The 57,671-nt window shown below is 43.0% G+C and carries 50 protein-coding genes and 2 pseudogenes (2 of these 52 cut by a window edge); 12 read left to right on the top strand and 40 right to left on the bottom strand.

The genetic code is table 11. The features are described 5' to 3' along the window. Together QNH46_RS01625 and QNH46_RS01620 are read left to right on the top strand one after the other, a co-directional pair. Positions 1-87: the 3' portion of a TetR/AcrR family transcriptional regulator gene (locus QNH46_RS01625; protein WP_283926626.1), read on the top strand. The gene continues 786 nt to the left of window position 1, outside the view; the window shows 87 of its 873 coding nt (coding positions 787-873); its start codon lies off the left edge, out of view; the stop codon is at positions 85-87. Between the two features lie 575 nt (positions 88-662). Next, entirely contained in the window at positions 663-1,331 is a 669-nt protein-coding gene (locus QNH46_RS01620) for an alpha/beta fold hydrolase (RefSeq protein ID WP_283926625.1), read from the top strand. 681 nt (positions 1,332-2,012) lie between these two features. Here QNH46_RS01620 and QNH46_RS01615 read toward each other — a convergent pair. The 6 genes from QNH46_RS01615 to QNH46_RS01590 all read right to left on the bottom strand — a co-directional run bounded on the left by QNH46_RS01615 (position 2,013) and on the right by QNH46_RS01590 (position 8,502). Next, complete coding sequence (locus QNH46_RS01615) at positions 2,013-3,329, bottom strand: ADP-dependent glucokinase/phosphofructokinase (RefSeq protein ID WP_283926624.1); 1,317 nt, start codon at positions 3,327-3,329, stop codon at positions 2,013-2,015. Positions 3,330-3,430: 101 nt separating this feature from the next. Next, positions 3,431-4,267 carry a carbohydrate ABC transporter permease gene (locus tag QNH46_RS01610; protein ID WP_283926623.1) on the bottom strand — a complete coding sequence of 279 codons (837 nt, stop codon included), beginning with the start codon at positions 4,265-4,267 and terminating at the stop codon, positions 3,431-3,433. Position 4,268: 1 nt separating this feature from the next. After that, complete coding sequence (locus QNH46_RS01605; protein ID WP_283926622.1) at positions 4,269-5,195, bottom strand: carbohydrate ABC transporter permease; 927 nt, start codon at positions 5,193-5,195, stop codon at positions 4,269-4,271. A 66-nt stretch (positions 5,196-5,261) separates the two neighbouring features. Continuing rightward, positions 5,262-6,608: an ABC transporter substrate-binding protein gene (locus QNH46_RS01600; RefSeq protein WP_283926621.1), complete on the bottom strand. Its 1,347-nt coding sequence runs from the start codon at positions 6,606-6,608 to the stop codon at positions 5,262-5,264. Positions 6,609-6,683: 75 nt separating this feature from the next. Further along, positions 6,684-7,562 (bottom strand): ketose-bisphosphate aldolase, encoded by an 879-nt coding sequence (locus tag QNH46_RS01595; RefSeq protein ID WP_283926620.1) that lies wholly within the window; start codon positions 7,560-7,562, stop codon positions 6,684-6,686. 187 nt (positions 7,563-7,749) lie between these two features. Continuing rightward, the gene (locus QNH46_RS01590) at positions 7,750-8,502 is read right to left on the bottom strand and encodes a DeoR/GlpR family DNA-binding transcription regulator (protein WP_283926619.1); all 753 of its coding nucleotides are present in this window, start codon (positions 8,500-8,502) and stop codon (positions 7,750-7,752) included. 354 nt (positions 8,503-8,856) lie between these two features. Here QNH46_RS01590 and QNH46_RS01585 point away from each other — a divergent pair, with 354 nt between their 5' ends. Together QNH46_RS01585 and QNH46_RS01580 are read left to right on the top strand one after the other, a co-directional pair. Continuing rightward, complete coding sequence (locus QNH46_RS01585) at positions 8,857-9,732, top strand: ketose-bisphosphate aldolase (RefSeq protein WP_283926618.1); 876 nt, start codon at positions 8,857-8,859, stop codon at positions 9,730-9,732. A gap of 5 nt (positions 9,733-9,737) precedes the next feature. Beyond that, positions 9,738-10,280 (top strand): D-lyxose/D-mannose family sugar isomerase, encoded by a 543-nt coding sequence (locus QNH46_RS01580; RefSeq protein WP_283928317.1) that lies wholly within the window; start codon positions 9,738-9,740, stop codon positions 10,278-10,280. 58 nt (positions 10,281-10,338) lie between these two features. Here the strand turns inward: QNH46_RS01580 and QNH46_RS01575 are convergent, their stop codons facing one another. From QNH46_RS01575 to QNH46_RS01530, 11 genes and pseudogenes are all read right to left on the bottom strand, one after another. Continuing rightward, complete coding sequence (locus QNH46_RS01575; RefSeq protein ID WP_283926617.1) at positions 10,339-10,950, bottom strand: GntR family transcriptional regulator; 612 nt, start codon at positions 10,948-10,950, stop codon at positions 10,339-10,341. 179 nt (positions 10,951-11,129) lie between these two features. Then, positions 11,130-11,279, bottom strand: a pseudogene (locus tag QNH46_RS24490) (gfo/Idh/MocA family oxidoreductase); the annotation flags it as partial. Positions 11,280-11,306: 27 nt separating this feature from the next. Continuing rightward, positions 11,307-11,657 (bottom strand): annotated as a pseudogene (locus tag QNH46_RS01570) (transposase); the annotation flags it as partial. Positions 11,658-11,798: 141 nt separating this feature from the next. Further along, positions 11,799-12,047 (bottom strand): hypothetical protein, encoded by a 249-nt coding sequence (locus tag QNH46_RS01565; protein WP_283926616.1) that lies wholly within the window; start codon positions 12,045-12,047, stop codon positions 11,799-11,801. A 100-nt stretch (positions 12,048-12,147) separates the two neighbouring features. Then, positions 12,148-12,798, bottom strand: coding sequence for a hypothetical protein (locus QNH46_RS01560; RefSeq protein ID WP_283926615.1), 651 nt, complete (start codon positions 12,796-12,798; stop codon positions 12,148-12,150). Continuing rightward, on the bottom strand, positions 12,795-14,975 hold the full coding sequence (locus tag QNH46_RS01555; RefSeq protein WP_283926614.1) for a hypothetical protein: 2,181 nt from the start codon (positions 14,973-14,975) through the stop codon (positions 12,795-12,797). Before QNH46_RS01555 ends, QNH46_RS01560 begins: the two co-directional genes overlap by 4 nt. A gap of 157 nt (positions 14,976-15,132) precedes the next feature. Continuing rightward, complete coding sequence (locus QNH46_RS01550) at positions 15,133-15,507, bottom strand: PH domain-containing protein (RefSeq protein WP_283926613.1); 375 nt, start codon at positions 15,505-15,507, stop codon at positions 15,133-15,135. A 283-nt stretch (positions 15,508-15,790) separates the two neighbouring features. Continuing rightward, the gene (locus tag QNH46_RS01545) at positions 15,791-17,362 is read right to left on the bottom strand and encodes a TIGR02679 domain-containing protein (protein WP_283926612.1); all 1,572 of its coding nucleotides are present in this window, start codon (positions 17,360-17,362) and stop codon (positions 15,791-15,793) included. After that, on the bottom strand, positions 17,359-21,459 hold the full coding sequence (locus QNH46_RS01540; RefSeq protein WP_283926611.1) for a TIGR02680 family protein: 4,101 nt from the start codon (positions 21,457-21,459) through the stop codon (positions 17,359-17,361). The genes QNH46_RS01545 and QNH46_RS01540 overlap by 4 nt, the downstream gene beginning before the upstream one ends. A 95-nt stretch (positions 21,460-21,554) precedes the next feature. Next, a complete protein-coding gene (locus tag QNH46_RS01535) occupies positions 21,555-22,763 on the bottom strand; it encodes a TIGR02678 family protein (protein WP_283926610.1) in 1,209 nt (402 codons plus the stop codon). A gap of 3 nt (positions 22,764-22,766) precedes the next feature. Next, positions 22,767-24,326, bottom strand: coding sequence for a TIGR02677 family protein (locus QNH46_RS01530; RefSeq protein ID WP_283926609.1), 1,560 nt, complete (start codon positions 24,324-24,326; stop codon positions 22,767-22,769). Positions 24,327-24,530: 204 nt separating this feature from the next. On the opposite strand from QNH46_RS01530, the gene QNH46_RS01525 reads away from it, so the two are divergent. Then, positions 24,531-25,433, top strand: coding sequence for a hypothetical protein (locus QNH46_RS01525; RefSeq protein WP_283926608.1), 903 nt, complete (start codon positions 24,531-24,533; stop codon positions 25,431-25,433). 208 nt (positions 25,434-25,641) lie between these two features. Here the strand turns inward: QNH46_RS01525 and QNH46_RS01520 are convergent, their stop codons facing one another. From QNH46_RS01520 to QNH46_RS01510, 3 genes are all read right to left on the bottom strand, one after another. Beyond that, entirely contained in the window at positions 25,642-26,634 is a 993-nt protein-coding gene (locus tag QNH46_RS01520; RefSeq protein ID WP_283928316.1) for a carbohydrate ABC transporter permease, read from the bottom strand. Positions 26,635-26,958: 324 nt separating this feature from the next. After that, a complete protein-coding gene (locus QNH46_RS01515) occupies positions 26,959-27,873 on the bottom strand; it encodes an ABC transporter permease (protein WP_283926607.1) in 915 nt (304 codons plus the stop codon). A gap of 11 nt (positions 27,874-27,884) precedes the next feature. Then, the gene (locus QNH46_RS01510) at positions 27,885-29,498 is read right to left on the bottom strand and encodes an ABC transporter substrate-binding protein (RefSeq protein ID WP_283926606.1); all 1,614 of its coding nucleotides are present in this window, start codon (positions 29,496-29,498) and stop codon (positions 27,885-27,887) included. Between the two features lie 167 nt (positions 29,499-29,665). Between QNH46_RS01510 and QNH46_RS01505 the strand changes: the two genes are divergently transcribed. Further along, entirely contained in the window at positions 29,666-29,908 is a 243-nt protein-coding gene (locus tag QNH46_RS01505) for a hypothetical protein (protein WP_283926605.1), read from the top strand. Here QNH46_RS01505 and QNH46_RS01500 read toward each other — a convergent pair. Continuing rightward, entirely contained in the window at positions 29,905-32,376 is a 2,472-nt protein-coding gene (locus QNH46_RS01500; RefSeq protein WP_283928315.1) for an AraC family transcriptional regulator, read from the bottom strand. The two genes, QNH46_RS01505 and QNH46_RS01500, sit on opposite strands and share 4 nt — an antisense overlap. A gap of 484 nt (positions 32,377-32,860) precedes the next feature. Here QNH46_RS01500 and QNH46_RS01495 point away from each other — a divergent pair, with 484 nt between their 5' ends. Then, positions 32,861-33,607, top strand: coding sequence for a phosphodiester glycosidase family protein (locus tag QNH46_RS01495; protein WP_213594598.1), 747 nt, complete (start codon positions 32,861-32,863; stop codon positions 33,605-33,607). A 244-nt stretch (positions 33,608-33,851) separates the two neighbouring features. Here the strand turns inward: QNH46_RS01495 and QNH46_RS01490 are convergent, their stop codons facing one another. From QNH46_RS01490 to QNH46_RS01475, 4 genes are all read right to left on the bottom strand, one after another. Further along, the gene (locus tag QNH46_RS01490) at positions 33,852-34,316 is read right to left on the bottom strand and encodes a hypothetical protein (protein WP_283926604.1); all 465 of its coding nucleotides are present in this window, start codon (positions 34,314-34,316) and stop codon (positions 33,852-33,854) included. A gap of 216 nt (positions 34,317-34,532) precedes the next feature. Beyond that, positions 34,533-34,793 carry a DUF6809 family protein gene (locus QNH46_RS01485; protein WP_155612351.1) on the bottom strand — a complete coding sequence of 87 codons (261 nt, stop codon included), beginning with the start codon at positions 34,791-34,793 and terminating at the stop codon, positions 34,533-34,535. Continuing rightward, a complete protein-coding gene (locus QNH46_RS01480; protein ID WP_230873909.1) occupies positions 34,744-35,211 on the bottom strand; it encodes a hypothetical protein in 468 nt (155 codons plus the stop codon). The genes QNH46_RS01485 and QNH46_RS01480 overlap by 50 nt, the downstream gene beginning before the upstream one ends. Before the next feature lie 361 nt (positions 35,212-35,572). Then, positions 35,573-35,878 carry a DUF6809 family protein gene (locus tag QNH46_RS01475; RefSeq protein ID WP_155612352.1) on the bottom strand — a complete coding sequence of 102 codons (306 nt, stop codon included), beginning with the start codon at positions 35,876-35,878 and terminating at the stop codon, positions 35,573-35,575. Between the two features lie 160 nt (positions 35,879-36,038). Between QNH46_RS01475 and QNH46_RS01470 the strand changes: the two genes are divergently transcribed. Continuing rightward, entirely contained in the window at positions 36,039-36,257 is a 219-nt protein-coding gene (locus QNH46_RS01470; RefSeq protein ID WP_155612353.1) for a helix-turn-helix domain-containing protein, read from the top strand. A 65-nt stretch (positions 36,258-36,322) separates the two neighbouring features. On the opposite strand, the gene QNH46_RS01465 is transcribed toward QNH46_RS01470, so the two are convergent. The 4 genes from QNH46_RS01465 to QNH46_RS01450 form a co-directional block, all read right to left on the bottom strand. Then, positions 36,323-38,257: an AAA family ATPase gene (locus tag QNH46_RS01465; RefSeq protein ID WP_155612354.1), complete on the bottom strand. Its 1,935-nt coding sequence runs from the start codon at positions 38,255-38,257 to the stop codon at positions 36,323-36,325. Further along, complete coding sequence (locus QNH46_RS01460; protein WP_155612355.1) at positions 38,254-38,730, bottom strand: hypothetical protein; 477 nt, start codon at positions 38,728-38,730, stop codon at positions 38,254-38,256. Before QNH46_RS01460 ends, QNH46_RS01465 begins: the two co-directional genes overlap by 4 nt. Next, entirely contained in the window at positions 38,724-40,019 is a 1,296-nt protein-coding gene (locus QNH46_RS01455; RefSeq protein ID WP_155612356.1) for an SIR2 family NAD-dependent protein deacylase, read from the bottom strand. The genes QNH46_RS01460 and QNH46_RS01455 overlap by 7 nt, the downstream gene beginning before the upstream one ends. Positions 40,020-40,208: 189 nt before the next feature. Continuing rightward, positions 40,209-43,631, bottom strand: coding sequence for an AAA domain-containing protein (locus QNH46_RS01450; protein ID WP_283926603.1), 3,423 nt, complete (start codon positions 43,629-43,631; stop codon positions 40,209-40,211). Positions 43,632-44,198: 567 nt separating this feature from the next. Here QNH46_RS01450 and QNH46_RS01445 point away from each other — a divergent pair. The 3 genes from QNH46_RS01445 to QNH46_RS01435 are packed head-to-tail and all read left to right on the top strand — an operon-like array spanning position 44,199 to position 46,583. Then, a complete protein-coding gene (locus QNH46_RS01445) occupies positions 44,199-44,738 on the top strand; it encodes an ATP-binding protein (protein ID WP_155612358.1) in 540 nt (179 codons plus the stop codon). Next, a complete protein-coding gene (locus QNH46_RS01440; RefSeq protein ID WP_155612359.1) occupies positions 44,735-46,234 on the top strand; it encodes a PIN domain-containing protein in 1,500 nt (499 codons plus the stop codon). The genes QNH46_RS01445 and QNH46_RS01440 overlap by 4 nt, the downstream gene beginning before the upstream one ends. Next, positions 46,212-46,583 carry an ASCH domain-containing protein gene (locus QNH46_RS01435; protein ID WP_155612360.1) on the top strand — a complete coding sequence of 124 codons (372 nt, stop codon included), beginning with the start codon at positions 46,212-46,214 and terminating at the stop codon, positions 46,581-46,583. Before QNH46_RS01440 ends, QNH46_RS01435 begins: the two co-directional genes overlap by 23 nt. Before the next feature lie 325 nt (positions 46,584-46,908). Here the strand turns inward: QNH46_RS01435 and QNH46_RS01430 are convergent, their stop codons facing one another. From QNH46_RS01430 to QNH46_RS01395, 8 genes are all read right to left on the bottom strand, one after another. Further along, the gene (locus QNH46_RS01430) at positions 46,909-47,439 is read right to left on the bottom strand and encodes a hypothetical protein (protein WP_155612361.1); all 531 of its coding nucleotides are present in this window, start codon (positions 47,437-47,439) and stop codon (positions 46,909-46,911) included. A 48-nt stretch (positions 47,440-47,487) separates the two neighbouring features. Further along, on the bottom strand, positions 47,488-48,078 hold the full coding sequence (locus tag QNH46_RS01425; protein WP_155612362.1) for a hypothetical protein: 591 nt from the start codon (positions 48,076-48,078) through the stop codon (positions 47,488-47,490). Between the two features lie 11 nt (positions 48,079-48,089). Continuing rightward, positions 48,090-48,632: a dCTP deaminase gene (locus tag QNH46_RS01420; protein WP_155612363.1), complete on the bottom strand. Its 543-nt coding sequence runs from the start codon at positions 48,630-48,632 to the stop codon at positions 48,090-48,092. Between the two features lie 10 nt (positions 48,633-48,642). Further along, a complete protein-coding gene (locus tag QNH46_RS01415; RefSeq protein ID WP_155612364.1) occupies positions 48,643-49,245 on the bottom strand; it encodes a dCTP deaminase domain-containing protein in 603 nt (200 codons plus the stop codon). A gap of 27 nt (positions 49,246-49,272) precedes the next feature. Next, positions 49,273-49,527, bottom strand: a complete 255-nt coding sequence (locus tag QNH46_RS01410; RefSeq protein ID WP_155612365.1) for a nucleoside triphosphate pyrophosphohydrolase family protein — start codon at positions 49,525-49,527, stop codon at positions 49,273-49,275. Positions 49,528-49,859: 332 nt separating this feature from the next. After that, complete coding sequence (locus QNH46_RS01405; RefSeq protein WP_155612366.1) at positions 49,860-50,639, bottom strand: hypothetical protein; 780 nt, start codon at positions 50,637-50,639, stop codon at positions 49,860-49,862. Between the two features lie 40 nt (positions 50,640-50,679). After that, a complete protein-coding gene (locus tag QNH46_RS01400; protein WP_283926602.1) occupies positions 50,680-53,088 on the bottom strand; it encodes a restriction endonuclease-like protein in 2,409 nt (802 codons plus the stop codon). Beyond that, positions 53,060-55,273, bottom strand: a complete 2,214-nt coding sequence (locus QNH46_RS01395) for an MrcB family domain-containing protein (RefSeq protein ID WP_283926601.1) — start codon at positions 55,271-55,273, stop codon at positions 53,060-53,062. The genes QNH46_RS01400 and QNH46_RS01395 overlap by 29 nt, the downstream gene beginning before the upstream one ends. Positions 55,274-55,439: 166 nt before the next feature. Between QNH46_RS01395 and QNH46_RS01390 the strand changes: the two genes are divergently transcribed. Further along, positions 55,440-55,922, top strand: a complete 483-nt coding sequence (locus tag QNH46_RS01390; protein ID WP_283926600.1) for a hypothetical protein — start codon at positions 55,440-55,442, stop codon at positions 55,920-55,922. Between the two features lie 8 nt (positions 55,923-55,930). Here QNH46_RS01390 and QNH46_RS01385 read toward each other — a convergent pair whose 3' ends face one another. The 3 genes from QNH46_RS01385 to QNH46_RS01375 all read right to left on the bottom strand — a co-directional run. Continuing rightward, positions 55,931-56,458, bottom strand: coding sequence for a hypothetical protein (locus QNH46_RS01385; RefSeq protein WP_283926599.1), 528 nt, complete (start codon positions 56,456-56,458; stop codon positions 55,931-55,933). A gap of 183 nt (positions 56,459-56,641) precedes the next feature. Beyond that, positions 56,642-57,280 (bottom strand): hypothetical protein, encoded by a 639-nt coding sequence (locus tag QNH46_RS01380; protein ID WP_283926598.1) that lies wholly within the window; start codon positions 57,278-57,280, stop codon positions 56,642-56,644. Continuing rightward, positions 57,270-57,671 carry the final stretch of a hypothetical protein gene (locus tag QNH46_RS01375; protein ID WP_283926597.1) on the bottom strand. It continues 930 nt past the right edge of the window, so the window shows 402 of its 1,332 coding nt (coding positions 931-1,332); its start codon lies off the right edge, out of view; its stop codon occupies positions 57,270-57,272. The genes QNH46_RS01380 and QNH46_RS01375 overlap by 11 nt, the downstream gene beginning before the upstream one ends.

Raw genomic sequence — 57,671 nt, 5'->3', positions numbered from 1 at the left:
CCTTATATCGAAGCGTTTAGGGGCTCTGACGGCTACGACCAAGCTAAGGATATTATGACCATGATCTGGAGATATATGAGGCAATAGATGAGTTGGTTGGTGAAACAAGTGGGACATGCATAAATACCGCCTAACAGCTGCATCAGCTGCCTGTTGGGCGGTATTTTTTTGGAGTAAGCTGGCGTTCTGGTGAACTGGTGATTTGCTGAGCTGGTGAACTGCTGAGTTGCTGGACAGCTAACTGCTGATCCTTACGGACCCTGGTTCCGCTATTTCACAAAAACTCCGCTTTTTCTAGAGCCAACGGACACAGCGGACCTTATTGGTAGCAAATCGATGCGTTCCATGGTCATTTTCACGAAATAGCGCCTTCTGTGTCCGTTGGCTGGCCAATTTCGCGAAAAAACGGCAAATAGCGGATCTCCTGACCGTTAGCACGTGTGCCTTAATTTACTCCTAGCTCGTGCTCGCTAGTGGAAACGCAAATACTATGGGGTTGTGTCTTTTGAGCTTTATGCATAAATTAGAATAAAGTGTTATATATCACATAAGTGTCTGGGGAACGTCGGGGCCAATAAAAGTGAAAAAATGAGTACATTTGTTTTAGTTCATGGCGCGGCGCATGGCACGGAGGATGGTGTTGGGATAAAATAGTCCCCTCGTTGCGAGACACTGGGCACCGGGTTCTTACCGTAGACTTGCCCGGACATGGAACGGATACGGATACAACTGCAGCCTCAAAAGTTACTTTGCAAGATTATACGGATCATCTATGCCGTGTTTTGGACAATGAGTCTGAACCGGTGATTTTGGTGGGGCACAGCATGGGTGGACTTGTGATCACCCAAACCGCTGAATATCGTCCTGACAAAATTCAATTGCTCGTTTATGTATGTGCCTTTCTGCCGGAAAATGGTCAAACCTTACTTCAAATCCTCGAAAAGGACAATACAGCATCGCCTCTTCCCATCATAAAAAGCGAGGATAACACTTATTTAAAGCTCAATGAGCCATTTGTAAAAGACGCTTTTTTTGAGGAGTGCTCTGAAAATGATGTTTTTGAGGCAAAACAAAAGCTTTGTTTCCAACCCCTGCTCCCTTTTGTCACACCCGTGCGGATAACGGAAGATCATATCGGAAGGATCCCCCGTACGTATATTGAAACCCTCAAGGACAATGCTATCTCCACAAGATGTCAAAGAGCAATGTACACTCGAACACCTTGCAAGTACATGATTACCATGGATGCAGACCACTCCCCCTTCTTATCACAACCGGAGGTTTTATCGTCGCATTTGAATGACTTGGCTGAGCACATGGAAGTTTGCTAGATTATCATAGGCACTCATTGTTTGTTTTAATAAAGAACAGGTCAATCATGGTGGTATCTGACCATATTGCCCTGTTCAATATAACGGAATAAAGTTCGTTATTTAGGATATGAAATTCAAGTATTGGTGTGATTTCGTCCTCCTTTGATTTTGGAATGCAAAACAAGCTCATTCCTACTCATAGTTCAAGTGGGAAAGAGCTTTTGAAAGTTTATCAAGTGTTTGAATGGTTTAGTGTTTGGTTTGTTGATTGTGTTGTACGATCTTATTGCTGAGGTTGTAAATGGCTTTATACAGTTTATTTTACAGACCCCGCTCTAACGAAAAAACATATATTCTGACTCGTCATCTCTTAAACTGTCAAAGTTGAAAAACTGAGCATAAGCGAGAAAACAAGCGAAATCATTAATTTATAGTGGGAGGGCATTTTAAAGAAATATATGTATCAAAATAATGTAGCTTACGACGTTAACATCTTTTCAAAAGTAAAATAATATCTTGTCTATTCCCAAATGAAAGTTTGGACATGTAAAAAAGCCACAAACACTGTTATTTCAACGTTTGTGGCTTTCGTTTTGTTTTGAAAGCTTAGAGCCGCAAGGCTATCACCTATGCCTAGCCCAGTAGGTCCCTGAGATAGCGTTTTCCAGGCAGCCGATCTCATCACCGCACAGTGTAACCTTACATGAGGCAAATCTGGACACCAGCTACAAACGAATCACCTAATCCTATAGTATATTTCGGCTGATCGATATATTTTGTAGGGACTATAACTACCTCACTTGAATAATTACTCTTACTTATTATTTCCCTATGATGTACTCCCTTCGGACTTAAAGGAAGTTTCAATATTTCAAAGATCTGTTCTTTGGTACAGTACCAACCAAACATCGCTTTTGCAGTAGCAAGCATATTTCCATAGATGAGGCCGCTTTCAATATCATGCTCAAGCGGTTCTCCTGCATACATAGAATAATCTTTGGTATGAACAATGATCCCCTTGTGAATCTGAAAATGCTCCTTAATAAACTTTATTCCTTCCACACAAGAAATAATATCCTCGAGATCAATAGTGAAGTTATACATATTTAGTGTATTAGCCAATTCTTCCTCATTCATACAAACAATATCTACTTCTGGATATAAGCCTTCTATACACAATCTTCTTATTGTATTGCTGTGATAATGAGCATCCTCAAAAAAAACTATTCCAGATTCATTGTGAGCCTTATATTTGGTTATGTGCTGTTTTACAAATTCTATCCTTTCCCTTAAAATATCCTCGTTCTTTATTGCATTAAAACTAGACAGCACATTGCTACTGATCTCTTGTGCATGTCTCTCAATATATTCAAAATAGGGTTTGGAGAACGGCAAATATTCGTTAACGGTAATTTTAGTTAGGATCAATCGATTAGATACAGGTATGACAAGCTCCTGATCTCCTAAACGAATAACATCCCCTTTTTTAAACTGGATAATATAGTGGATTTCTTGTTCATAACGTTGCGTCACCTCGTTTGTATGAATCAAATGAACATCCGAAGAGACAGTATATATGTGTGGTGAACGCAGAATATCACACACTTCTTTGGAATCATCGGTCAAATGAACAACCGAGGGGCATCCCACAGCAGCTAAGGCCATGGCAGCTTGTGTTGCCGTCCCCCCCATTCCATACTTTGTAGAAAAGAACTGTTCAATGAGGGTGACATTTTCTATATCAACCTCACCACCAATTCCCTTACCGCAATAATACACTAAAGTACGAATTAAATCTTGTTCGGTCTCGATTAACTCGGATGCTGTCATTTGGCTTAAGTCTTCTCCCTGCATATATTGTTCAAGGAGACGATTCAAAATGTCAATTTGAAAGTCGCATAATACATCCAAATTACTTGTATATCCCATCGCCGGCATTTTTTTGTTGGATTTACGCCAATCTATAATCATTTCCATTTGGTCATATCGTTCGATGTACTTCTCTTTAATTTCCATCCTTATTACACCCTTTTTAGATAAAATGCATAAACGTCAAGTTCCCCCATTCCATTGGCATTTATGGCATTCAATTTCATGAGGGAACTTTAACTTTGTACCTAGTTCTTAACAGCGCCAGAGGTCATCCCTGCAATGAAGTATCTTTGGAAAATTAAGAATAGAATTAGCACCGGTAACGACCCAAGTACGCTCATAGCCATCATCTGATTCCACTCATATGCATGCTGCCCCATTAATAAGCTAATTCCTACGGGGACCGTGCGAAACTCATTCGTCTTCGTTAAGGCTAAAGCAAATAGATATTCGTTCCATGACAGCATAAAGGTATACATTCCCACAGAAACCAATCCGGGAACCGATATAGGAACCAACACATTCCACAGTGCTCTAAATCTCGATCCGCCATCCATCATCACAGCTTCATCCAGGTCTTCTGGCAATGTATTATAATATCCAGTCATCATGATAATGGCATAAGGCAACGTAAATAACAGATAGGTTAAAATCAATGCCCCATACGTGTTGTACAATTTAAGGGTTACGATCAGACTCAAGTATGGAATTAACAAAGTGATCGGCGGTACGGCCTGAACACTAACAATAATTGTATTGATTACCTTTTTACCCGGAAAGTTAAATCTACTGAAGCTATATGACGCTAGAATACTTATAGCTAAGGTCAAAATGACTACTACAAAAGCTACAAAGTAACTATTCACAAAGAATCTAATCATTTCCGGATTTCTGAATATCTCTACGTAAGCATCAAACATGAACCTTTCAGATATCCATACCGGCGGCCATGCAAAGATTTCTGAGTTGGGTTTGAAGGAATTTAAAAACATCCACAGGATTGGGAAGCCTGAAAAAATGGTACCAACAATCAAAAGAAATATCGCTATAACTTTAATATATCGCTTATTTTCTCCTACCATATTAATCCTGCCCTCTCTGATTGCGTACATAAATGATTGCAACTATTGTACATACAACCAGCAAAATCACCGCGGTTGCTGAAGCTTGAGAGTATTGATACTTACTAAATCCCAGCTTATAGATAAAGGTGCTGAGCATCTCAGTCGCATTGATCGGTCCTCCACCCGTAGTCATCCAGATCAGAGCAAATTGTTGAATGGTCCATACAAAATCTAACATTAATAAGCTAATTAAAATCGGCTTTAGCTGAGGTATGGTTATACGGAAAAAACGCTGTATGATGTTCGCTCCATCGATCGCAGATGATTCATAGAGGTCTGTTGATATTCCTTGAAGTCCGGCTAAAATGCTGATCATATAGAAGGGGTACCCTGCCCAAATATTAATGACCGTGACCGACAGAAGCGCAAAATCTCTTGAGGCTAACCATTCGATCTGGGTACTTGTTAAATTAGCTTCAACTAAAAAGTAGTTGATAACACCGTTAGTATTCAGCAGCATCTTCCACAAAATTGCTATGACGGATGCAGTGAACATCCATGGTAGAGCGAAAATAACTCTGAATACCGCTTTGGTTTTTGCACTGAAATATTTAGTATTTAATAATACGGCAAAGGTCATGCCAATAATCAAATGTGCAACTACACTACCGCCAACAAAAATGAGCGAATTCTTCACAGCAACAAAAAACGTTTTATTGGCAAATATTTTTTTAAAGTTTTCAAAACCTACAAAGGTAGGATTTTTATTGATAATGACATTATCAAAAAAAGAGTAGCTAATAACCATACAAATGGGGATAATTAGCAAAACGACGATTAAGATTATTGTTGGAATCAGATACAGATAGGGCTCGGTTTTCTTTTTTAATAATTCATTTCTATTTCTATATTGAATCGATCTGATCTTCTCTGTTTCTATGCTCACCTATCATCCCGCCTTTCTAAACAAAGGGATGTATGTCAAAGCATACATCCCTTTGTTTACCTTGAATTAGTTAAAGGCCTCCTCCCAGATTTTTTGTGTTTCGGCTAACATATCCGCTGATGAGCTTGTGTCTCCATCTAAGTATAGTTGCAGTTGTTCATCAAAAGACCGCATTAATTCTTCTGAAGTTGGAAGTCCGGTAAACTCGTTAATGGCATAACCGTTTTGATAGATTTCATAGGCTTTTAAGAACAACGGATCTGCTTGTAAATAATCAGGTTCTGCATTTACGTTTCCTGGGAAGGCATTAGCATATACTGCTAGCTTGGCATTGACTTCGGGACTCATTAAATATTCAATAAACTTCATAGCCTCAGCCTTATATTTGGTGTTTTCTGCAATTCCAATCCCCCAGTTTGCTACACCCATACCGCTTTTTCCGGTATACCCATCTTTCACTGGCACTGGAATAATATCAAAGTTCAAGTCAGGGGCTTCTTTACGAATGGTTGTAAGGTGAGCAAGTGAGTCAGTCATGAATGCAACACGGCCGTTCGTAAATTCTTCTACCATATCCGCTTCCTTCATAGCATATGCACCTTTAGCTACTACACCCGCATCAAATAACCCTTTAACAAATTCAACAGTAGCAGTTAAGTCAGCATTGTTGGTCAAAGCAGGTTTTCCATCCTTTAACATCGAACCACCGGAAGCCCAAAGCCAACTCATGAAATTGTTTTGAATACCGCTTGGAGATTCTGTAGACAATGGAATAGCCCATGCTGCCTTACCTGTGGACGTAGTAATTTTTTTACTTACTTCAGTAAATTTAGACCATGAATTAGGAATTTCAATACCAGCATCATGTACAATATCTAAGTTTACATACATCGGATATGCAAAATTCACAACGGGAATCATATACGTATTCCCATCAACTTTAATTTGATCGGATAACTGACTATCATCATATCCATCAGCTTGCATTAATGCAGTCATATTGGCAATAGAGCCTTGCTTAGCAAAATCATATACCCAAGAACCATCAAGACCAACAACATCTGCCATGGTTCCTACCGCTGCACCAGCTGCGATTTGCGTTTTTGTATCTGCATATGGATTACTTAATAGCTTAATCTTGATACCTGTTTGATCCGTGAAGCCGTCAACAATCTCCTGAAGAACACCGTCTGGCAGTTCTACTCCCCACCATTGTTGGAACTCTAAAGTAATGGCTTCGGCGGTTCCTGCTCCTGTAGCTGTATTATTCCCAGTCTCTGAATTGGCTTGGTTTGCATTGCCATTGGATGAACTCGAACAACCTACTATTGCAATCATCAAACTCATTACTAAAAAAACGGGTAATATACTCTTCTTAAGCGTTTTCATAACAGTGAGCTTAACTGTTTTCAATTCAAAAACCTCCCTTTTGTTTTGTCATATATCATATTTCTAAGGAAAAACCAATACGAAAACGTGACTTTTTTTCTATAACTGTGTCACCTGATACAAGTTCGCTTTTCCTGCCGACCCAAACAACTGCATCTTGCGCGCAATAACCTCCATTGCTGCCTTGGTTGAACTCGGAAAAAGCACATCCGGCTCATAACCATCAGGATTGTTATTCAAGGTTTGGCGAAGCTCCGTAAAGAACGCCCGCTTCATCTCACTGGACAGGTTGATCTTGGCTACCCCGTACTTAGTAGATTCCCGAATGTCCTCGTCTGAATTATCGGACCCGCCATGCAGGACCAACGGAATGTTAACCCATTCAGCGATTTTGGATAACCGATCAAGCTGCAGCTTAGGCTTCATTGAATTTGGATAGAACCCATGAGAAGTGCCGATTGCAACGGCAAGCGTATCCACATTTGTACGCTCCACAAAATCCTTAGCCTGTTCCGGGTCTGTGTACAAGATTTCCTCCTCTCCGCCTTCCGAACTCGTACCTGTGTTCCCTATGGTCCCGAGTTCACCCTCTACTGAAATATGCTGAGCATGAGCAATGTTCACGGCTGCTTTGGTTAGCTCCACATTCTCCTCGTATGGCAAATGAGAGCCATCTATCATAACAGACGTAAATCCATTACGAATCGCTCGAACAACATCATTGAGATCGCGGCCGTGATCAAGATGAATCACAATCGGTACACTGGCGCGATGCGCCGCCTGAACACAGTACGCGGCAAACTCATCTCCCATAAGGTTAATTTCATTGGGATGAATTTGAAGAATGGCAGGTGAATTTTCTCTTTCTGCCGTTTTGATTAAAGCGCTTACAAATTCACTATTCGCAATATTAAACGCACCTACTGCGAATTTCTCTCTGTACGCAACCCGAAGTAATTTATCCATGGTCGTCAACATGTTTGCACATCACCCCCTTCAGTGTTTTTTGTTTGTTTACACCTCAAGAATAAACATATGATGTTTCTTTGTCAATAAAAATTGATCTATATAAACAGTTTTTTTATATTTTGGTCTTATTTGATGTTTGTTTTGTTTGTTTTCGTTAATGATTATAGATGGTTGACGACGAATATCACAGCCATAATTATACTTTGACGATGTCTGTACCGTGCTGTTTCATCATGTCGCACCATTCATCCGACACACCGGTGTCAGTGACAATCTGGTTCGCGTGACTGAGCGGCGCAAAAAAGTTCAGCGAACGATTGCCGAACTTTGTGGAATCAGCGACGATATACGTTTCTGCGCTCGCTTTCCCCATCATTTGCTTGATTTCCGCCTCTGCAAAGCTGGTGGTGCTAAAGCCTTTCTCTGTGATGCCGCCCGTTGCAATAAAGGCCTTATTCACGAATATATTGTCGAAGAAGTCTCTGGATACGCTGCCAACGAAAGATTGGGAGCTGTGTCTCAATTCGCCCCCGCACATCACCAAAGTGATGTTCTCCTGTTCTCGAAGACAATAAGCAGCTCTTAACGAGTTGGTGATTACAGTAATATTAGGGATCTGAGCTTCAGCGAGGGCTATCGCTATCTGATAGGTGGTGGTGCCGGAGTCCAAAATGATCGTGTCTTTCGGGCGAAGTAAATTTAAACAATACTGAGCGATTCGTTTCTTCTCGTCCAACTGCACGCCATCTCTCTGCTCCAGTGGTGTTTCATCGAGAATGCGAATCCCCCCATGAAACCTTTGGAATTTACCGGATGCCTCTAGCTTCTGAAGATCCCGGCGGATCGTCATATCGGAAACTTGAAAATATTCCATCAATTCTTGTACGGACACCGAACCTCTTTGTTTGATCAAGTCCGCTTCTTTAATTAACCGTTTTTCAGTAAACATACGTTTATTCTCCTCTCGCTCCATATCTCTAATTCAAACGTTAATATACCTGTAACAAGGTTTACATCCATATATTAGTTATATTAGTTGAACAATGATATCTCGGTCAATGAATTCTTCGCCAAATTTAAACACTTTACACCGTCATTCAAACACATCAAACATATTTAGTTTATTTTATGTTGACATTATGCCCATATATATTTAATATAAACACTAAATAAACAAAGTTCAAAACCGTTCAAACGTAATGAATATAAATTACCCCAGTATCACATCTAGCACAAACGGCTTGCTAACGAAGAATCCGCCGATAGGCGTTTCTTAAAACCAACTTAAAGGAGAGAACGATCTATGTTGATTACAATGAAGGAACTCTTGGCCGTCGCTTACAAGAATAAATTCGCCGTAGGGGCCTTCAACATCGGAAACGGCGAGTTTCTCCGCGCGATCATGGAAACCGCCGAGGAGAACGACTCGCCGGTGATTCTTGCGATTCACCCCAGTGAGCTCGATTTCCTTACTGACAGCTTTGTCGCCTACTGTCGCGATATCGCGAATAAATCTAGGGTGCCAGTCGTCATTCATTTAGACCACGGCGGGAATACCGCGCAAGTCATCCGGGCGATCCGTTGCGGGTTTACATCCGTGATGATTGACGCTTCAACGCAACCGTTTGAAGAGAACATTCGAATCACGAAAGAAGCCGTTGACATCGCCCATAGCGTTGGTGTATCCGTCGAAGCGGAATTGGGGACGGTCGGTCAGGCAGAAGGCAGCATGGAGGGCGGTCATGACGAAATTCTCTATACCGATCCCCTGGAAGCCAAAGAGTTTGTAGAACGCACCGGAATTGATTCGCTAGCCGTCGCCATCGGAACAGCGCACGGGATGTATCCAAAGGATCGAGTACCGAAACTCCAATTAGGCCGACTGAAAGAAATTGCGTCCCAGGTATCTGTCCCTCTAGTTCTGCACGGAGGTTCGGACAATTCCCCAGATGAGGTCGCAGCCTCGATTCATTTGGGGATTAGTAAGGTCAATATTTCTACAGAAATGAAAAAAGCCTTCTTCAGCCAGCTTCGCACCAATCTTCAGAGTATGCCGAAGCAGGTTGAGCCCACAGTACTATTCCCATCCGCGATTGAAGCGGCCAAAGAACTTATCCTTAAGAAAATGCAGCTGTTTGGTTCCGTAGGTAAGAAGAATCTTTACTATAAAGAGGTGTAAAGATGATGCATGACTGCATCAATGAAGCACGAAGAATGACTGCGGAGATGCTCCAGAAAGCCGGAATCGCACTTACTGCCGAAGAATATCCGAACATTGAGGTTACGGATTTCGGATTGGGGAAACTCATGAATACGGGGTTACAGCTGTTCACCTACGTAAATACGCCCCGCTACTGCGCCAAAGATCTAGTGTTGTTCCCACGGCAAACCTGCGCTGAGCATCTCCATCCTCCAGTGGATGCCGGCAATCCTGGCAAGCAGGAAACCTTCCGCTGCCGCATGGGCATTGTTTATTTATATGTAACAGGAGAGCCGACACCGAATCCACAAGCCGTTCCACCTCAGGAAGACAAGCATTACTACACGGCATGGCACGAAATCGTATTGCGGCCGGGAGAACAATACACAATCGCTCCGAATACAAGGCACTGGTTTCAAGCGGGAGATGAAGGTGCTGTGGTGAGCGAATTCTCCTCCTTGAGTCTTGACGAGCTGGACATTTTTACTGATCCTAGAATTGTCCGGGTACCAAGCCATAGTGAATGAGAAAAGCCCCTTCGGGGGCTTTTTTGATTGAGAACCCTTCATCATTATAATCAGATGTTTACATTAAGTAATGCTTCTCAGAGCGAAAGCACCTAATCCGAAGGGCGTCAATCAGCAGCCGATGCCAATCTGCCAGCATTTCCGTCGTATGATGCCGGTTCGAGATGGCCATGAAGCGCATCACCTTCGTCCGCATATGGTTCCACAGCTCCAGGATGGCCTGATTGTCGCAGTGTTTATAGAAGAAGCCATGAAAGTCCATATCCAACTCAAGAATCCGGAGCGTGTCGTTCTGCTCAACGGCCTCCTCCATCCTCTGGATCATTGCTTCCAGCTCGGCGTAATCCGCCTCCGTCAAGGTCGGCATGGTCGTGCGAACGGCGTAGCCTTCAATGATTTCGCGGAGAATGAACAGATCTCGAATCTCCTTCGACGTAATGTTGGACACCACTGACCCTTTATTGCGAACGCCGGTAATTAATCCTTCCTGCTTCAATCGTTCTAACGCTTCCCGCACGGGTGCCTGGCTCACTTGAAATTGGCCCGCGATCTCCAGCACAAGGAGTCGGGTTCCCGGGGCCAGCTCCCCAGTGAGAATTTTTCGCTTCAGACTTAAATAAATTTGTTCGCTTATGGAATTCACCAACGGGACGATATCGTTGTTTGGCATCCTTCTCAGTCTCCATTCAATTATCGTTTATCGATTATCGATAATTTGTTTGTTCCATTATATGAGAGAATCCACGCAGCTGATATCAATGATTTTGTTATATGTAGAGCTTACTCAACTAAAAAGTCCGTGAAGCTGTCGCTTCACGGACGGATTACGAGATCTATTATTTCGCGTACTTATTCCTGATCAAAATAAACGATTTTCCCCGTTTCTGCGGATTGATAGACCGCCTCCAAGATCTGTGACACGATCATCGCTTCCCTCGGTTTCACCAAAGGTTCGGTGTCGTTGACGATGCTGTGGATCCATTGTTTGGCTTCATATTCGAAATCGGTCAGTTTTTCCCCTCGGAACGGAGACACGTCAATGCCGTACAGATGGGCTAAGTGATCTTGAATGTCCCGGGTACTAACGCCTTTGGCATACAATGCAATGATTTACTCTTCAATGCCGGTTACATTCGACTGATGCTTCTTTACGATCATGGGTTCGAACTCACCGTTACGATCACGGGGCAAACGAATCTCCTGTTCACCGTATTCGCTGGTGATCATCTTCTTGCTCTTCCCATTGCGACTATTCTTTGTCTGCTTATTTGCAACGTCGTGCTTAGCATAGCCCAGCTCATGATCCAGCTCCGCCTCCAACATTTCTTGCAGCGTGTCGGCAAACAATTCTTTCAGGGCAAATTGCACATCCGCCATAGTTTTTAAATCGTTGTCTTTAATGAAGGCTTTCACTTGATCTCTGCTGAACTTTGGGCCACTGTGTTCATCCTTTCCATCCAACCTTTCTCCTAGTTTAATAGATTGGTTGGAGAGTTTACACAGTTTATTTTACAGACCCTATTTTATAGATTCATTTTCTATACTCTTAACTTCTAACATTTTTTGTTCAATCCACTTCATAACCATATCTGCCTCCTCTAGATCAATCACTCCCCTCTCGCTTTTATATTTATAAGTTTCGTAAGCCCATAGTAATATAATTTTCAAAAATTCAACTGTCTCTAATTTACAGATCGGTTCAATTTCATCCTCTTCCTCATCATAAAATGGATCTTCAATTATTGAAAGCATTTGATGTGCGTACAACCGAAATGAAGAAATTACGGGTATTACAAGGGTTATACGTATTATTGGTTAAATGATGGGTTCATTCGGCACTGGGTAGCCCCACCCAATAAAGAACCGACTATTTAATAAATGCCATTAGTTTTTGATAAACTTCTTCCGCATCACTTTTATTTTTAGAATTTTCAAGTAGACTATCCAAGAAATTTTCGATGAAGCTTTTGATCGTGGATTCAAATATAAATAGTGGCACGTACTCAATTCCAATTGGATTAATAAATGAAATTCCTTCCGAAGAGTAAGTTGATTCGTTATTCCAAGCAATCTCTATGTTATTGTTAACCCTTCTGAAAAACACATCAGGCAAAAATGAACCTGCTCTATTTGAAAACCAAGAGTGTTTAAACTCCCATTCTTGCTTTGTATCGAACCATGCATCAAACTCATCATCGTTATCTGATTCAAACAACAAACAATTATCCAATAGTTCAAGTGAGTGTTGTCCTTCAACAGGGAGGGGGAATGGTTCTTCACTCAAAATATACTTTAGATTTTCGCTAAACCATTCAACAATGTATATCAAATTCCATTGATAGGTAGTCTCGCTATCCGCTCTTTTATATCGACAGATGTCTATCCCACGAACAGATAATTCAAACTTCCCCCATGTTTCACCAATCAAACTGGTTTCATTAAAAGGATTAACATCAAACTCATATTGAATAGCAAATGTGTTCTTATCTCCAAAAGTCCTCAGAATGAAGCACCTCACTTGTTTTTTAATAGCTTATTGTATTCCACCTTTGTAATCTTACCATCTTTAAGCAACTGTCTTAAAACATCAGCAGGAACTTCTTTAGCAGGATTCGTAACTTCATATGGATGCCATCCTGTTTCTCCATCTGGTTGGAATTTAATAAGTTTACCCTCATAAATGTTGTAAAGTTGCTTGTTCTTTGATGATGAGTAAGCTGTATCCAATAATTTCTGCCCTGTTTCAACGTCTGGTATTGGATTTGGACTCCCCCACCCACTTTTAGGGTCATGTTTAGGGCTAGGCTCATATGTTCTCTTGGGAATTTCACCCTGCCCCTCCACAAAATCCATCTTCCTGCCACTTGATCCCGAGTCAGGCTTGGACTTAGAGAACTGCGGCTCCATCTTCGGCATGTCCATATCCCGAACAGGGACTGTAAGGCCATCGGGGGTCGCAAGCGATACTTGCGGCCGCGTTTGCGCCGCTTCCTTTACGGTCTTCACGAGTTCCTTCACGGTCTTGCCGGAGAATTTGGCTCCTGCTCTGGCGGCGCCTTCTACTACCGTGAGGGCGAAGAACGCCTTCGTCACGGCTCGTCCGTATTTTACGCTCTCCTCATAGGTCGCTTTTCCAGAAAGAACCTTCGGCTGCAATTCGGTGATATCCTGGAAAGGAACTACGAATTCCTCTGCCGCGGCGTCCCCGAGCAGCTTCGTCATATCATCAATAGTCAGTTCACCGTTCACGATCGCTTCCCCTATAGCGTAATATCCCGGCACGGTGTCTGTCCAGAATCCCAGGGTTGCCGGGTTGGAATTGATGGCGAATTCGGCCAAGTCCTTCACGTCTTCAAACAATTGACTGACGATGCCATCCCCTACGCCTACGATGGTTACGGCCGCCGTTAACCCGCCGGTCTTCAGATCCGGATTATTGCGCATGCCCGAGCTGCTTTCCGCCCAAGCTAAGTCCAGCAGCTCCTTCGTGATCTTCCCATCCACCTCGAACAGCTCCCAGCCGAACCACTCGCGCCGAACTGCCGCCATGGTGCTCACCGTGTTCGCAATATGTTGATAGCCAGCCACGGCGATCAGGAATTCCTGATTATATTCACCCGTAATCTTGCCCTGGTAAATGTTCATGTCCTTCAAATACTGCTGCATGTTGCGGATATCCTCCGCAGAAACCGCCTGGTTGTATTCATCTAGCAGCGCTTGCATTTCCCTGCGCCGCTCCGCCACTTGACGCACCGCTGCTGCAATAGAGTCATAATTGAGTTTCGCCCACTCCCGGTAGAGGGGATTGATCATGCCAGCCGCGATAATCATACGCAGCTCGCTCTCTTTGGGCATCGCGGACAGATTCTGCTTCAGCGGATTGTAGTCGCAGGCATCCAGCGGAGAGCCTTTATAGAACACGGCCAGGCTGACCCCGGACTTATACCATTCCTCAGCGACGCCGAGCTTCGCTAGCTGCTCCCTTTGCTGCTGGGCGGACCGATGTGCATAACCCATGTACAGTTCATTATTGTAAATCGCATATATTTTATAGGCCGCTTGGTTTCGGGCAATCTCTTTGAAGCTTGAAGCGATGGCCTCGAGCTCCTCCCGCGCCCACACCTGCTCCTTCGCCGTCCCGGTGTCCAAAATTTGCAGCAAAGAGGCGATCCGCTCATCCTCCTTCACCAGGTCGAGACGCTGCACCAAAGAGGCGTCCTGAAGCTCCAGCAAGCTGCCCTTGATCCATTGCAGCAGCGATGGCCTTGACTCCGCAGACGAAGCCTCGTCTGGATCAGCGACATTCTGTCTCGCTTTATCCATGAAGCGCTGAAACCAGCTCTGAACCGTCCCCTTGAGTGTAAACGTCGCTGATTTTTTCACCCCGGTCGCCTTTGCCGAATCCTTCTCTGCCTTTATATATGTATTTTCCGCATAACGTAACGCCTGAACCTTCTTCCTCATCTGCTCGTCAATCCGCTCGGCCAGCTTGCCGATTTCCCGCAGCAGGCCGCTGGCTTCGCGTGCCGCAGATCGCACGTAGTGCTCGGACGGATCGGAATATGCCGCCTCCACATCGCTTATGAGCCGGTTTAGTTCCCTGGACATTCCCGTAATTCCATTTTCCATCGTGCGATCTAAACGCTCCAGGTCGCGCGCCATGCCCCCGACTCGGCCAGGATCCACCTTATTCAAGCCTGTCCAACCTCATTTCAGGAAAATATTAGTGTCTGATATTTTACCAAAATGTCTAATTTTAAGGAATAAACCGGTATGCCTATGAAAATAGAAGAAAAGACACCATAAATGGTGCCTTTCATCCTAACTCTATAAATTCTCCCGACTTTAGGCCTTACTCAGCTAAAAGTGCATTAGCAATCAGCATGTCGAACTTGCGGATATCGACGCCTTTTTGCAGCTTCACCTTAATATGACCTGCACGCGTCCACAACTCCACCTCTGCGCTCATATCAAGAAATCCTCCAGCATTTTCTGTAGACCACATATTGATGGAGGAGTAGGGGAGCGAATAAATCTCAATCTTCTTTCCCGTGAAGCCCTGTGCATCTCGGACAATTAACCGCTTGTTGGTAAAGATTGCACTATCCCGAAAAGTTTTGTAAGCGGCAACTGCCACTTCTCCGGGCACGAGCAATTGATTCACATCCGGGGGAATCGGGCATTCCGATACTAGTGTCCATTCAAGAATTTTACCTGCCTCAGCCATAGATCTAACCTCCTAATTATTTCTTCTGTCAATTCCATCAATATATCCAGATTAACATAAGAGGTGGGGGCTCAGAACGCTTACCCGTGATGATTTTATAAAAATTAGGTTATAGGAAATATAAGAAACATTTACAGCTTTTAGTTCGACATCATAGCGACCGTAAATATCCATCTTTATTTTATACATTCGCTGCATAATTCCTTGGGAATACAGACGGCTGCTAAAACCGGGTGCAAGGTTTCATCATGCGGATGCGGAAATCCACTTTCATCTATATATGCTAATAATCCATTTCTCCTCCTAAAACTGCCCGTTTCCAATCACCCGACAACAAGTCAATTAATTGTTCCTGAAACAATTTTCTACCTTTATCACTCATCCTAACGCACAAAGAGTTATCCCAAGCAGCTCCCATCCTGCTTAAACGGAATCGTTCTTCATTCGAAAATACTACCTCATTCGGAAAATTTATAGTACACCCCATCAAGTAACTGTCCTCGCCAAAACGCCAACTTTTAAACCGATTCCCGTAACGATAGGCCAGAACGTTCCCGAACTCAATTCCTTTGATATCAAAATCACCCGAATAATATAAATAGTTGGAAAGTAGACTTTCTTGCAGATATCGATCAATTAGCCGTAACGCGGCCGCACTTGCGGGGCCACTTGTACAAAGCAACAGAGGACCTGATGCCCGAAAGGGATCTCCCTGCTCCGCTACTTTTTCTGTCCGATTTATATTTCTCGCAAGTTCTGAGGTTTCGGTTATATCAACCAAAGTGGAAAAAACCGCTGGATTCTCAACCATATAAATATCGCACACTGGAGGAAGTGTTCTTCCTGCCTCGATCTGTCTCAATGTCAGAACATACGGCTCAGTGTTCCCGTCCCAAGGACAATAAATATGAACAAGGGAGGATATATCGTCATCCATAATCCCCGCACTACGATAAATTCCCCTCGCCTCCAAGCTGTCGATACCAGACGGGAAGTCTGGTACCTTATCGGATTCAGCAGAGTCTGCTGGATCTACCGAGTCCGGCCAATTTGCCAGGTCTAGCGAATCAGGCTCAGTTCCCACTAACACCTTTCCCCACCCTGCTAAACGTAAAGCCTGGAACAACAACCGCCCCGCCGGAACATTCCGATCCAGCGCATGTGGATTTCCGGTGGCCAATGCGGCGAGTACCGGCAAGCGTATCGACGATACCTTGGCTTCACTCCCGTCTGAATCTAAGGAAGTATTCCCTGTAAGTAACAGATTCCACGCCAGCGCAGCATGCGTTAATTCCCTGCTCGCTGACTCGGGAGAATCACGCCACAATTCACGCAAGGTGCGATAACCAAATATCCGGCCATCTCTCAAGCCAGCTAACCAATCCGTTATCGTGGACTGAAACTGTATCCCTTCTTTCATGGCCTGAGCTTCCACCGTTATGAACAATTCCTGCCAATCCTGCATCGCCAACTGCTGTCGATCTGACTTGGTCAGCAATGGCTCACCGGTCAAGACCTCATATAATTCGACAATCGTAAAGGGAAATGCCGATCCCAGCAATTCTTGCTCAAATTTTACAAGAGGTATACGAATATCTTCTCCAGGTCTTTTATACCAACCAAAAAAGGAATTAATTGCCTCACACTCTTCCTCGCTCGCACGCTGGACAGTAGCATGCCCGCCAACCTTCTCCAAACCGGCATATCGTTTCCAGACAACCTCAAGCATTCGTTTAAACCCTGGGTCGGAGAAATAATCTCGTGCTTTTTTTGTGCAAGCTACTTGCTCTGAACAGTCAGGCTGTTTGTCCCTGTCTGATGGATCTTCATAAGCAAAGTGCGAATCCTTGATCATACTTCCGCACCACTTTCAACGTATTCTTTACGTTTGCCATTCCAGCGGTAACGGAATAAAGTGACAAAATCAACATCCTTGGGGCGATAAATTTCATAGATTGCCAGCTTCGGAACCGTATCATAGCAGCCCCAGAGCACCTGAGAAGTCATCATATAATCGAAGCCCATATCCGTCAGCAGCTTGAACATATCTCGCATATTCTCCTCGTCCACGCCCGCGAATGCTTCATCAAGCGATATGAGCCGTGGCGCCTCAGGACGGGCGTCAGAATACCGTGACGATGTAGCAGCAAACAGCGGAATGTACATGGCCATCGCCTTTTCGCCCCCACTGAGCACGTTGAAACGGGCATCCGTGAGTGGTCGATAACCGGTTTTCGCTCCTTTTTTATACTTAAGTTCAAATTGAAACCAATTGCGGTAATCAAGAACCGTATATAGATGCTGGCGCAGCGATTCCTGTTCCTCTTGGGCCGCTTGCTTTGCACTGCTGATCTGCCCCCGAAAATGTTCAATCATTGCGTCAATTTCATCCTCACGCAATCGATGCGAATCACGCTTTAACAGCTCAACCAGTTCAGAAACGTCCAGTTGATGCTCCCCCAGCGCCGACTTCGGCTGCCATTCCAGCTTCAGGCGTAATCCACTCGACGTATCGCGTTCCTCCATCAATTTATTCATTTCCCGAACCCACTGCTCCGCACGGTGAATCCGCTGCCGGACGGCCTTGCCAACACTGCGCAGGATGATCTCCTCGTACAGTTCCCGATCCTTATCGCTTAATAAGGCACCTTGCTCCGCTTCCTGATGCTCCAATTCGTTCAGCAGTACATGCGGTGGCAGCGGTTGATGGGGATTGCGCATAGATAACAGCAAAATCCGCCCACTCGTTTCGTCCACAACCGTCTCCAATACATATTCCGTCAACAACATACGCGCAGCGTTAAACTGCTCTAACAAACGGTTCACGATATTTTCAGCGTTACGCCCAGCAAACAGCGGCTCGTATTGCCTTCGGATTTCTTTGGCTGTCATGTGTAGTGAAGCTGCATGCGATTGGACTTCTTCCGTGTCCGTCATTCCCACGCTCACCTTCCATTCACCTACCAGACCATGCCCCAACTCCTTCATTAGTTGCCTCTGTTCCTGTTCCAGCCCAGAACGAATCGTCTCTGCCTGCTCCCGCAGTAACACTAACTGTGCCTCTGCTCTGGCCGCTTTGTCCTTAGCCTCGTCAAGCAGCCGCTCTACTTCCTTAACCTGACCGTGCAGCGCGGATTGCTCATTCCGCAGCTCCTCCATCCTACGAGCGACATCGGCCAGGCCCAGCTCCTCAATCAGCCGTCTCAACGTATCGACCTGGGTCCGCTGGACTCGACGTCGTTCATCGAGTTCATCCGTCAGTGCTTCTTCGTCCTCTAGTTCCAGGATGACCGTGTCTAGCTCACCCGCCAGCCGATCTCGAGAAACGTAAGCCTCCCTGTACTGCCGCCAAGCAGAATGGAGATCCGATAGCATAGCTTCATAATCACGAATTATACCGATAGCAGCCGCAAGATCTTTTTCTTGCTTAAGTCTGGTCCATCCTTGGGTAAGCTCCACCAATTCCCGCTGGAGCTCGCGCCAGTGTGCTGATTTAGCTTTGAAACGCTCATTCGCCTGCCCTTCCTGATGGACCGCCGACTGCAACCGATAATCTGCCGACTGCAGCTCCTGAAGGGCTCTAGCCATTTCCGTACCTCCGGGAAATTGTTCTCGTTCTTTCACCAGCCTCCGCTCCGCCTCCTCCTGCTCAGCAATTCGTTTGCCCAATTCACGCAGTGTGGCATCTAATGCACCAATAGCTTCATTCAGCCTGGCGATTGCTAACATACGAGTACGACGGCGGGTCTCTTTGCCGATATACTCCGCCTGTTGCTTCACTGCCGCCTTGCCAGCGAGCGAACCGAGTCGATAAGAGCCATCAGCCGAAAGGATCCCATTCCAGTCGCCGTTATCCAATAGGCTGCCTTCCTCATCCCACAAAAAACTCCGCAGAACTGCATCCACCAACTCAGCCGTAAGTCCGCTCCCCTCTGGAGGAGCAGGTGTTAACATATCTGCCAATGTATATCCGAATTCTAGCGGACGCGGTATAATCCAAGCTTCCTCAACGCCACTGTCACCCCCAAGCACCTGACCATCTGGGAATAGCCAAGCATCGAGCAATCCCGAGCACTCTAACGCTTCTTCGAGTCGCGCCTTAGCCTCATCGCTTACGTGTGGCTGGAAATCACATGCAGCGAAGAACGGTGCACCGCCTCGCTGGGAACTCCCCTCCCGGTACTTCGAGCGTGCCTCACTGCGAGCAGGCTCAGGCTCCCGGCTTTGCTCCCAGCCGCGCTTCTCCTCCTCAAATCGCCTCCGCTCATCCACTAAGTCCTCCCGCTGCTTCTCCATTCCAAGCCTGTTCATCACCAAATTCTCGTGAGCTGCTTCATAACGGCTCAACAATGTCTTTCGCACTGGCTCCAGCGACGTTTGTTCCAGGCCATACTCGCGAAGTGCCCCAAATGTTACACGCATCTCATCCTCAGCAAAAGCCATCTGCTGTAGTTCTCTTTGCCAGATGATAATCTCGTCCTTAAATGCCTCCTTGCTCTCCTCAAATTGCTTTTCACGCTCACCGCGCTGACGTTCAGCCTCATCCCTAACCCGGCTCGCTTCGCCCAGCTCAATTTCGCTTTCTTTAACCAGCGCTGCCGCCATTTTCTCCTCAACAGCCTTGGCCAAACTGCGTTCTACCGCATCCCGATGATCACGCAGATCCTTTCTCCATGCCTCTCTCCATATATCGTCTATGGGGATATCCGTGGACCAATACCGATGATAAATGGCATGTCCGACAAATTCCATATCCCCCGCAATCGCTTCCAGTTCGCCAAGCAATTCCTGCTGCTCTCGTTCTGCTGCATCCTGTTTTTCCCCGGCCTCCTGCAGCCTGTTTCCAAGCTGCTCTTGTTTGATACGGGTTTTCCCTGCTCTTTCTTTAGAGCGTTCCAACTGCTTCTCCGTATCCGCCAAAGCCGTCATTGCGGCATCATATTCCCTCTGCTTGCCAATCGCCTCGTGCTTTTCTAATAGTTCACGTTCGACGGCAATTTCCTGCAACTGTTCCTGCATGCGGCTGCGTTGCTTCGCCGCGTCGGCCTTTGCTGCCTCTGCTTGAGCAAGCGCGTCTACGGAGCTCTTGACTCTGGCATCAACTTCATCGTAAGTCGATTTGGTCTCCAGCAAGTGCTCAGAGCGAGTATACAGCATGTGCTTATTGTAAAAATCATACCTTTCCTGTAACTTCAACATTTCGGTGCGATGCCGCTTGAGTTCATCCAGGCGATCCGTCATTTGATCCATATCCTCCAGCACTTCTGAAAGCGGCCGCAGTTCCTCCTCCATTAGAGGAGGCAGTGCCTGGTGGAGAATCTCATAAATCGCTGATGGCTTGAAATCCTTCGATAGTTTCGGACTACGCAATTGGATCATGAGCTGAAGTAAATCCTGGTAAGCATCCGTGTCAGCGAATCCGAAAATATGTTTGTTTACCATATCCTGATAAGACTTCTGGTCAAATACAACCTGCCCGCCAGCCCCTATTTTCGACTCAAGACTTTTACGATCAAGTGGAATCCGAATACCGTCTTCTAACCATTGGTTACGATCATACAGCCAGAAATCGCGACCGATCCGTTGGCCATCCTCCAACAGGAAACCCCAGAATTGCACCTGTGCCGCATTCCTTCTCGCTCTCAACCCAATACCGACCGTCCTGTAAACGCCGGTTCCTCCGTGCTTAAATTCTATCCATAGGTAGCCTGTCGTGTCCGTCTTCCCATCGTCTTCCTCACCCAACAAATAATATTCAATACGCCGATCCCGCGAGCCAAACGGATCTAGTCGGTGAGCCCGCTTATCCCCGTCAAGTACAAGCGGAAGAAAGCTCTGCATCGTAACCGACTTGCCAGATCCGTTAGCACCTCGCAGAATTAGCCGACCATCCTCAAGCTGAAACTCCTCTTCGTCGTAATACCAAAAATTTAAAATACCGACACGGTGCATCTGCCACCTTGCGTCTTGTCGTCGAACCCTTTGCTCCCTCATCTGACCTTCCACCACTTCCACTCCTCCCGATTAAGTTTTCGCTTCACATAACCTCAAGTACCAAAGTTTGTATTCGCATATTCCGAAGTCCATCTGCCCAATACTGGAGAAATTAGAAACGAACTCTCTCCTTCACGCTCCCCTAGCCCCCATTCGGACAAATGATCCATGCACAGCACCGCCAACTCCTGGGAGGAGGCTTCCCGAAACTCTTTGCTCCAAAATTCTTTATGTTGCAATTGTAATCTGTACAGAAGAGTCTCTATTTCTGCCTTTGTTAACCGCACCGTGCCGTTGTCCTCTACGTTCAGACCATCTCCGGCCGACAGTCTCTTACGAATTTCAGTCGCAGCCAGCAGCGCCAAATCCGAGACAACCGATACGGTCGGGAACAAATCACACTCTCCGGTTAATTCGGGATGGAAGAACACCAGCCCTTCCCGATAACGCCGGCCTTCCCAGCCCAGCATATTTTCGAGTTGATCAATAATCGCACGTCGCTGCCACAACACATAATTCAAATCTTCCTCATCCCAATGCCTGTCCACTACGACTGGCTCCAGCAGCAGTCGACGATACACCCGATGCCGACGCCTCATCGACTGACCATCCTGAGTATCGGCATAAGGGATAGGATTCTCCAACTCCTCGAGTTGAGAACAATTCGTCAAATCGTGGGGGAACCGTCGAAGCACATACCTGGCTAACGGTGAACATTCATACAATGCGTTGCGTTCCGCATCCTGTGCCCATTGACCCTCATCACCATCTACGCTATACAGTACGTTTAGTGCCCGCAGCTTCTTCAGCGCCCTGGCCATGGACAGACGATCGAAATAATTCCGCCAGTCCGCCTCCAGACCCGCACTAAGCATCTGTTCGCGGATTTCCTCAACAATGTCAGAGAGCAGAAACTGGTCCAGCTCCGTTTTCCCCTCCAAATACCACAGACCATAAGTAAAAAAAACATAATCACGCTTCTCACGAAACTCAGGAAAGCCCATCCATGTTTGCGCCTTAACCGGAGTCTTATCCAATTTGGCAAGCGCACGTGTTACGATCAGTGGAAACCCCGCCTTATCCATAAACCAGTCGCGCAACTCTTCATAATGATCCCGGATCGCAAAATATAAATCCGGATCCTCTTCTTTTGCGATCCATGGTCTATTCAGCAGCGCATGCATACATGCACGTTTGCGCTCGACAGACTGTACCGCGCTTTTTCTTTGCTTGCCTAATCGTCGAACTGCTCCTCCGGACATCTACTACTCACGCCTTTCTTCTCCTAAATCCTTTTTCGGCCCATCTATGGACGTATCCATTGCCGCTGCAGCAAATTCCCTAGCCGCTTCCGTTAACATAAAATGCAACTCATAGTTCGCCATCTCCAGATCACCATCTTCTGCATTTAGAACCGTCCGCTCTTCCGTAGATGGATTGCTCAACCTAATTCGCACACCTTCCGGCGTGACAAACGAATAGCTGCTTCCTGCCGTCATACATCTGCCGATCCACTGCAGCAGACGCCTCCGCTCCTCGGTCGTCACCGGACCGAATTCGGAAATTTTGACAGAGTCCTGCTCCACAAGCGCTGCGATCATCCGCCATTCCTCCGCTTGCCGCAGCTTGAATGCTTCCCTCTCTCGCTGCTTCCTCTGCTCGTTATCGCGTACCGCTTCAACTGGAAGGCGCTCCCCTCGCTTGCGGCTGCGTGAACGAAGGATACGCACCATGGGGCGCTCCTGCCAGGATGACATATCTGCACGGTCTGAGTCGCGTAAATCCTCCCCCTGCAAATGTCGCGTTGGAAATAATCCGAAGGTAAATGCAGACAGCCTATGCGCTTCCTCCACTGTTTCTACCGAAGCAAACCAGCGGGCCAGATGCTCGAGCTCTTTTTTACGGCTCAAGCCTGAACGTTTCCGTTCCTGAATGCGTATGGCGCTTCTTACGATTCTTGCAATCGCGTCCTTCGTCGCCCGCTCCAGCAATGTGAGCTCACTTGGCGAAGCTCCCTCACCCACAAACCAACGGCGAATATTCGTCCATCCCTGGCGAAGTTCCGCTAACATTTCCTCCCGATTCGGGCCATCTTCCAGCCGCGGCTTTCTAAGCTCACCTTCGACAACCTGCTCCAAGAACAAATCGCGAACCGTATCATTAATCCGCAGCAGATTGCCTTCGATTTTATAGGCGCTTCGCTGCAATGCTTGTACGAAATTTTGCAGATAATCGGTCAACTTTTCCTTAAATATTAAAAAGGCTTCCGTCACCATCATCTCTTCTGCCCGGGCTGTATGCAGACTGGCTATATAGTCCGCTGCATTCTCATGTAAACTGACGAAGGAGCGGTATAAGACATTCCATAGCTCCAGCGCTGATTCTGGTTCCATTTCCCCTACCTTACTGCGAATATCGAACAGTTTATCCGCAATCGTATCGAATAAAGAGGCTTCCAACGAACCGCCATACCCTGTCACCTTCTCCAGCGTCTCTAGCAACCGTTCGATTTCAATAGAATAAGGACGCAACAGATACTGCATTTTCTTCTTGAGATATTCCTCTAATGTAGAAGATCGCCCGCCGTCGTGACGGGCAGTTAAGTTCTGCCACTCTACTAATTGATCCAGGTCGCTTTGGCACATTTCAATCGTATACTCTGGCAAGACATGCCATGCTTTAATCGCCTCGAACACATCTTCCGTCTTCATCCAATATCGCAATCTTTTATATTCTTGATAGAAAAATCGCATAATCGCACGATAGCGAACTACATTCTCTGCGTTGACATATTTTAATTCAGGCACTCCGCGCAAGGATTGCACTGATAATCCAGATAAGTTAGCCTCCATTGAAGCCCCTCCGTCCCAAACGAAAACTACTTTCATCTTAAATGCCCAGCCAAATTGTTACAAGTTAAGATCGTATAGGGTTGCATCATGTTACAATATGTCGTTGATCTACCAAATGAAATCATTTAAGATGGTCATAAGAATTAAAAAGGGTGCAAATGGAGGTATAGGGTAATTATGGATCAATATACAGATAGTCAACTTATCGCAATGCTAATAAACTCGCCAAAAGAGCGAAAAAAACGGTTGATTGAAGATTTTAATCAAAGGTTTGGTCTGTCTGCCGATGACATTCGGGACAAAAAACACCCCTTACATATGTCCTGTCCCCGATGCAAAACACAGGGGAATGAATCTGATGCCAAGGGCCGCTATATCGTAGCTTATGGCTATGCGGATCCCGAAAAGACCCAAAGAAGATTTCATTGCAAAATCTGCAAGCTTCATTTTAATGATCATACGAACACGATATTCCATTACAAAAAGCTCCGTAAACATATCCTTCCCTTCCTGCAAAGGATGCTTGACGGAGTATCCATCCGAAACACGGCCACGGATTTAGGTGTAAGCCCAACTACAATTCACTCCTGGCGACAAGCTGTTCTTCAATATATAGAGAAAAACATGCATTTAATCCAAGGAGAACTCCCTAGTACGGGTATTACAGAAACAGCCACACGAGAATTCAAGCCTTCACGTAAAGGATTACCCACACACCAAACCATTCCGAAGACTACACAAACTATACAATTTCACTGTGATCGCCAGAATCACTGGAGAGTTAGCCTTACCTCGGCAAATACCCTAAAGTCTCGAAAGCAAATGATACAAGGAGAAACCCAAGTTCATGTGAACGAAACATCCGCTACCTGCCGCCCAACTTCACCAGCTGATCGTTTGCTTTTTCATACCCGTAATGTACAGAGGTTGGACAAACAATTCTCAGCCATGTACCGCAACATGAGAGGAGTGGCTCAGCCCAACCTACTTAGATATGCGCTTTGGCAATGCCTGCTTGTCCAATTATCACGCTTAAACACAAAGGAAAAGTTGTCTACTTTACTATCTATATGCTTATAAATGTTTGTTATAGGTCGTCTGGAATCCATAAATATAATAATTCACACCAAGGGAGAGATCAAAAATCAACAATATTCTGTAACATGCGAAAAACCCCGTCAGACATAGCCTTTCTAATTAAATCCACAAAAAAATACCGCCCAGCGGCCGCATTGGCTACCATTGGACGGAATTTTCTATGCTAAAAAACTATAATTAAACGACAAGCTCACCCCTTGATCGAACCGATCATGACGCCCTTCTCAAAATATTTCTGGATAAACGGATAGATCACCAGAATCGGCAGCGTGGATACGATAATGACGCCGTATTTGATCTGGTCGGCATATCTCTGCGCATAGCCTCCCGCGTCTCCCCCGGTACCCGCCCCGCCGGCAAACACCTGATTGGACAGCAGGATGTCCCGCAAAATAATTTGCAGCGGCTGCAGATTGTTATTGCGAATATAGATCAGCGCGGTAAAGAAGTCATTCCAATGCCCGACCAAATAATAGAGGCCGATCACGGAGATCATCGCCTTCGAGAGCGGCAGCGCCACCTTGAAGAAAAAGGTGAAGTGCGAGCAGCCGTCCATCACCGCCGCCTCGTACAGCTCCTGCGGCAGCGAGCTTTCGAAGAACGTCCGGGCGATAATCAAATAGAACACGTTGACGCAGAACGGGAGAATGAACACCCAAATCGTATTCGTCAGATGCAAATCCTTCATCAGCAGGTAGGTCGGAATAAGGCCACCGTTGAAGAACATCGTCACCACGAACAGAAACATAATGACCTTCCTCGCCCGAAACTCCCGCCGGGACAGCACATACGCGGCTGGCAGCGTGAACAGCATGTTGACCAAGGTGCCGAACAGGGTGTAGAACACTGTGTTTCGGTAGCCCGTCCAGATCCGCATATCCTTGAAAATTTCCTGATATCCGAAGAAGCTGATATTTTTCGGAAACAGCCAGACCTTGCCTGTCGCTACGAGCGTGGAATCGCTGAAGGAAGCGATCACGATGAAATACAGCGGATAAACGATGATTAGAAAAATAAATGTGCATAGAAGGCCCAGCGTGATTTTGAAGACCAGCTCTTTGCCGTTGAGGCGTGCTCGGGCTCCGTTCCTTGGCGGTGGCGCTCCATGGAAGCTTGGCCCGGTTCCACCGATACTTGACCTGGTGCTATGGTTGCTTAACCCGGCCCCCTGGTTGCTTGGCATGGTGCTACCGAGTCCTGGCTGCCCATGGCTGCCTGGAGTTCCTTGGCTGAGTGAGATTCCGCCCTCGCTCAAGGCTCCAGGGGTGCTTGGTGCGACTCCGTCGCTGCTCAAGGCCCCATGAATTCTTAATCCGGCTTCGTCGCCACTCAAGCCCCCTTGGGATCCTGGTCCGGCTCTGCCTCCGCTCAAGGCGCCCTGGAATCTTGCTCCGGCTCCGTCACTGCTCAAGACTCCATGGCGGCTCATTCGAGGATGTTCCATGTCGGTTCCACTATTACGCTTATGCGTACGATCCATGTCCGTTCCTCCTTTCCTCATAGGCTCTTAGAATAGGCTCGTCTCGGATACCCGCTTCGAGATCGTGTTCATGGCGAACAGGAAGATGAAGTTGATCACCGTATTGAACAGGCCGATGGCCGAGGCCAGGCTGAACTGGCTTGAGACGATCCCGATTTTGTACACATAGGTGGCAATCACCTCGGACACGGGCAGATTGAGCGAGTTCTGCATCAGGAAGATTTTCTCGAAGCCGGTACTGAGAATGTTGCCCATGCTGAGAATGAACAAAATAATAATCGTCGGCACAAGCGCCGGAATATCAACAAAGCGGATCGTCTGCCAGCGGCTGGCCCCGTCGATGCGGGCTGCATCATAGAGCTGGGGATCAACCGTGGACAGGGCGGCCAGATAGATAATGCTGTTCCAGCCACAGTGCTGCCAGATATCCGAGAGCACGTATACCGGAATGAAGGTGCCAGTTGAGGCGAGCAGGTTGATATGCCCCAGCCCGATCGCTTTCATCAGATGACCGACGACCCCGGTCTCCGCCGACAGCAGCACATTCAGCATGCCCACCAGCACGATGATCGAGATGAAGTGCGGCAGATAGACGGTGGTCTGCATGAGCTGCTTCATTTTTTTGCGCCGAATCTGGTTCAGAATCAACGCCAAAATGATGGGAGCCGGAAAGCCGAGCACAATGCTCGCCAGGCTGATCAGAAAGGTGTTCCGCATCAGGTCGGTGAACAGATAACTGTCGATGAATTGCTGAAAATACGCCAGTCCCCGCCACTCGCCCCCGGTCAGCCCCTTGCTGAAGTCATAATCGCGAAAAGCGAGCTGAATCCCGTACATCGGAATGTAATTGAAAATCAGAATGACGATGATCGCCGGGAGGATCATGATCCAAAGTTGATAGTCGCGCGTGGCGGCTTGAACTAGCCCTTTGCGAGTCCGCATATGCTCCCCCCTCATTTCTTGCTCTTATATTCCTCGTAGTATTTTTGCATGATCTCTAGATTCTGGGTGATGCCGGCCTTCTGAGCCTCCTTCACGTACGCGTCCCATTCTGCCTCGATGCCGCCCTTGGTCACCCATTTAGCAAAGCTGGACTCGGCCAGGTTCATAACGTTCGTGTTGTTCAGGCTCATCGTGTTGTTGTCCATCGTCGAGTATTTCATAAACAGGCCGGGAAAAACATCCTTATCCAGATCCACCTTCAGCGCTTCCTCCAAAGGCTCGGATTGGCCGAGCACTTCCTGCATGTCTTTGCCGAGGGTCAACTGCAGATCGTCCGGGACATAAAAAGCCCCGTGATCCGCCATCGTGGACGTCCATTTCCAGGTGCCGGGGTCCATCTCTGGATTAGCCGGAGGCAGCACGCTGTAAGTCCCGTCTCCATGATCCTGAATATTCGGGCCGATCGAGCCGAACAACGCCTGTATGCCGACCTTCGGATCGTACAGCTCGTTGATAAAGCGCATCGCCGCTTCCTTATGCTTCGTCTTGGCGGACATCACGATGTGATTCGTGCCGTAGTTCAAGGAATAGTAATCATAGCTCCACGACAGCTTCCCCGTGTAATCCGCGGTGACCTTCAGCGGAGGCAGAGTGACATACTGCGAGGCCAGCTGCTCCCCGAACCGGTCGGACGCCACCCAGCCCCAGGTGAAGCCAACCTTGGCCGTGTCCCCTTCCCCGCGGGCAATCGATTGATATTTCGTATAGTCGTGCGTGAACACTTCGGGATTAATCAGCCCGGCCTTGTACAGCTTGTTGAGGAAGGCCACCATGGTCTTGTAGCGTTCGTCGATGAGGAAGTTCTTGATCTGGCCATCCTCGACAAAATAACCTTGACTGCTGCCATCCGACAGCGTGATGCCCATACTGCCCAGAAGCACAGCCGGATTGAAGTACCCGCCGATCCCGCCTGGCCAATCCATCGGGATTTCGTCCTTCGCATCGCCATTGCCGTTGGCGTCTTTCTCTTTAAAAGCAACGAGGACGTCATACAGCTCATCCCAGGTCGTCGGCTTTTGCAGCCCTAGCTCATCCAGCCATTTCTGGTTGATGAACTGCCTGGTGCCGGTGGACGGCCAGAACCGCTGGTATTTGGGGAGGCCGTAGATTTTGCCATCCGGCTGCGTAGCGATCAGCTTCGTCTCTGGCTTCTCGCTGAACATCTTCTGCACGTTCGGAGCCTGGTCGAGCATGCCCGACAAATCCTGGAACAGCCCCTGGAACTGGGCAAAATCCGCATCCGTAATGACATTCGGCCCGATGAACAGGTCCGGGATGTCCCCGCTGGCCAGCATCGTGCCTTTCTTTTGCCCATAGTCGGTAGTAATCTCCTGCCACTCAATTTCGACTCCGGCGGCATCCTCGACCGCCTGCAGCCACTCCATTTCCGCCAGCGGCTTGGTGAGCGGATGCTTGGTCATAATCGCCGTCAGCTTCACCTTCTCCCCGGACGCATTCCCGGGCGTTGTCCCCGCGGACTTGCTATCTCCCCCTGAACCGCACCCCGACAGCAGCATGGCTGTGATCAAGACGAGTGATGTGAGAACGCTTACCTTTTTCCGCATATCCATACCTCCACACATTTGATATGGGCCCGATCGATACAGACCGCTGCCACAGCTTTGCCTGAGCTGAATCACAGGCACCTTAGACAGTAATGGGAGATGCCAAGCCGCGTAAACGGGCAGTTTTTGTGCAGGTCTTCATTTTTTGAAAGCGCTTCACGTAGTGTGTGGCTAGATGGTTGTTCCCGGCCGTTCCGGGGGCGTCTTCAAATATTGTAGATGTTCAAAAAGTGCCTCTTGCGATGGTGTATGCAGGCGACCCGATAACGGCCATACAGCGGCAGTTGGCGGAGAGCTGCGTCGTATTCGCACTGTTCCCCTGTGCGGACGATGCGGACTCGGGGCATGCTTGGATGGTTGTCGGCTATACCACCTCTTGCCATGACAGCTTCATGTGGAACGCAGCTTAGCTTCTGTGGGTGGTACGGTATTGGCCGGGTGTGGTGCCGACGATTTTTTTGAAGGAGCGGATGAAGCTGGAGGTGTTCGTGAACCCGACCTGGGCGGCGATGCCCTCCAGCGTCTCCTCGCTCTCCCGCAGCAGCTGGATCGACCTCTGGATTCTGAGACGATCGATGTATTCCTTGAAGTTCTGGCCCATCTCCTTCTTGAAATGGTGGCTAAAATTCGAGACCGACATGCCAAAATGATCGGCCATCAGTTGCAGCGAACAATTCGGGTCCATCCCCTTATCTTCAATCACGGCAAGAATCTCCTCCCGGGAAGCCGTGCGCCCCTTCGGCAGCGTCTCACGAATCATCTCGCACAGCTTGGCGCCGCTCTCTCGGATGATTCCGGTCATCTGCTCCAGCGTATAACGGGGCTGGAACGCCGCATCTGTCAGACGCAGCAGGCTTTGATCATCATGACGGAACCGCTGCAGCCCGTTAAAAATCACGCTAGCCGTGTTCAAATACACGCTCCGCAGCATATGCGGCGGCAGCCCTTCACTGCTCAGATAGCAGACGATCCGCTCAATTAGCGACTCCACTAGAGTGGCCTCGTTCTTCAAAATCGCCAACTCCAACGACTGCAGCAGCTCCGCGAAATAAGAAACCGTGCCGGACGGCGACGTCTCGATCTCAGCAAAGCTCAGAATCGGACTCGTATGGCGCAGCCGCAGCTGCTCGACCGTACGCAGCGCCTGCAAGTAGGAGACATGAGCCGAGTTGGGATCGAGGATGTACGTACATGTTCGTTCAGGTTGCTCCTGTCCCGAAGTCCTTCGTGCTCCTTCTGGTTGGCCATGTACCTCAGCCCTTACCGCCTCTCCTGGCTCGCCAATGCCGATGATCGTCTTCCAGCCTGTTCGCATCTGGAGCTCCTCCTGCAGCCGGGCTAAAACCGCTTGAACGGAGAAATCCGCCCCATGGGAGCAGACGAATACGATCTCATGATGGTAGTTGCTTTTGAAAAAATAACCCTGAACCCCTTCAGGCAGCTGGTTCTCCCGGTTTTTGCAGTAAAGCAGCACAAGATTCGTCTCCTCCGTCTCCGAATCACAGGAGATAACCGCCACCGTCAGGCGGGCTCCGTCCAGACTCACTCCTACCTTCGCCGCTTCCCGCAGCATCTGCTCCCCGCTTAGGAAATGCCCGTTGACCAGCTCCAGCAGCATATTATCCCGCATGATCGGCAGCGTCTCCTTCACCTCTTCATCCAGTCGGCTGTTGACCGCAGATAGACCACTTAACGTATAGCGGATCGCTTCGATCTCATTCATCGGCCCACGCTCCTCCGGCTCGAACAAGCCTGCCGCGAACTCGACCAGACGCTTGATCGGGTGATAGTTTTTGCGGATTGAGACGTAGATGACAATCACTTCAAGCAGCAAAATGCCTCCAACAAGCAGAATCGTGTTCAGTTGAATCGTACGCAGCCCCTGGAGCGATTCCGACACCGGGAGCAGGCTGACATACTTCCAGCCGTTCTTATCCGAAACCGTATAAGATACGAGGTAGGACACGCCGTCGATCCGGTGAATGCCGGAGGATGAGCCCTGGTTCGAGCCAGGGGAGGAAACGGAGGACGAGCCAAAGGCCGTACCAGTGGACGCACTACCGAACGTATCAGAGAGTGAGCCGCTATCTTTTCCCAGACTGCTTACCAACTGCGTTAAATCTCCCGAGCTCTGAACTAGCGCCTCGTTGGAGGCAACGATCGGCTGTCCCTGCGCATCAAAAATAAAGAAGTCCCCCTTATACGCTTCCGAGACCGACCGCATCATGCGGAGGATCGTATCCTCCCGGACCATGATCATCACCACGCCAGGCGAACTCGTGCCGCCCACCGGAAGCGGCTGCAGGAAGGTCAGCATCCGTACCCGGTTATGACCGGGGACCAGCACCCCCTCTACAGGCCGAACCATGGGAGAATCCAGCATGTTCAGCGTCTCGGTCAGATCGTTATGAGGCCAGCTCTCATAATAAAAACCAACCCCCGGCTTCCCCATATCCTGCACACTGTATGCGCTTCCAGTTTTGGAGAACAAATAACCGGTGCTTCTCACATACAGCAGCGTGTTGTATATAAAAGCATCTGTCGCGTTGTACTTCTTCATCTCATTCGCAATCAGCACACGCTGGTAATCACTCTCCTCGGCTTGATACAGCCGGAACTCCCGATTCTGCACCAACTCGAACGGCAGATTGTACACATACCGCGTGAACGTATCCATCGACGTCATGAACTGCTCCGTAATGTGAGCGTTCCAGTCCATCTCCTTCTCTTTGACCACCTCCGCCGAATACGGATAGTAATACAGCACAATAATCATGACCGGAAACAGCAGCACCAGCAAATAGGAAATTAATAGCTTGGTCAGTAAATTGATCTTATTCTTATTTCCCCCAGGCTTAATCAACTTGTTACGACCCACCTTGTTATGGTTCACCTTGCTCTTATTCAGTTCGGTCTTCCCCAAGCCGCGCTCACCTTCCTTTTTGAAGTTCCTGTTAGTAAAGAAAATATAAGAAGAAATTGAAATTTACAACCATTTCTTTGGACTATCTGGGATAGCGGTGGATGTAGGCAACAAAGAAGTTTGACAGCGATCTAGCTGCGAGTTGACCGCTATGAGGCCCATCACCTGCAGCCCCTTGTTATTAGTAAATGTAGCTTAAGTCCGCCTTGCTGCTGTGTGACTATATTATAAATGTAGACGTAGAGGGGAGTTAGAGAACATGGAAGGATTTTTTTGGGGGGACTTAAGGGTAGTCGATACTCTTGGCTAATGTAACCGCAACTCAGTAAGATCTAATAAATAATTAGTTCAAGGTTGTATTTTACTGGCCTACATTCCACTTTATAAGTATAGAAATCAGGCGCCGATTTCAACTAATAAATTATTGGAGGTTTTTAATATGGCCACAGTTGCACAACATCTTAGCTACTCACATAATGGTAAAACAGTACACACAATAAAAGCTGATCTTGCATCCATCTCTGTAGTTGATATTGGTGCTAAATCAGTTAATGATCAAGCTTACTTTGGTGTAAATGGTACTTTTTTTAGTGGATCTTCTTTGCTAGGTATTGCAATGCAAGGTGGGAGTGCTGTCAGGACTGGGGGAACTAGAAGCGGACAAGCGTGTAATGTAAAAACAAAACGAGGCACCATGTTTTGTTACAACAGTGGTAAGTCAGTTACTACTGGTGTGGTGGATTATGCTAGTGAAGCCAATTTAAGCAATGTTAAATGGGCTATTGGTGGGTACAGTCTTTTCCCCAATTTAAGCTATTCCACCGACAATGATTACTATAAAGCCATTCACGGTACTGATTCTCCCGATAACTGCAACGCAGCCAAAGAAGGTACACAGAATGCGTACCGATTTGGGCCAATGTCCAAGACACAACGGACTGCCATTGGCTGGGATGGATCTAAAATCTGGCTAGCAGTTTTTCAAAGCGAAAATGCTTGGGGTGTTAGACAATTTATGATTGATCGTGGATGTAACACTGCAATTATGTTAGATGGCGGTGGTTCTTCCCAGATAAAATACGCTGTTATTCGTAATGGTAATCCGGTTCCTACTAATTATGATCCTAGCGGTGTAAACCGATCAGTCTATTCCATGGTCAGAGTAGCAGCCGAAGAATGGGTCTAAGAAATGATATAAAACTTAAAAAAAGCAATCAATACCCATGTTAAGTTAGCTACCTATTAACAAAAGATGATTCCTGTATTATACAGGAGTCATCTTTTTACTTGTACGCCCAGTACAGGCAACATCTCTATGGTGAGTCCCGGACAGGAGCTGGTGAACGCCTACTGTTTAACAAGGGCAAGGGTTCCACCCTGAGGTGGAATCTGGAGGAACCCGGAGGCCTAAGCAGGGGCCAAGGTACTATTTAGTCAATATCGTAAATTCTCCATTCTCCATTTATTTTATGGAAAACGTAAATGACTAAATTGCCTTCAGAATCATCCTCTGTGGTCGTCATAGTAACAATTGAGCCTTGCGATCCAGTGATTTCACCGATATTGCTAATCTTCATATCCACAACTTTTTTTGTATTCATTTGCTTAATAGGAGTGTCTGGTTCACTACTTATCAGCTTCATAAATTCATCCGAATTGGCTTCATTCCTATATTTTGTTGATAAATTTAATAATTTAACAAGTTCCAACTGTTCACCAGCATAGTCATTCTCTACAATATAAGGGTTTTGGACATTATTATTTACTTCATTGTGTTCATTATTCTGATTACTCGAACGTGAAGGGCTAGAGACATTCTGTCCATTAGAACATGCTGTTAGAAGAAATATACATAAGGCCAATAAATTAACCATTTTATAACAATTCATTTTCATTAGTAATCCCCCTAAAGACCTCAAGAATTTGGTGTACATAAAATGCTAACATCACACTCTTTTTATCGTAACCATTATATAACATTACTATATCCTTTTTAAGTCATAAATGAGATAAAAACCAAATAAGTCTCTCATCACGAATATGTCAATGCAGCTTACACAGCTATTGAAGAAGTTTTACTCTATCAAGCTATCAAATTTGCACATGCCAGCTTATGTAATGAAAATTGTAGTTATCCTGTTTGCGATAAGCTCCACCCCATGATCGAGATGGATTTCAATGATCATAACCGCTCCCAGCTTGAACCCGTAGGCGAACGCTGCCGTCACTTCCATGCTCTGAATTTGCTGCTCTAAGTCCAACAGTGCCTCAAGCTCGGCAAATTCGTCACTGGACAGCTTCTTCTTCCAGACTTCTATTTTTTCAGACAGTTCTCTGCCCTTTTTGCGATACAGGGGATCTTTGGAAACCAATTGTTCTTCGGGTATGAGATGACCGTAGTGCTTCGGTCGCGTTGTACTTTTTCATCTCATTCGAAATCAGCACGCGCTGGTAATCACTCTCCTCGGCCTGATACAACCGGAACTCTCGATTCTGCACCAGCTCAAACGGCAGATTGTACACATACCGCGTGAACGTGTCCATCGACGTCATGAACTGCTCCGTAATATGGGCGTTCCAGTCCATCTCCTTCTCTTTGACCACCTCCGCCGAATACGGATAGTAATACAGCACAATGATCATGACCGGAAACAGCAGCACCAGCAAATAGGAAATCAATAGCTTGGTCAGTAAATTGATCTTGCTCTGATTTCCCCCAGCTTGAATTAACTTCTTAGGACCCACCTTGTTCTGGTTCACCTTGCTTATATTCAGTTCGGTTTTCCCCAAGCCGATCTCACCTTCCTTTTTGAAGTTCCTGTTAGTAAAGAAAATATAAGAAGAAATTGAAATTTACAACCATTTCTTTGGACTATCTGGGATAGCGGTGGATGTAGGCAACAAAGAAGTTTGACAGCGATCTAGCTGCGAGCGACCCGACCGCTATGTGGCCTGTGACCTGCAGCCTCCGATAGTAGCAAATATGGCTTAAGTCAGCCTTGCCGCTGTGTGACTATATTATAAATGCAGACGTAGAGAGGGGTTAGAGAACATGGAAGGAATTTGGGGGGACTTAAGGGTGAAGAGGTATTGATTAGGGGAGCTAGGGCTTGATTGTGTCGCCAGGTCGGGTAGGGTTAAGCTGGGCTACTCAATATTCATCATCATGTTTAGAGATATTGCCCACCCCATGATCCAGGTGAATTTCTATGATCATAACCGCCCCCAGCTTGAAGCCGTAGGTGAACGCCGACGTCATCTCCATGCTCTGGATTTGCTGCTGCAAATCCAACAGCGCCTCAAGCTCGGCGAATTCATCGCTGGATAGCTTCAGCTTCCAGGCTTCTATTTTTTCAGACAGTTCCCTGCCCTTCTTGCGATACATGGGGTCTTTGGGAACCAATTGTTCTTCGGGTACGAGATGACCGTAGTATAGGGATTCGAGTAGGGATTGCATGGGGGAGGCCTCCTTTTAGGGCGGGTTCATTAGACAATCAAGAATCATATATAAACCCGTTTTACGATACGCATCCACGTACCACTAATGAAATCATTATACGTTACGCTTATGCGTATAGTCAAGTTGGGAATGATTCCATTAGGGGTGATTTTAAAAAATGAAGAAGAAAGTTGTCATAAAAATAGGAGAACTCACCAAAAAACATAATATTTCCTTACGAGAATTATCCAGGCTATCTGATGTCAGGCACGCTGCACTAAGTGAACTGTCGAACGGTAAACGAGAAAGCATCAGCTTTAGTCACATTGAAAGAATCGCGGAGGCGCTAAATATTAGTGATATTCGGGAGATTATTGAGTTGGTAGAGGAGGAATAAATAAACCACCCGAGAAGGGTGGTTTTATATGAAAAGATACAACTGTTTAGGAAGTAGGTTAAGATTTATTTGATTTCATTTGCATCCTCATCTATTAAGCCGTGTTTCCCATTATAAAAGGTATATTTTGTATAAAGTCTATCGAATTTCTGAGGAGGGGTATTTTCGACAAGTATAATTTGATGGTTAGCACCCAACTCAATTAATATTTTATAAAACTCTTCATAGACTTCAGGATCTTTTATACTGTCCTTATGACTAAGAGAATCTTCTAGCTTGCTATGCTCGTTTTCATCCTTCTTCAATGTCCCTACATACTTACTTATCGAGTCTAACATTAACAATCCAGGATGTCCTTCTGCATAACCTGCTTCCTTACTATTAAGTATAGCACCTAAAAAAGAAAGCTGCATGCTTTCTAATAAACCTCCACTTTCATGAGCGTAGACACTAGCTCCGTTATAATACGGTATATATTCATCTCTATTGATAAAGGTACCGTCCAATAACTCATATTTTAATCTACTCATGTATTTTTTATATTCACTATCGAGAAAATTCAAAATCTTGTCCTTCTCCCCTCCTTTCACTTGTAAGGCTGCTAGTTTTTCCTTTAATTTATCTTCTTGAATTTCTAATGTTTTAATATAATTTTCTTTTTCCTCAATTTTATTATACATTCTTATACTTTCTTTAAGAACTTCTTGATCCTTAGTTAACCTATTTATAATGCTGTTTATAGTTTCAATTTGAGAAAGAAAAGGTACATCTGTCTTTTTACTAAATACTCGAATTGCTTCATCAAAAATTTCACGTTTTTGATTTAATTCTGATATTTCTTTATTTATTTCTACTAATTTCTTTTTTTCTGTGTCTATTAGTCCTGATACTAAAGTTATCTTGCTATTAATCTCTTTTTTTACTTTTAGCAACATTTGCTCAGTCTCATTACCTTTGCTTTCATCGTTATGATTGTGTTTTATTTCAGAATTACACAAAGGACATTCAAGTGTTTGATCAAAAATCACTAATTTATAGTTAATGTTTAAGGTTTCTTCAACTTCCGAAAGTTCTACTCCATACTCTTCTAATAATAAATTTTTAGAGGCAATGGATAAATTCAACAATTTTTCTTCTTTTCTAAGACTAAATATTTCATTAGAAATATTCTCTAAGTCACTTTTCAACTTGATATACAACTGATTTTCTTTATTTTCATTAGATTTACTATTCAATATAACATTATCTTTTTCTTTTCTTTTTTCCTCTATTTCTCTACTAATTTTTTCTATGGTTAGATGTAATTTAAAGGGATCCTCTGCATCTCTATCTTTCAGGTAAGATTTTAAACCTATAAGTTCTTTTTTAGTTTCCGATATTTTATTTTGAACCTCAACTAACTTTTCGCTTAAAGTGTCTTTATCAACATCAATCAAGTTAAACATCATTTTAAAAGCATGGAGATTTTTATTTGCCTTAAATACATTACTTTTCTCTAAAAAATTTCCTGTCCCTAAATCATGTTGGTGTATATATACATATCTAAATATATCTCTAAATGATACTGTATCTATTTCCTTTTCCGTACTATGCTGCTTATGCCTGATTAATTTGTACTCATTTACACCTAACTTTTGCATTAAAAATTGCATAGCTTCTTTTATATCTAAAATCTTTGGTGTATATTCATCTAAAGCTATAAATTGACAAAAATATATATTTATCTTATCAAACTTCTTTTTTAAAGCTCTATTAAATGTCATTATCTCGTCATTAATAGATAATTCAACAAAAACCTCATCGCAGTAATTATCCAACTCTGTCTGAACACTTAAATCTATTTTGCTTCTTTTCCCAAGGCAGTAATCAATAAGGCTTAGAATTAAAGATTTTCCTGATGTTTTCTCACCACTAATAATTGTTAAACCTTCATTAAACTCGATTGTTCGTCTATACGATATTCCTTGTATAATAAGTTTTTTTATTACTATACGATTCAAAGTTTCCCCTCCTTTAATTTCTTTGAATTTTCACTAGTGAATTTCACCAATTCAAATGTCTCTAAGTACTTTTCTTGGAGCTCTATAAAAAATTCTGATTTGTTTTCTTCAAAAAATCCCCTACCTTTTATTGTTATTTTAAATTTAATATCCTCAGGTTTAGTAAAAACATTCGCATTCAATTCCAACAATCCTAATTTTTCCATACTGATCAAAAGTGGCTTGAATCTTGCCTGAAATCTAAAATATAAATTAGGGGACGTAATACAATCGTTACCACCAAATATTCCAATTAAGTTATAATTAACAAGTGCAAAGTAAAACAAAATTTCAGAAGCTTTTATATATCTTTGTCTTTTAACTGATAATGCGTATATTAAACAAAGTATTTTCATAATATCTAACTTATCGTTCTCAAATAATAATTCTATTGATGATGGGACAGATGAATATTGAGATTTATCGATTAGCATCTATTCTCCCCCCACCATACCTTCATTTTTTCATCATCAGCTAAAATGTGAATTAATCCCCTAGTCTCATCTTCATCGGCTAAATTATTATTAAGTAATTGTTTTATTCTACCATAATCTAAATTTTCTAGACTCGAATGAACAATGGTCAAAAATTCTTCACTATTCCCATGTTTTTTGTAAGTATCTACATATCTTTCTTTGTATTTAATAAACACCTTTCCTAACATGGCATCTATAATATTTAATGGTATTCCTGCTTTCTTTAATTCTCGAATATATTCTTCCGACGCAACATAGAATGCTGAACTAAGCTCAATCAGGGATTGATCAATATTTTCAATCTCTAGCTTTTTATAAAATAAGTTATTAGCCATATTCTTATTAAAATCATCGATTCCTGCACCCACAACAATCGAGTTGCCTAGTGTTTGATTTTCTTGACTTTGTGGATTATTCAAGTTGGTCTGTTTATGTCGATTCAATTGTTCTAATATTTTCCTAATCTCGATTGCATGCGTAGATTCCGAAGTTTTATATGGTATCGTAAGTAAACCATACTCTTCTCGGAGCTCCTTTATTTTTTCTTGTGTGGGATCAGCTAGAATTATATAGTGTTTAGACATAAAAAATTGTCTATGCTCTCTTATTAATGTTCTTATAAATTGATCATCAAATGAAAAACCCATAAAAAGTAGTTTTTTTGATCCTGTTATTAATTGCAATAAACTTTCATATTTTTTATCATTATAGAGAGTTCTATAACTATCTCTACTAATGACTATTGTTCCATAGTTGGAAGTCGTGCCATGAAGTTGAAGTACTCTTCTTTCATCAAATAGATTTTGAATATTAAATTGTATATCTTTCAGTAATATGGGGTTCAATTTGCATTTAAGATACTCCTGTAAAATATTTTCATAATTAGTTGTTAAATAAAGATTAAAGTCCATTTTTTGTAAGTCAAAATAATTATGTAATAATTCATTTTCGATCATTTCTATTCTAGTATTGATGGTATTTGCAATATGCTCTTGAATATCCTCTTCTTGTACTGTTGTGTAATTCTTCAAGGTATCAATCGCCTGCCAGTAATCATATCTCTGTAAGTCTTTCTCAACTGCTAACTTTACAAAGTCCAGATCATCTACAGCGTACTTGTCGGCTATGGATCTAATTAAGTTACTCCAATCGGGAACATTAAATGGAATAGATAAACCCGCTCCAATAAACGGAACAATTTTATTGTCGGAATAATCCTTGCATAAATCTTCTAAATGTACACTCATTAGTAACTCCTCTTTCTAATTTCTAATGGTTATCCCTATACTTATTGTTTAATAATACCAAATGGCTTTAGAAGCTTCCAGTACATATGACCTATTCTCAGTAGCACAAGACACTAGTTGATTGTGACCATATATCCAGGCATCTATTAGTTCTGTAATACATTGCTACAGAAAGGTTTTTTTGACCACCTAACCCGAAATCCTCTGCACCAATTTCCTCTTATCCAAATCTTCCCTGATCTTCCCAATCATCGCTCCAACATCCGGGCCGCGATAGACCAAAGACGTCTCATAATAACACCACTGATGAGATGGGTTCCTCCTGGCAGATAGCCAATTGAAGGAGCCTTCAATCAAGACATTGGTATCCACCCACAACGCCTTACTATGGACTCTGTCGGTCAGATGTAGCTGTACCCCGTGTTCCTGCAAAATCTGTTTGGCTTTTACATAAGTATACTTAAGCTCACTCTTATTGTAGTTTAATGCTTCGTTTGTATATACCGACACCGTGATGCCACGCTGCACAGCTTCATCAAACAACGGCTGAAGCTGATCAGCTTCAATAGCGACTGACGATAGGTACGGGGAGACAATATGAACCTCTTGGTTAGCCGATTGAATGCAATCCCGAAGAAGTTGTTGGTGAGCCTCTAGTTCATGAATATGCTCGACGGGTGCACCGTAACGGGTGTTAAAGTAGTCCCCCAAATCAATGTTCTTGATTTCATTTTCCTCTTTGGCAAATAAATACTTAGAAAGCAAGCCTGATGGTGTCGGACTAGCAGGAGAGAACACTCTCATATCGCCAAACACAAGAAAGCTGTCCCTCGCTCTGGATACAGCCACGTTCAACATCGAAACCCCTTGGTCGAAGAAGTACCCTGAAGAGTGGTTACTGTCGTACACCGGAGAAAATAAGACGATCGGGCGTTCATCTCCCTGTAATGTATGTACCGTACCCGCTTTTACTCCTTTCAATCCTGCACGTTTTAACTTATTTAGGAGTAACCATTTCTGAGAAGAAAACGGAGTTACAATGGCAACAATGTCCTCGATCCGAGTTAGCCCCTCTGACGAGTAGTATTCCAAAAGCTTATCCTTATTTCGGTCAATCCAACTGACAATCACTTCCGCTTCGAGTTTATTCTCTAGGCTGCCTCCTCGTTTCCGTGAAGTACCCGGAATATGAGCGTATCCCATATGCGGTAGTAAGTAATCTTTGATCGATTTCCGCTTAGGTTCCAGTTTCCCGTGATAAGCCAGTTCATTGCAGTAGGCAATAATTTCAGGTACGCACCTACGATGCTCTGTTAACAAAAATCCTCCATCCGACTCCGAAATAGTATATTTAGTGTGTCTTCTGGCAATTTCCATGACGGAGCCGCAAGACGCCGGGATCCCTGTAATTCTTAGTTCATCATAAGCGTCGGGGTCTGTCTGCAATCCATATCGTTGTAAATTGCCCATATCCACCGTAATAGGGATGCTCCAAACGGGCTGTATTTGCAAAGTATCTCCGACAATAATCGCCTTCTTGGCTAAGGCAAAGGAAGCCCCAGCAACTTCAGGTACAACTTGCCCAGCTTCATCAATAATCAGCATATCAATATACTCATACATGGGATGCAGCCTCGCTTGATATGCACTAAAAAAAGTAGGTAACATATATAAGGTTGTGACAAAACAAGGCGTTAACTTGGCCAATCTCCTCCACAGTAGTGCGCGCCCTTTCTTTCCATTTTTCCGATTATAGCTCGGATCCGATAGCATTCTTTCCGTTTCTAACAACCATTGACCTTCCCAATAATGAACGGCGAGCTTAAACGCCTCATAACGGCTCGTTCGATCCAAATACTCCAAATAGGTCTCTTCTCCTTGTATCGAAAGGGTAGATGCGACCTCTTCCCATTTATTCTGCGCTGTTACATATTCCTCATATTCCTTCTTCACTTCCGACAACTGCGCTTCTGCCTGCTCCCTCTTTCCTCTCAACCTGTTGCGGCTGTCTGCGAACCACATATCAATTTGCTCCTCTTGGGGCATATCGGGTAGTTGGTTAAGGGAACAAAAGAGTAAGTTCCTTAATTGCTTCTTGCGAATAGCTATATTTTTGACAACGGGAATTTTAAGCAGCAAAGGGATCCACCAGGGTTCTTCCAAAAGAAACTTCTTCCACTCGACCCGTGTCTTCTCTAGTTCAGCCAATTCCTCTATTGCTCGATTTACATGTTCCGTTCGTTCTTGAATCACATTTTGAATACCTTCGGGATACTTGGCCTTAATAGAAACTTCCAATTCTTGATACTTAACATGGGTGTTTACAATATCTTGAATTTCTTGTGATACTTTAACAAGACTACCGTGCAACAAGTCGATTGCATCATCGACGGTAACGATATCCGCTGCAAAATATTGAGAACATTTTTCCAAATAGTACTGGGAGGCTTGAGCTAGGAATTCCGTCGTTTCAATGTGCTCAAAGTAACCCCGAAATCCGCCTTGTCCAGTCATTACGGTTAACCAGTCTTCATCTTCGTGTTCGTCTTTGAAGGAAGATCTCAAATAAGATCCGTAGCTCGTAATATCGGGAATCCATCGACCGGAAAGGGGATTCTCCCCCACTTCATTCACTTTTCCAAAGCTTCCAATAACATTAGTAACCGCATTGTTATTTGTAGAAGTCACGACAATGACTGGCGGCTCCATTTTATGAATTGCATGGTGAACAACAGAAGTGGCGACAACACTTTGTAACAATGTCGTTTTTCCTGTCCCCGGCGGGCCATTGACCGCTATCAAATCCCCATCGTTTAGCAGCGTTGCATGATGCATAGCCTGTCGCTGCGAGTTGGAAAGGTAGAACTGATTACTCATCTGCCCATAGTGACCAATAGAAAGCTTCTCGGAATCTATCTCCTTCAATGCAGGTAACGGAGGTTGACTTTCTATGCTTGCAAACGTTAGCTGCAAAGGCGATTGGACTTGGTCTATCTCGATATTGCCGTAAAGATCCTGTATGGCTCTCGAAGTTCCAGTGACAAGATCATTGATGAAAAGATAACTTTCATCAGATAAACGATACTGTTCATGTGTCCACTCCGAAAGGAGTGAACCCGTGACATTATTAAATAATTCGAGAGAGAAGTTTAAATAATCCGCCCAGCTTTCCCGGTTTACAGATCGTGTTGAAAGATACTCATCCACCTGATCAACATTCCCCATCGGTAAAACTTCAGTTTCACTCGGTTCCAGATAGTCCCTGCAAATCCAGGGCGTATATCGTGGGTGAGGCTTTAATGTTCCGGATACATCTAGTAAGGCCGGAATCCATAATGGAGCAATAGCTTCAGGTAATCTATAGTTGATCGTGCTGCCATGCTCTTTTTTTACATAAGTTACGGCAGGGCACACTACCACATCAAAAATCTTCTTCTTATCCTTATCCTTACACTTGGAAATAAACTGCTGTACGGTATCCGAGGATACGACACCTTTCTCAATTGCATCATATTCAATTAAAAACCCACTGGGCTTCATCTTGTTAAAATTCGGATCCAACCAGTCCGCATCGGCTAAGCTGTTTCTCCAATACTTCAGTATGTTCATCATGGTCGCCATTCACCCTTCCATGCCTAAAGCTCTAGTTAGGGGTACTTTCGACAAACCTCAGGGAAATCCTTCCTAATCTGATAGATTGGCGTTAGGTCAAGTGGACCTCTTTCTATCACAAGCGAAGGCATCCGGCTCAATCAAACCATGGAACCGTAGTAACATTTTTTCTGGCAAGTGACCTCAGCATTTTTCACTCCCAATTACAAAAAGCAAGGAAGCCCCAGGCAACTTCTAGTATAAATTTCCATGCTTCATCAAATGATCAACATATAAAAATATTCATATATCGGATGCGGGGCTTCTCTTGATATCTGAATAATATACAGGAAACAGAATAATATTGTGACAAAACAAATCCCGGTAAATCCTTCCTCTGTAAATTAGCCAAGTAGATGGTTACTAAATTGATAAGTTATTTGATATGTATAAAGATGAAACGATAAATATGTTTCTATTTTTATTCTAATAGTCTCATCTCATTCTTCTATAAGAACGCATGGTAATAAACGACTAACCATGGTATCATCTGGGTATATAGTAATATTTGCGAAAGGAGATTAAATATTGAAAGGTTTAATTTTTATAGGTGGTGTACACGGAGTAGGTAAAACCACTATTTGTGAAAGTTTGGTTAATACATATCAAATACCTGCTTACTCTGCAAGTAATATAATTTCAAAATTAAAAAAACAAAACTTACCATCTGAAAAACTGATCCCAGATATAGATATTAACCAAGCACTACTTATTGCGGGTCTAAAAGATATTAAGGCAATGAAGAATATCTTTTTTCTGGATGGCCATTTTTGTTTACTAAATGAAAAACGTGATATTTCAAAAATATCCGACCAAGTCTTTCAGCAAATAGAACCTATTGCCTTCATTATTGTTACTGATACTGTAAGTAGAATTGTTGAACGTCTTAAAAGACGTGACAATATTGATTACGAATTTAATCTTATTGAACAATTTCAAAATGAAGAAATTCGCCACGCTGTATCCCTATCGCATAATTTAAATATTCCACATTATATTTACAATCAAAATTTGCATTCAGAAAATGACATACATAAATTTATCACCGAACTAGGAGTGGTAAAATGAAAGTGTTACTTGATACTAATATCGTGATTCATCGTGAAACCAGTAACGTAAAGAAGAATGATATTGGAGTTCTCTTTAGATGGCTCGACAAACTAGGTTATACGAAATGCGTTCATCCGGTAACTGTTGAAGAAATTAAAAGATATGAAGACAAACAAGCCGTTAGCTCTATGGTCATTAAACTCGATAGTTATCATCTCATGAAAACTCAGGCCCCAATAACTTCAATGGTTACTAGTATTTCAAACGAATACGATAAAAATCTGAACGATATAAATGATACTAAGCTATTAAATGAACTAGCAGCTGAACGTGTTGATATGTTAATAACCGAGGATCGAAAAATAGCCTTAAAAGCTACTAAACTGAACCTTTCTGCTAAAGTATTTACGATCGATTCCTTTTTAGAAAAGGTAACTAATGAGCATCCTGAATTGATTAATTATAAAGTTCTTTCAGTTACAAAAGAGTACATGGGAGATATAAATCTAAACGATCCATTCTTCGATAGTTTGAAAGAAGACTACCCTGGTTTTGAAAAATGGTTCAATAAAAAGGCAGATGAAATAGCTTATATTTGTAAAATGGATGATAATGTGGCTGCTTTTTTGTATTTGAAAATCGAGGATGAAAATGAAAACTACTCCAATATATCACCTCCATTTTCTAAAAAGAAACGTCTGAAAATTGGAACATTTAAAGTGACCATGAATGGATACAAACTTGGAGAACGATTTCTAAAAATTATTTTTGATAATGCATTAAGGTTCAGAGTTGATGAAATTTACGTTACCATATTTGATAAGAGCATGGAGCAAATACGACTAATTAATTTACTCACAGATTTTGGATTCACCAAGCATGGTACCAAGGATGATGCAGAATTAGTCTACATACGGGATTTCCAGCCAGCGTTTGATGACATGAATCCAAAATATACATTCCCATTTCATGATACAAACAAAGAAATATTTATTACTCCAATATATCCGGAATACCATACGAATTTATTTCCAGACTCTATATTACGTACAGAGTCACCAGAAGATTACATTGAAAATGAACCTTTCAGGAATGCAATAAGTAAAGTTTTCATTTCAAGATCGATTGAAAGGAATCTCAACAAAGGTGACATTATTGTATTTTATCGAACTGGAGGGTACTATGAGAGTGTGGTTACAACGTTAGGCATCGTTGAAAGCATTATCACTGACATTAAAACTCCCCAACATTTTATAGACTTATGCAAGAAAAGAAGTGTATTTAGTGATAAGGAACTGCTTGAGTTTTGGCACTATAAAAAGAGCAGACCCTTCATAGTTAATTTTCTCTATTCCTATTCTTTTCCAAAGCGAATAAACATGAAGAGACTTATTGAATTAGGTGTTATCCAAAGCGTTCACGCAGCTCCACGAGGTTTTGTGAGAATCACATATCAAAATTTTAAGGACATCTTACGGGAGGCACAAATTGATGAACGTATTATTATCAATTAAACCGGAATTTGTGAACAAAATATTTTCAGGACAAAAAAAATATGAATACCGTAAGACTATTTTTAAACGAAAAGACATCAGTAGGGTCGTGGTTTATGCAACTGCGCCTATTAGTCGTGTAGTTGGTGAATTTGAAATTGAATCTATTCTTTTTGATGACATAGACTCTCTCTGGCAAGAAACTAAGAACTATTCGGGAATTGATGAACATTTCTTTTTTGAGTATTTTACGAAGAAAGAAAAAGGATATGCCATAAAAATAAAGAGCTATAAAAAGTATTCTAAAACAAGAGAGCTCGGTGACGTTTATCATTCAGTTCCCCCCCAATCTTTTGTATATATCGATTAATTTAAACCCGATATATCTTACTTTTATTGAGAGATAGTTACTCTAGCTCGTATGCCTGACAAGTAAAAGTGGAAACTTCTGAATTTCTAGTTAAAACAACCATACTACTCTAATACATTATTTTTATTATAAACATGCTTAAGAAGAGCAGTCATACTGCTCTTCTTAAGCATGTGTTCTCTCAACTTCCTTCTTTGTCTTTTCGTTATACCAGATAAAATGTCTATTCCTTGATGACATAAAAACCTTCGGTTAATAGTTATTAAATCATGAAAACGGGATTCTATTTTAACTGTCTACGGTATGAAGAAATACAAAACCATCATTATTTCTTTCTTTTTATTATCCAAAAGCCGTCTTTTTTTATTTTTATTGATCTGTACAAGTCGTAATCTATAACACTTTTATAACCAGGATTTTTAGGACCTGGATCATATATAGTTACAATATTTGTTTGAGGATTGTAATCAGTAATTATAGAAACATGACCTACTCCGGTAGCTTCTCGGTGATGTAAAAAATCATAGTCATAACCACAAATCACGTAAACATCTTCCGAAGCCAACTGATTTAGTTGAGTTTCATATACCATATCATCAATTTCATAAATCGGTAAATAATCCTCTATCATTGGAATTTTGTACTCTTGAAAAAATTGATTTATAGAATTGTCTTTAATAATTATTCCTAATTTATTATCATCTTCAACATATTCCATATTGCTGGTAACGAGATTACTGTTATCTTTTTGATCAATTGGAAGATTAATTCCAAAAAAATCTGCAATAATTTGCTGATTGATGTCGCGATTAAATTCGTTTTTAATTATTATTTGTAAAAGAGCAGCTACACACAAATAAGGTTTAGAAATTATTTCTGATCCACAAATTCCCTTTATCTTTACCTACCCCTTTATATTATCGAATATAATTTGTGTCCACGACTCCATTTCGTTATAGCAATCCTTTATATCTTCTTTATGAATCCATTCACCTAACATTTTGTCTTTTTCAGCAATATCGCATTCTTTTTTGTTTAAGATAATATGATAAACGAAACCTAAATGCACTTTCCCTACCTCATTTGTGTCATCATTAATTATTCCTATAATCTCTACTGATTCTATGTGATCCTTATCTAAATAAACTTCTTCATCAAGCTCGCGAAATAAGCCTGCTTCGATAATATTTTTTGATTCAAGTTCGATAGGGTTAATATGTCCTCCCACACCAATGGAAATTTTGTTATGAAGTCGAGTTTCGTTTTGTTTTTTTAGCCTTTTCATCACAAAGAAGAAATCCCCATATGTTATAAATCCATATGGTATTATCTGTTTATAATTTAAATCGTGCTCTGCTTTTTCCCTCAACATAAATTCGTATTCACTATGAACCTTATCCATTACTTCTCTGATATTATTTACATACATTTTAGGGCTAGGGTCATTTATTACATCGTTAAGAATATATCTTGGGATAACTAGAACTTGTTCCATCTTTATTCTCCTTATTCTGGTTTCTGAAAAGTAGGCCCTTGCGCATCTTGATATTTACCATTGTATAACTTAACATCTTTTGTCGATGTTTTAAAGATAAATAGCTGACCTACCTTTTGCTTTGGTTTAATATTAATATTAAACAGGGAATGGTTACACACTTCAAATGTAATCTTTCCCTTATAGCCTGGTTCTACCTGTCCATCTGTACACGTCAAGCTTACGAATAATCTAGCGAGTGAACCCTTTGTCTGTAAAAGTCCAAAATATCCAGCAGGCATAACTATATTCTCATGGGAGCAAGCTAGTATACAACTTTTTGGTGGTAGTGTAATTCCAGTACTGTTTATTTTTTTTTCTTGTAGGTACTCCCTTGGAATTTCTTCCCCGTAATAAAGAGTTGGAATATCAGCTATGTCAGGGTTAGATGGTGAGAGCAACATTATTTTGTCACTTAACTGTAAGGTTATTGAAAAGTTATCAAAAGCATTTTCACTTTCAACAATATTGTATTGATTTATTAGCTGTTTTAAATTATCTCCAACAATAAGCATATCGTTCTCCTTATTTAATTATATTCCAAAGTAATGCTGCTAAAGCAAGACTAATTGTCAATATTCTATCCCAATAGGTTTTTATAAAGACTAAGAATTTGTTTCTATAATTACTTATGTATGGAAGACTTGATTTAGATGAACTATATTCTTTGAACGGGGCATCTATACAAGATTCTAACTGTACGAAAAAACAAGTACAAAGTAGATCCCCCTTCTTCAAAATTTGCTTCTTTTTATTCGTATTCAATATTCCAATTTTTAATCGTGCTCTAAAACCGGGATCTATTTTACCTGTCGAAACAAAAAGCCCCTTTTGGATATTCCTACCAACCCCAGTCACCAGTCCGAACATATTGAATGGTACGCCAATCTCTTCATTAGTTTCTATAATAACTGATTCATTACATTTTAAGAGAATTCCTTCTTCAGGGAAATCCGTCCATTGTTGATTTCCTGTTGAGTAAACATCTCCAACAGTGAATTCTAGACTACACGCATTGTCCTCCTTAACATTTAGCTTACTTATATAAAGCAAACTATCACTTGACTTTATATAATTGTTATAGCTCCTCAATTCTGTAGTTACCCGATTCTTAAGATCAACGATCAATGTTATTCACTCCATATTCGACTAAAGTTACTTAATAACTTTTTCATGATCTAAGCACTCAATCCAACGCAAAGCAGTAGCAGCAACTTGTATAAGTTCATCTCTTAACTGCGCCTGGTCACCCTCAATTTTTGCCTTTGAGACTTCACCGATTTCTTCAACAAGTATCTCCATTCGTAGATCTTTAGGAAATCCTTCTGGATACGGATGCTTTAAATCTTGTCTAGCTCTCTCCCTGCTAATCTCTTCAAATAAATCTTTTCTAAGTTTAATATCAATCAAATTAATCACCCGGATCAAAGTTTTAGATACATAAAGTAATTCGACAAAAAAGTAAATTTCCCTCTGTAACTTGCTTATTTATCAACATATCTCATTTAAAATAATAAAATTCCAGTTTGAGATTTTTTCTTCTATATATTACATCTATCTCCCATTTACAAACGTCTGGGGCATATACTATATGCATATTTTAAAAATGAAGCCAATTAAAGAGTCTTCAAAAAAGCGAATACTAATTCGACATTTCTATTCCCATGAAAAAGAGCAGATACACTGCTCTCTTTTTCGTGACAATTTAAACAAGTGACAACCAGTGAAAAATGCATGAAACTCTAGTTCATCTTTTTACGGCGTAATACTTTGTACTCTGTATCCTCTTTTAGGTGATCTTTCGCCTGTTCTTTCTCTACTTCATCCGGCATACGTAAAAGTAAATCTTCTAGTTGTTGAATGAGCCCTTCCCTAATGTTATTTTTGTTTTGAAAAATATCATTAACTATATTATCCTTGGTTCTTTTATATATCGTAAAAACTGCAATTACCACCATAGAGAGGAGCGTGCTTCCAAGAAATAGCTCTAGTACCTCATATGGTTGCATCAGTTCCTTATCTTTGTAAATATAAAATAGGAATTGAGTTAGATTAGGAGTCAACACGGCTAGGAATAGACTAGATGCAATTAATGGAGGTAATTTGGACTTCTCTCTATCATTTTTATATAACTCAATTAATTTTTCTATTTTCCATCTCGTTTTTAAATCTTTATTATGGAGAAAGTCGGCGAGTTTACTCGATTGGAGCTCCTTAAATTTCTCTGTTCTCCAAGTTCCCTTCCCAATACTTATTTTATATCTCTTTCTAATGACTTTTTTGGCAGCGTTGGAAAAGCTAAAACCTGAATATAAAAATGCAGCTATTGAGGCTATAGACGAAATAAATAACCATAACCCACTACCTTCTTTAAATATAAAAATATAAATACAGGTTAGTATTATTGCAGGGCAGAGTATCGCCATAGTATTGAGAAAATAATAATGTTTCTTGATATGTTTATGAACCAATGCATGGGCCCTTACTTTGTTATGGTAATGTTTAAAAACTAGATCTTTCATCCGGATCTCAACTTTCCTAGAATTTTAAACTCAACCCGCCCTACTCCTCCACCCGAATCCCCACCACAGACCCCGCCAAATCCACATCTGTATGATCTAACTCCACTTTGACCTTACCGACTCTTCGGGCTTCGCGCCATTTTCGCAGATCCTCGTCATTCTCTAGCTTTAGTTCTGCAATTTCATGGGCACGATCAAATATGTATTTGCTCGTGTACAGACAGGTATAGATGCCCTGTCCACCTAAGGCAATGGGATTGTCCCGCCGTTCCCAGCGTTCAATCGTAAATTTAACATATAGCTCCTCTTCCGTGCCGGGGCGGGCTGGCCGTTCTGTAATCTCACCTCTTCGAACGACCTTCCAATCCTGAATCCGGCCGAACCAATGGATGCCCGTATTTGCTGGCTCCTGAAACTTCCTACGGGACTGGCACATGGCAATATATTCGATTTGGGTGAGGAGCTTGTGATCGAAGATATTTTTAAGCGGGATATGGTAAAAACGTTCTGACAAAGCCACATCCAGTTGGGAGGGCTCTCGCAACGAACCAACAAGAACATTCTTGCCCTCAAGCTTGTTGGAATAGTATTCTTTCGTCCCACGAGGACGAGTAGACCTCTCATAAGCCTTCTCAGGACTATCCATAATGATTTCGTCCAGGAACTTCTCCATCAGGCTAGTAGCATTAGGTAGGAATGGGAATGCCCCCACGTTGACGAGCTCAATACTTTTATAGAATTTATGACCGCGAAACTGCTCTTCATTGTCATAGGGGAATAGAACATAGGCCCCAAACATGCTACGTTCCAATTCTTGTTGTCCATCCCCATATACAATGGCATCCCGATACCTATGCATCGTATTAATATCTGATTCCTCAGGTCCAGGATTAGTGTACGCCTTCCGGTAAGGAGTCCCCTCATAAGCTGGATTTAAGCGATACTTCGCATCAAAAATATATTTATATTCAAACGAAGAATCGCTTTTTTTCAAGGTCAGCACATTATCCGGCATCTGGCCCACCGTAGGGGTCTGCTCTCCCCTTGGTAGTGAATTATAGTAAAGTGTAAATACTTCACCATTCTGTGGATTCCGATACATGATTTTCGACTTCTGAGTTTTGTCGAGCTTCACAAAAATCCCTGAACGATTCACCTTGACGATGTCTTGTTTGATGAGTTCATATTTGCGACTTAATAAATCGTGGATTTTCAGGAAACACCAGTACTCATACAACTGAGCTAAATCCTTCAACGACAAACGAATGAGATCTCCTTGAACCGAGAGCCCCTTCATCAGCATGAGATAACAACGGTATACCTCTCTGTACCCGGGTGCCATCTGTAGAACAAGGGATACTGACATGTGCGTCATCTCACCAACTGCCAGAAAATCGTATCGTAGCAGCCTTTGCAGCTGTGATTCCATAAGATCTACATTTCTTAATATTTTGGGATCGGAAGTACGTTCTACGGACTTTAACCGAATACGAAGAGCTTGTAATTTCTTTGAAATCCGTAATAAAACCCACCGAACAAAGCGATTCTCCCCTGTATCGAAGTCCATATACTTCTTAGACTCCAATACATGAGTAGGGTACATTTTTTGGCCATTAATATGAATAATTCCGTTCTTATGATCCTTAACAAACAGCTCAGGGTGTCTAGAGAGGTAAGCTAAATTACCTTTCCCAGCATGTCTTGCCTTACCAGAAGATACTTTCTGATTCACTATGCTCGTCTTAATGTGAGGTGCATTCTTGATGCGCTCCACGGCCTGAACCAGATGCTGAAACATATGTCTTAAGATTGCAAAAAACTCTGTCATACTTTGCTGGGTGGTATCCTTTAGCCCCGTCAAATGATAGGTTTTCCGCAAAAAATCAAACGACAGATTATAAATTTGTTGGTTCACATCGCTCAGTATCGTTTCATAGTCCTTTTTATAATCCATCTTCGTCGGAAAAATTTCTAACTGTAATTGCATGAGCGTTTGTCCATGTAAACGAAGCTCTAATTCCGTAAATCCAACCTCGTTCTGGAAGTTCAAAATACCGGATAATATATTTTTCCCAAGAGGCTTTACCGCCTCTCTTAAGTACCTATTCTCATGATAAAACTGAATAGCCACATCTTGCTTTTTCTCGACTACAATTTCATAAGCCTGCGTCTCAAAGAAAAGAGGGGCGCATGCTTGGCCCTCTTCCCATTCCTGCAAACCGTTCTCCTCTGGCGAGAAGACCGATATGGAGCTAATTTCTAAATTGGAGGAGTATTTATCTATACGACAGTGGGCATTTACCAGGGCACCCTCCTCATCCCGGTGTAGCTGTAATGCCTCTACTGTGGGGTGAAACGGCTTGCCCTGAATATATAAATTAAATAGATTGGTCTCGATCCGTAGTAACTCTACCGTCCCATTACGATAACCAGTATGAAGTAAATCCATCCTCTTCTAACCTCCGTAACATGAACACAATCTTGCGGGCACTTTGAGGATATTTGATCTGCGACTGTGTATTGAGTAATTCTGCCTCATTATATACTGGAGATAAGTCCTCCATTAGTTCGTTGATGGCAAGAGGTCGATCTAAACACACCTTCAACAACTCCAAAAGAACGCGTCGAACTGCTGAGCTACTCCCTTGGATTCGAGGTAATATTTTCTGAAGAAGCTGAAGGTCGAACGCCTCATCAGCCGACATTAAATTGTCACGGCGATTGTATATCATATAGAAGCTCACGGAGTCACGAACTCGAAACCCTACATGGGCGTGTATGCCTTCTAAAATTTCATTCAATTGAGCTAAACTTTGTGTCGTTTCTGAAATGAGTTCCCTGTTCTCATGCAATGCGTCGACAAGCTGAAGGAAATCACTTCTTAAAAAAGAATTCGGAGCAACTGCTTCTGTTATCGTCTCTCCCCTCACTTCATCTGGAAGCTGCAATAAATTGATATAGTTAAATTCAATGGTATTGGCTCGATCCAGAACCTTTTTACTAAAAGGATGGGTAGTCTCGTCCATATTGACTGTACCCATGAAATACACGTTATCGGGAATCGACAGGTCCCCGTACTTCTGCTGATCCTCCTCCGAAGATAGAGAAGCAGCTGAAATTAATGGAGCCGTCGCAATTTCATCATCTCGCCATTCCTGGGTTTCCAATACACTGAGTAGATCGCTAAAATAATGCTCTACGCGAGCTAAATTCATTTCATCTAAGCAAATAAAGTAGGGTTTCGATCGGTTTTCCGGCTTAGATGCTTCATATAGCACTTCCGTTAATCGCCCAGGACGAAAAGTTCCTGATAAATCCTTATATCCTAATAAGTCTGAGGGATCGCTCCAGTCAGGTCTAACCGGAATAAGCGCGAACTGTCCATTCTGGACGGTTGCCCCCATCGCTTCAGCAAACAGCTTAACTAACTTTGTCTTTCCAGTGCCTGATATCCCTGCTAGAATGACAAACGGCTTTGTTTTGATGGAAAGATAAAAATTCTCTATTAATCCATCTGGATACGAGAATCCTCTATTCTGAATAAATGAACGTATCTGTGACAGCCGTTCTGTTACGGACAGTGTCTCCACTTCTTCCGACTCCTCATCCTCGATTTGATCATCTACCTCTTCATGCGCCGTCTGCAATTGACTTTGTACATATACCTGATAATCCTCCATCATTCGTTGCAAATCAGCTACAAGCTGTTCGTTTTCGGGAAGGTTATTGCTATCATATCGAACGTAGGCAACGGTAGATACCTGGTAATCATGGCCTAGCCCGCTTGTGGTTAACTCAATTCGGTCATCCTTTGTAAAGCCAACCAAAGGCAACTGTTTTCTGATTTGGTCGACTTTATTTTCAAGGTATGTGTAACCTGCCCTTCTCCCATGATCACGAATAGGTTTAGTCACACCTTGATTAAAGGTTAAATAAACAGAGCTCATATCTTCTGCAAAAAGATAAACTAAATATTCGCCATATTGAGTTGATCCCGTAAGACGTGTATCCATCAATGCAATCCAGGGAACGGTAGCCCAATTTCCTTGACCTACAGAACCTTGAACCCGAATATGATCGGAGATGAACGGGTATTGCCTTATTCCTTCGGGAATCGTTCTACGAAAAGCTGTCCCCAGAGGATGATTCGCAAACGGTTCCTGCTTAGCCGTTCTATATGTAAGTAATATCTGGCTCAGGTGCTCCTTCAAAGAGAAAGAGTTAGACTGAAGCTGAGTATAATATGCCTCTAATTCCCGGTTCGCATATCTTTCGAGTTCAGTCAGAACTTCTTCCCCTCCGTCCCATATCGCATAGGTGAATGTTAGCTCATTCCTGTCGTTTTTAGCTAGAATACTTCTAAGAGCATCAATCGGGGTATCTAATATCGCCTTCACTTGCGTAGCACTCACCTCTGACCAACGAGAAGCCATACTATTCGGTGGAATATCCACGACTAGATTATTTACTTCCCGATCTCTGCAGTAGCTTAAAAACCGTTCCGCAATGGAATCTAACGATATAAACCTTTGCTGGGTTTCACGCCAAATGCCAATCATAGAGAGTACGAGTACCATCTTGTAAGATTTTTGCTTCACACGAAAAATAGATGCTAATTCAGTCGGTAATGACATTTCTGTTCCTCCAGGTGAAAGTTGAGTTTAATAAATATATCTTGTAACATAGCGTTTATTTATCAAGTTATATATATTATAGTCCAAACCTGGAGTGAAGGAGATAACCCTTAGCATAGAGATAATCGGAATGGGTCAGATATTTTTATAATGGGGAGCGAATCAAATGAAAAATAATAGTTTTCTACTTAAAACTTATATCATAGTTCTTCTATCTCTTGTCCTCGTCAGTTGTACCAATCCTAAGGAAGTGATTAATATCGACATTACAGCATTTATGTATGGGGACGAGATAAATCAAACTGTTGAGGTATCCATGAATGGCGAGTATAACACCAAAGAACACAGTTTCATTGGCTCTCTAGTCATTGGAGATGTAATTAAGCTTGAACATGTAACCTTTTCTCCTGGATCAGGATTAATCAGCTACCACGAATCAACAAGATCTTATCTTGGCCAAATCTTTTTTGATTATCAAAGCCTGAATTTCTCGATAGAAATTACAAACCAGGATCTTTATCAGCAACTAACCCATTCCAATAATGATGGGGATAAAAAGATCACTATCACTTCACCTGCTAATAATATTGAGGAAGCAAAGCGAATGAATGCGGAGCTCAAAGACAAGAAGCTTCCTTTTGAGAAATAACAGGAACATCAATAATAAGCATCCTGGTTCCTACCATACCCGTAATACTCGGGCAGGAGATTCTTCCCTTCCTCCACACTTTTATTCACGATATCTATCAGTTGCTCCATAGTTCCACCAATCTGTTCGGTGGGTATGCTTTCGCCAAATCTCCCCTTCATTATGGCGTTGATTTCCTCGAACTCTTTGGTATGCAAACACATCAATACATTGGTTATCCCATAATACCTTGGCAATAAATCATAACCTTCCGCAATGCTTTCCTTCATTTTATATCTTAAACCGCCTAAAGTTTCGTTTTCCGGGATACTGTATTTATCGATAACACCATAGTATTTCCTATATTCCGCCACAATCTCTTTGTACTCCTTCGAATCCAAAACATCCCGCACTAATTGGTCATCTTGCATTCTAATTTCTGCTGTATCCAATGAATCTCTTTTCATTCCAAGTTTTTGATTTGCCTCAATAAGCCCATTAACTTTAAGGAAATAAAACTCAATTTGCTTTTCCTTCGACCTCAGGAGTTGTTCCATATCTTGACGTTCTTTGGCTACCTGTTGCAATCGTTCCCGATGATCAATTTGCATATAAATGATATAAGCGACTAGAAATAGAATTAAGGTTACTCCAGCATATATCGTCCTCTTATTTTGCATAAGCATTCTCCAATGTTTTACGCTGCTTGTAGTACATCAAGCTTTTAGTACATCAATAGTTTATCCATTCCTCCCATACCCGTAATACTCAGGCAGGAGATTCTTCCCTTCCTTCACACTTTTATGTATGATATCATTCAATTCTTCGAAAGTTCCGTAAATTTCTTCAGTGGGGATAACATCGCCAAAGTGTTCTTTAAATACATTGTTCAATTCTTTAAACTCCTTCGTATCCATCCACATCAATGCATTGGTTATTCCATAGTATTTGGGTAATAAATCATACCCCGCCGCGATACTTTCCTTCACTTTATATCTTAGACCACCTAAAGTTTCATTTTCTGGAATGAAAACTTTATCCAAAATCCCATAACGCTCTTCATATTTAGCCATAATTTCTTGATACTCTCTCGAGTCTAAAACTTCCGACACCAATTGGTCATCTAGCTCCATAGTTTCCCCTCCATTGAATGAATCTATTTTCATTTCAAGTTTTTGATTTGACGAAATAAGTTCGTTAGCTTTTTTAAAGTAAAACTCAACTTGCTTCTCCTTCGACCTCAGAAGCTGCTCCATTTCTTGGCGTTCTTGAGCTTCCTGTTGTTTATGTACTTGATAATTAAATTGCAGATAAATAATATAAGCAATCAGAATTAGAATTAGGGTTATTCCACCATATGTACGCCATTTATTTTGCATAAGCTTCCTCCAATAATTCCTCGAATCGCTTATAGGCTGTAGGAAAATACTTTCTTAAGTTAGCTCTCCTTACAGAGTTGAATTGCGCCTCGTAACAGTGAGCAAATGCTTCTACAAATACCTTGTTTTCATCAGCCGACCAATACTCCACTGTGTGCGACCAATTTCCAACGATTCGTTGTGTCTCTTTACCTACCTTCACTATACTCAACCCACTATATAAATCTGAAACTGCCGACAATTCATGAGGAGTGAGTTCACCACTAATATTCTCATAAAGCTTCTTAAAATCAATCCAAGTTTCCTTGGTTCCATTCCAATAATTGGGATTCACAATGTCTTCCAGTTTGTATCTCATATGTCCTAAAACCGGTACGAGTTCACGCTTCAA

Origin of the sequence: Paenibacillus woosongensis (assembly GCF_030122845.1) — a bacterium.
GTDB classification, from domain to species: Bacteria; Bacillota; Bacilli; order Paenibacillales; family Paenibacillaceae; genus Fontibacillus; species Fontibacillus woosongensis_A.
This window is presented reverse-complemented; position numbering and strand designations above follow the sequence as displayed.

Bases quoted from the DNA above. Each gene is read 5' to 3' on its own strand.
- QNH46_RS01385 (WP_283926599.1), bottom strand. From the start codon at position 56,458: ATGGAACAACTCCTGAGGTCGAAGGAAAAGCAAATTGAGTTTTATTTC.
- QNH46_RS01425 (WP_155612362.1), bottom strand. From the start codon at position 48,078: ATGGAACAAGTTCTAGTTATCCCAAGATATATTCTTAACGATGTAATA.
- QNH46_RS01440 (WP_155612359.1), top strand. From the start codon at position 44,735: ATGAAAGTGTTACTTGATACTAATATCGTGATTCATCGTGAAACCAGT.
- QNH46_RS01540 (WP_283926611.1), bottom strand. From the start codon at position 21,459: ATGCACCGTGTCGGTATTTTAAATTTTTGGTATTACGACGAAGAGGAG.
- QNH46_RS01515 (WP_283926607.1), bottom strand. From the start codon at position 27,873: ATGCGGACTCGCAAAGGGCTAGTTCAAGCCGCCACGCGCGACTATCAA.
- QNH46_RS01520 (WP_283928316.1), bottom strand. From the start codon at position 26,634: ATGCCAAGCAACCAGGGGGCCGGGTTAAGCAACCATAGCACCAGGTCA.
- QNH46_RS01435 (WP_155612360.1), top strand. From the start codon at position 46,212: ATGAACGTATTATTATCAATTAAACCGGAATTTGTGAACAAAATATTT.
- QNH46_RS01615 (WP_283926624.1), bottom strand. From the start codon at position 3,329: ATGGAAATTAAAGAGAAGTACATCGAACGATATGACCAAATGGAAATG.
- QNH46_RS01525 (WP_283926608.1), top strand. From the start codon at position 24,531: ATGGATCAATATACAGATAGTCAACTTATCGCAATGCTAATAAACTCG.
- QNH46_RS01550 (WP_283926613.1), bottom strand. From the start codon at position 15,507: ATGGCTGAGGCAGGTAAAATTCTTGAATGGACACTAGTATCGGAATGC.
- QNH46_RS01595 (WP_283926620.1), bottom strand. From the start codon at position 7,562: ATGTTGACGACCATGGATAAATTACTTCGGGTTGCGTACAGAGAGAAA.
- QNH46_RS01510 (WP_283926606.1), bottom strand. From the start codon at position 29,498: ATGCGGAAAAAGGTAAGCGTTCTCACATCACTCGTCTTGATCACAGCC.
- QNH46_RS01420 (WP_155612363.1), bottom strand. From the start codon at position 48,632: ATGCTTATTGTTGGAGATAATTTAAAACAGCTAATAAATCAATACAAT.
- QNH46_RS01395 (WP_283926601.1), bottom strand. From the start codon at position 55,273: ATGTCATTACCGACTGAATTAGCATCTATTTTTCGTGTGAAGCAAAAA.
- QNH46_RS01475 (WP_155612352.1), bottom strand. From the start codon at position 35,878: ATGCAATCCCTACTCGAATCCCTATACTACGGTCATCTCGTACCCGAA.
- QNH46_RS01545 (WP_283926612.1), bottom strand. From the start codon at position 17,362: ATGATCAAGGATTCGCACTTTGCTTATGAAGATCCATCAGACAGGGAC.
- QNH46_RS01460 (WP_155612355.1), bottom strand. From the start codon at position 38,730: ATGCTAATCGATAAATCTCAATATTCATCTGTCCCATCATCAATAGAA.
- QNH46_RS01405 (WP_155612366.1), bottom strand. From the start codon at position 50,639: ATGAAAGATCTAGTTTTTAAACATTACCATAACAAAGTAAGGGCCCAT.
- QNH46_RS01575 (WP_283926617.1), bottom strand. From the start codon at position 10,950: ATGCCAAACAACGATATCGTCCCGTTGGTGAATTCCATAAGCGAACAA.
- QNH46_RS01380 (WP_283926598.1), bottom strand. From the start codon at position 57,280: ATGCAAAATAAATGGCGTACATATGGTGGAATAACCCTAATTCTAATT.
- QNH46_RS01590 (WP_283926619.1), bottom strand. From the start codon at position 8,502: ATGTTTACTGAAAAACGGTTAATTAAAGAAGCGGACTTGATCAAACAA.
- QNH46_RS01400 (WP_283926602.1), bottom strand. From the start codon at position 53,088: ATGGATTTACTTCATACTGGTTATCGTAATGGGACGGTAGAGTTACTA.
- QNH46_RS01470 (WP_155612353.1), top strand. From the start codon at position 36,039: ATGAAGAAGAAAGTTGTCATAAAAATAGGAGAACTCACCAAAAAACAT.
- QNH46_RS01535 (WP_283926610.1), bottom strand. From the start codon at position 22,763: ATGTCCGGAGGAGCAGTTCGACGATTAGGCAAGCAAAGAAAAAGCGCG.
- QNH46_RS01490 (WP_283926604.1), bottom strand. From the start codon at position 34,316: ATGAAAATGAATTGTTATAAAATGGTTAATTTATTGGCCTTATGTATA.
- QNH46_RS01390 (WP_283926600.1), top strand. From the start codon at position 55,440: ATGAAAAATAATAGTTTTCTACTTAAAACTTATATCATAGTTCTTCTA.
- QNH46_RS01580 (WP_283928317.1), top strand. From the start codon at position 9,738: ATGCATGACTGCATCAATGAAGCACGAAGAATGACTGCGGAGATGCTC.
- QNH46_RS01450 (WP_283926603.1), bottom strand. From the start codon at position 43,631: ATGATGAACATACTGAAGTATTGGAGAAACAGCTTAGCCGATGCGGAC.
- QNH46_RS01610 (WP_283926623.1), bottom strand. From the start codon at position 4,267: ATGGTAGGAGAAAATAAGCGATATATTAAAGTTATAGCGATATTTCTT.
- QNH46_RS01455 (WP_155612356.1), bottom strand. From the start codon at position 40,019: ATGAGTGTACATTTAGAAGATTTATGCAAGGATTATTCCGACAATAAA.
- QNH46_RS01495 (WP_213594598.1), top strand. From the start codon at position 32,861: ATGGCCACAGTTGCACAACATCTTAGCTACTCACATAATGGTAAAACA.
- QNH46_RS01585 (WP_283926618.1), top strand. From the start codon at position 8,857: ATGTTGATTACAATGAAGGAACTCTTGGCCGTCGCTTACAAGAATAAA.